At 53.5% G+C, this 55,863-nt stretch carries 62 protein-coding genes, 3 pseudogenes and 1 riboswitch (1 of these 66 only partly in view); of the genes and pseudogenes, 25 read left to right on the top strand and 40 right to left on the bottom strand.

Annotated features, from left to right (window positions below):
• Positions 1-663: the 3' portion of an N-acetylglucosamine-6-phosphate deacetylase gene (gene nagA / locus DXB00_RS10020; protein ID WP_119214844.1), read on the top strand. It extends 450 nt beyond the left edge of the window; the window shows 663 of its 1,113 coding nt (coding positions 451-1,113); its start codon lies off the left edge, out of view; its stop codon occupies positions 661-663.
• A gap of 101 nt (positions 664-764) precedes the next feature.
• Here nagA and DXB00_RS10015 read toward each other — a convergent pair whose 3' ends face one another.
• The 9 genes and pseudogenes from DXB00_RS10015 to gap all read right to left on the bottom strand — a co-directional run bounded on the left by DXB00_RS10015 (position 765) and on the right by gap (position 6,819).
• A complete protein-coding gene (locus tag DXB00_RS10015; protein ID WP_110435537.1) occupies positions 765-1,169 on the bottom strand; it encodes an LptM family lipoprotein in 405 nt (134 codons plus the stop codon).
• A 60-nt stretch (positions 1,170-1,229) separates the two neighbouring features.
• Complete coding sequence (locus DXB00_RS10010) at positions 1,230-1,808, bottom strand: flavin reductase family protein (protein ID WP_117490031.1); 579 nt, start codon at positions 1,806-1,808, stop codon at positions 1,230-1,232.
• Between the two features lie 57 nt (positions 1,809-1,865).
• The gene (locus DXB00_RS10005) at positions 1,866-3,056 is read right to left on the bottom strand and encodes an AfsR/SARP family transcriptional regulator (RefSeq protein WP_119214843.1); all 1,191 of its coding nucleotides are present in this window, start codon (positions 3,054-3,056) and stop codon (positions 1,866-1,868) included.
• Between the two features lie 280 nt (positions 3,057-3,336).
• Entirely contained in the window at positions 3,337-3,585 is a 249-nt protein-coding gene (locus DXB00_RS18225; RefSeq protein ID WP_119214842.1) for a zinc-ribbon domain-containing protein, read from the bottom strand.
• Entirely contained in the window at positions 3,586-3,723 is a 138-nt protein-coding gene (locus tag DXB00_RS18220; protein ID WP_442861371.1) for a zinc-ribbon domain-containing protein, read from the bottom strand.
• Positions 3,724-3,863: 140 nt separating this feature from the next.
• Positions 3,864-4,064, bottom strand: a pseudogene (locus tag DXB00_RS18215) (zinc-ribbon domain-containing protein); the annotation flags it as partial.
• A gap of 363 nt (positions 4,065-4,427) precedes the next feature.
• Positions 4,428-5,204: a sulfite exporter TauE/SafE family protein gene (locus DXB00_RS09990; protein WP_118480637.1), complete on the bottom strand. Its 777-nt coding sequence runs from the start codon at positions 5,202-5,204 to the stop codon at positions 4,428-4,430.
• A 1-nt stretch (position 5,205) separates the two neighbouring features.
• On the bottom strand, positions 5,206-5,640 hold the full coding sequence (locus DXB00_RS09985; protein WP_118480639.1) for a MarR family winged helix-turn-helix transcriptional regulator: 435 nt from the start codon (positions 5,638-5,640) through the stop codon (positions 5,206-5,208).
• A gap of 150 nt (positions 5,641-5,790) precedes the next feature.
• Positions 5,791-6,819 carry a type I glyceraldehyde-3-phosphate dehydrogenase gene (gene gap, locus DXB00_RS09980; RefSeq protein ID WP_110435898.1) on the bottom strand — a complete coding sequence of 343 codons (1,029 nt, stop codon included), beginning with the start codon at positions 6,817-6,819 and terminating at the stop codon, positions 5,791-5,793.
• A gap of 392 nt (positions 6,820-7,211) precedes the next feature.
• On the opposite strand from gap, the gene DXB00_RS09975 reads away from it, so the two are divergent.
• Positions 7,212-8,291, top strand: a complete 1,080-nt coding sequence (locus DXB00_RS09975) for a sensor histidine kinase (protein ID WP_158578360.1) — start codon at positions 7,212-7,214, stop codon at positions 8,289-8,291.
• Positions 8,292-8,341: 50 nt separating this feature from the next.
• Here DXB00_RS09975 and DXB00_RS09970 read toward each other — a convergent pair whose 3' ends face one another.
• The 4 genes from DXB00_RS09970 to DXB00_RS18205 form a co-directional block, all read right to left on the bottom strand.
• Positions 8,342-8,659: a hypothetical protein gene (locus tag DXB00_RS09970; RefSeq protein WP_118730016.1), complete on the bottom strand. Its 318-nt coding sequence runs from the start codon at positions 8,657-8,659 to the stop codon at positions 8,342-8,344.
• Between the two features lie 165 nt (positions 8,660-8,824).
• The gene (locus DXB00_RS09965) at positions 8,825-9,616 is read right to left on the bottom strand and encodes an S-layer homology domain-containing protein (protein WP_158581296.1); all 792 of its coding nucleotides are present in this window, start codon (positions 9,614-9,616) and stop codon (positions 8,825-8,827) included.
• 274 nt (positions 9,617-9,890) lie between these two features.
• Entirely contained in the window at positions 9,891-10,397 is a 507-nt protein-coding gene (locus tag DXB00_RS18210; protein ID WP_442861370.1) for a hypothetical protein, read from the bottom strand.
• Positions 10,394-11,032 (bottom strand): iron-containing alcohol dehydrogenase, encoded by a 639-nt coding sequence (locus tag DXB00_RS18205; RefSeq protein ID WP_442861369.1) that lies wholly within the window; start codon positions 11,030-11,032, stop codon positions 10,394-10,396. The genes DXB00_RS18210 and DXB00_RS18205 overlap by 4 nt, the downstream gene beginning before the upstream one ends.
• 1,481 nt (positions 11,033-12,513) lie before the next feature.
• Between DXB00_RS18205 and DXB00_RS09955 the strand changes: the two genes are divergently transcribed.
• The gene (locus DXB00_RS09955; protein ID WP_181967716.1) at positions 12,514-12,864 is read left to right on the top strand and encodes an LPS biosynthesis protein; all 351 of its coding nucleotides are present in this window, start codon (positions 12,514-12,516) and stop codon (positions 12,862-12,864) included.
• 191 nt (positions 12,865-13,055) lie between these two features.
• Here the strand turns inward: DXB00_RS09955 and DXB00_RS09950 are convergent, their stop codons facing one another.
• A complete protein-coding gene (locus DXB00_RS09950) occupies positions 13,056-13,970 on the bottom strand; it encodes a sugar phosphate isomerase/epimerase family protein (RefSeq protein ID WP_118286227.1) in 915 nt (304 codons plus the stop codon).
• Between the two features lie 183 nt (positions 13,971-14,153).
• Between DXB00_RS09950 and DXB00_RS09945 the strand changes: the two genes are divergently transcribed.
• The 3 genes from DXB00_RS09945 to DXB00_RS09935 all read left to right on the top strand — a co-directional run bounded on the left by DXB00_RS09945 (position 14,154) and on the right by DXB00_RS09935 (position 17,078).
• The gene (locus DXB00_RS09945; RefSeq protein ID WP_110435903.1) at positions 14,154-15,020 is read left to right on the top strand and encodes an AraC family transcriptional regulator; all 867 of its coding nucleotides are present in this window, start codon (positions 14,154-14,156) and stop codon (positions 15,018-15,020) included.
• 157 nt (positions 15,021-15,177) lie between these two features.
• Positions 15,178-16,566, top strand: coding sequence for an MATE family efflux transporter (locus DXB00_RS09940; RefSeq protein WP_119214840.1), 1,389 nt, complete (start codon positions 15,178-15,180; stop codon positions 16,564-16,566).
• Positions 16,567-16,835: 269 nt separating this feature from the next.
• Positions 16,836-17,078: an HPr family phosphocarrier protein gene (locus DXB00_RS09935; RefSeq protein WP_118361231.1), complete on the top strand. Its 243-nt coding sequence runs from the start codon at positions 16,836-16,838 to the stop codon at positions 17,076-17,078.
• Positions 17,079-17,377: 299 nt separating this feature from the next.
• Here the strand turns inward: DXB00_RS09935 and carB are convergent, their stop codons facing one another.
• The 4 genes from carB to pyrR form a co-directional block, all read right to left on the bottom strand.
• Positions 17,378-20,563 carry a carbamoyl-phosphate synthase large subunit gene (gene carB, locus DXB00_RS09930; RefSeq protein ID WP_119214839.1) on the bottom strand — a complete coding sequence of 1,062 codons (3,186 nt, stop codon included), beginning with the start codon at positions 20,561-20,563 and terminating at the stop codon, positions 17,378-17,380.
• Positions 20,563-21,657, bottom strand: a complete 1,095-nt coding sequence (locus DXB00_RS09925) for a carbamoyl phosphate synthase small subunit (protein ID WP_119214838.1) — start codon at positions 21,655-21,657, stop codon at positions 20,563-20,565. The genes carB and DXB00_RS09925 overlap by 1 nt, the downstream gene beginning before the upstream one ends.
• A 214-nt stretch (positions 21,658-21,871) precedes the next feature.
• Positions 21,872-22,789 carry an orotidine-5'-phosphate decarboxylase gene (pyrF, locus tag DXB00_RS09920; protein WP_119214837.1) on the bottom strand — a complete coding sequence of 306 codons (918 nt, stop codon included), beginning with the start codon at positions 22,787-22,789 and terminating at the stop codon, positions 21,872-21,874.
• 32 nt (positions 22,790-22,821) lie between these two features.
• Positions 22,822-23,352: a bifunctional pyr operon transcriptional regulator/uracil phosphoribosyltransferase PyrR gene (gene pyrR / locus DXB00_RS09915; protein ID WP_118361225.1), complete on the bottom strand. Its 531-nt coding sequence runs from the start codon at positions 23,350-23,352 to the stop codon at positions 22,822-22,824.
• A gap of 299 nt (positions 23,353-23,651) precedes the next feature.
• Between pyrR and DXB00_RS09910 the strand changes: the two genes are divergently transcribed.
• The 6 genes from DXB00_RS09910 to DXB00_RS09890 all read left to right on the top strand — a co-directional run bounded on the left by DXB00_RS09910 (position 23,652) and on the right by DXB00_RS09890 (position 26,714).
• A complete protein-coding gene (locus DXB00_RS09910; protein WP_110435910.1) occupies positions 23,652-23,834 on the top strand; it encodes a hypothetical protein in 183 nt (60 codons plus the stop codon).
• Between the two features lie 793 nt (positions 23,835-24,627).
• A complete protein-coding gene (locus DXB00_RS09905) occupies positions 24,628-25,011 on the top strand; it encodes a cysteine hydrolase family protein (protein WP_330427927.1) in 384 nt (127 codons plus the stop codon).
• A complete protein-coding gene (locus DXB00_RS17965) occupies positions 24,927-25,178 on the top strand; it encodes an isochorismatase family protein (protein WP_330427926.1) in 252 nt (83 codons plus the stop codon). The genes DXB00_RS09905 and DXB00_RS17965 overlap by 85 nt, the downstream gene beginning before the upstream one ends.
• Positions 25,175-25,435, top strand: coding sequence for a TIGR04076 family protein (locus DXB00_RS09900; RefSeq protein WP_118730023.1), 261 nt, complete (start codon positions 25,175-25,177; stop codon positions 25,433-25,435). The genes DXB00_RS17965 and DXB00_RS09900 overlap by 4 nt, the downstream gene beginning before the upstream one ends.
• 25 nt (positions 25,436-25,460) lie before the next feature.
• Complete coding sequence (locus tag DXB00_RS09895; protein WP_118730024.1) at positions 25,461-26,282, top strand: 4Fe-4S binding protein; 822 nt, start codon at positions 25,461-25,463, stop codon at positions 26,280-26,282.
• Positions 26,283-26,363: 81 nt separating this feature from the next.
• Positions 26,364-26,714 (top strand): cupin domain-containing protein, encoded by a 351-nt coding sequence (locus DXB00_RS09890; RefSeq protein ID WP_117489259.1) that lies wholly within the window; start codon positions 26,364-26,366, stop codon positions 26,712-26,714.
• Between the two features lie 44 nt (positions 26,715-26,758).
• Here the strand turns inward: DXB00_RS09890 and DXB00_RS09885 are convergent, their stop codons facing one another.
• The gene (locus DXB00_RS09885) at positions 26,759-27,430 is read right to left on the bottom strand and encodes a prepilin-type N-terminal cleavage/methylation domain-containing protein (protein WP_118480661.1); all 672 of its coding nucleotides are present in this window, start codon (positions 27,428-27,430) and stop codon (positions 26,759-26,761) included.
• 416 nt (positions 27,431-27,846) lie between these two features.
• Here DXB00_RS09885 and DXB00_RS09880 point away from each other — a divergent pair, with 416 nt between their 5' ends.
• Entirely contained in the window at positions 27,847-28,035 is a 189-nt protein-coding gene (locus DXB00_RS09880) for a hypothetical protein (protein WP_118361219.1), read from the top strand.
• Between the two features lie 63 nt (positions 28,036-28,098).
• Here DXB00_RS09880 and spoVAE read toward each other — a convergent pair whose 3' ends face one another.
• The 5 genes from spoVAE to DXB00_RS09855 all read right to left on the bottom strand — a co-directional run bounded on the left by spoVAE (position 28,099) and on the right by DXB00_RS09855 (position 31,542).
• Positions 28,099-28,455 carry a stage V sporulation protein AE gene (spoVAE, locus tag DXB00_RS09875; protein ID WP_110435916.1) on the bottom strand — a complete coding sequence of 119 codons (357 nt, stop codon included), beginning with the start codon at positions 28,453-28,455 and terminating at the stop codon, positions 28,099-28,101.
• Positions 28,452-28,889: a hypothetical protein gene (locus tag DXB00_RS09870; protein WP_243022721.1), complete on the bottom strand. Its 438-nt coding sequence runs from the start codon at positions 28,887-28,889 to the stop codon at positions 28,452-28,454. Before DXB00_RS09870 ends, spoVAE begins: the two co-directional genes overlap by 4 nt.
• Positions 28,873-30,531, bottom strand: coding sequence for a recombinase family protein (locus tag DXB00_RS09865; RefSeq protein WP_118730026.1), 1,659 nt, complete (start codon positions 30,529-30,531; stop codon positions 28,873-28,875). The genes DXB00_RS09870 and DXB00_RS09865 overlap by 17 nt, the downstream gene beginning before the upstream one ends.
• 112 nt (positions 30,532-30,643) lie before the next feature.
• On the bottom strand, positions 30,644-30,859 hold the full coding sequence (locus DXB00_RS09860; protein WP_118480667.1) for a DUF6870 family protein: 216 nt from the start codon (positions 30,857-30,859) through the stop codon (positions 30,644-30,646).
• A gap of 158 nt (positions 30,860-31,017) precedes the next feature.
• Entirely contained in the window at positions 31,018-31,542 is a 525-nt protein-coding gene (locus tag DXB00_RS09855) for a hypothetical protein (protein ID WP_118730027.1), read from the bottom strand.
• A gap of 311 nt (positions 31,543-31,853) precedes the next feature.
• Between DXB00_RS09855 and DXB00_RS09845 the strand changes: the two genes are divergently transcribed.
• Both DXB00_RS09845 and DXB00_RS09830 read left to right on the top strand, forming a co-directional pair.
• A complete protein-coding gene (locus tag DXB00_RS09845) occupies positions 31,854-32,066 on the top strand; it encodes a hypothetical protein (protein WP_118730029.1) in 213 nt (70 codons plus the stop codon).
• A 1,294-nt stretch (positions 32,067-33,360) separates the two neighbouring features.
• Positions 33,361-34,446 carry a HipA protein gene (locus DXB00_RS09830; RefSeq protein ID WP_118730031.1) on the top strand — a complete coding sequence of 362 codons (1,086 nt, stop codon included), beginning with the start codon at positions 33,361-33,363 and terminating at the stop codon, positions 34,444-34,446.
• Positions 34,447-34,578: 132 nt separating this feature from the next.
• On the opposite strand, the gene DXB00_RS09825 is transcribed toward DXB00_RS09830, so the two are convergent.
• Positions 34,579-35,148, bottom strand: a complete 570-nt coding sequence (locus DXB00_RS09825; protein ID WP_118730032.1) for a recombinase family protein — start codon at positions 35,146-35,148, stop codon at positions 34,579-34,581.
• A gap of 55 nt (positions 35,149-35,203) precedes the next feature.
• Between DXB00_RS09825 and DXB00_RS09820 the strand changes: the two genes are divergently transcribed.
• A complete protein-coding gene (locus tag DXB00_RS09820) occupies positions 35,204-35,866 on the top strand; it encodes an HI0074 family nucleotidyltransferase substrate-binding subunit (RefSeq protein ID WP_158578362.1) in 663 nt (220 codons plus the stop codon).
• A 233-nt stretch (positions 35,867-36,099) separates the two neighbouring features.
• Here DXB00_RS09820 and DXB00_RS09815 read toward each other — a convergent pair whose 3' ends face one another.
• From DXB00_RS09815 to DXB00_RS17730, 10 genes are all read right to left on the bottom strand, one after another.
• Entirely contained in the window at positions 36,100-37,047 is a 948-nt protein-coding gene (locus tag DXB00_RS09815; protein ID WP_118730034.1) for a class II glutamine amidotransferase, read from the bottom strand.
• A 1-nt stretch (position 37,048) separates the two neighbouring features.
• Positions 37,049-37,813, bottom strand: coding sequence for a hypothetical protein (locus DXB00_RS09810; protein ID WP_243022723.1), 765 nt, complete (start codon positions 37,811-37,813; stop codon positions 37,049-37,051).
• 36 nt (positions 37,814-37,849) lie between these two features.
• Entirely contained in the window at positions 37,850-38,107 is a 258-nt protein-coding gene (locus DXB00_RS17260; protein ID WP_243022725.1) for a hypothetical protein, read from the bottom strand.
• Positions 38,108-38,137: 30 nt separating this feature from the next.
• Complete coding sequence (locus DXB00_RS09805; protein ID WP_118730035.1) at positions 38,138-38,425, bottom strand: DUF960 family protein; 288 nt, start codon at positions 38,423-38,425, stop codon at positions 38,138-38,140.
• Positions 38,426-38,697: 272 nt separating this feature from the next.
• Positions 38,698-39,390: an MgtC/SapB family protein gene (locus DXB00_RS09800; protein WP_118730036.1), complete on the bottom strand. Its 693-nt coding sequence runs from the start codon at positions 39,388-39,390 to the stop codon at positions 38,698-38,700.
• 13 nt (positions 39,391-39,403) lie between these two features.
• Positions 39,404-40,129, bottom strand: a complete 726-nt coding sequence (locus DXB00_RS09795; RefSeq protein ID WP_118361192.1) for an MgtC/SapB family protein — start codon at positions 40,127-40,129, stop codon at positions 39,404-39,406.
• A gap of 89 nt (positions 40,130-40,218) precedes the next feature.
• Positions 40,219-41,262 carry an endonuclease/exonuclease/phosphatase family protein gene (locus DXB00_RS09790; RefSeq protein WP_118730038.1) on the bottom strand — a complete coding sequence of 348 codons (1,044 nt, stop codon included), beginning with the start codon at positions 41,260-41,262 and terminating at the stop codon, positions 40,219-40,221.
• Positions 41,263-41,416: 154 nt separating this feature from the next.
• Positions 41,417-41,629, bottom strand: coding sequence for a hypothetical protein (locus tag DXB00_RS09785; protein ID WP_119214835.1), 213 nt, complete (start codon positions 41,627-41,629; stop codon positions 41,417-41,419).
• Positions 41,629-42,450, bottom strand: a complete 822-nt coding sequence (locus DXB00_RS17255) for an MFS transporter (RefSeq protein ID WP_305143099.1) — start codon at positions 42,448-42,450, stop codon at positions 41,629-41,631. The genes DXB00_RS09785 and DXB00_RS17255 overlap by 1 nt, the downstream gene beginning before the upstream one ends.
• Positions 42,387-42,824 carry an MFS transporter gene (locus tag DXB00_RS17730; protein WP_119214847.1) on the bottom strand — a complete coding sequence of 146 codons (438 nt, stop codon included), beginning with the start codon at positions 42,822-42,824 and terminating at the stop codon, positions 42,387-42,389. Before DXB00_RS17730 ends, DXB00_RS17255 begins: the two co-directional genes overlap by 64 nt.
• Positions 42,825-43,122: 298 nt before the next feature.
• On the opposite strand from DXB00_RS17730, the gene DXB00_RS09770 reads away from it, so the two are divergent.
• Complete coding sequence (locus DXB00_RS09770; RefSeq protein WP_158574696.1) at positions 43,123-43,959, top strand: MurR/RpiR family transcriptional regulator; 837 nt, start codon at positions 43,123-43,125, stop codon at positions 43,957-43,959.
• Positions 43,960-44,344: 385 nt separating this feature from the next.
• On the opposite strand, the gene DXB00_RS09765 is transcribed toward DXB00_RS09770, so the two are convergent.
• From DXB00_RS09765 to DXB00_RS09750, 5 genes and pseudogenes are all read right to left on the bottom strand, one after another.
• Positions 44,345-44,503 carry a helix-turn-helix domain-containing protein gene (locus tag DXB00_RS09765; RefSeq protein ID WP_118730040.1) on the bottom strand — a complete coding sequence of 53 codons (159 nt, stop codon included), beginning with the start codon at positions 44,501-44,503 and terminating at the stop codon, positions 44,345-44,347.
• Positions 44,504-44,651: 148 nt separating this feature from the next.
• Positions 44,652-45,188, bottom strand: a complete 537-nt coding sequence (locus DXB00_RS09760; RefSeq protein ID WP_118730041.1) for a hypothetical protein — start codon at positions 45,186-45,188, stop codon at positions 44,652-44,654.
• On the bottom strand, positions 45,185-45,715 hold the full coding sequence (locus DXB00_RS18200) for an IS256 family transposase (protein ID WP_442861153.1): 531 nt from the start codon (positions 45,713-45,715) through the stop codon (positions 45,185-45,187). Before DXB00_RS18200 ends, DXB00_RS09760 begins: the two co-directional genes overlap by 4 nt.
• Positions 45,710-45,928 (bottom strand): annotated as a pseudogene (locus DXB00_RS18195) (transposase); the annotation flags it as partial. The gene DXB00_RS18200 and the pseudogene DXB00_RS18195, both read right to left, overlap by 6 nt.
• A gap of 489 nt (positions 45,929-46,417) precedes the next feature.
• Positions 46,418-46,507, bottom strand: a riboswitch (cyclic di-GMP riboswitch).
• Positions 46,508-46,714: 207 nt separating this feature from the next.
• Positions 46,715-47,554, bottom strand: coding sequence for a helix-turn-helix domain-containing protein (locus DXB00_RS09750; RefSeq protein WP_118361181.1), 840 nt, complete (start codon positions 47,552-47,554; stop codon positions 46,715-46,717).
• Between the two features lie 303 nt (positions 47,555-47,857).
• On the opposite strand from DXB00_RS09750, the gene DXB00_RS09745 reads away from it, so the two are divergent.
• The 8 genes and pseudogenes from DXB00_RS09745 to DXB00_RS09715 form a co-directional block, all read left to right on the top strand.
• Positions 47,858-49,453 (top strand): solute:sodium symporter family transporter, encoded by a 1,596-nt coding sequence (locus DXB00_RS09745; protein WP_118286019.1) that lies wholly within the window; start codon positions 47,858-47,860, stop codon positions 49,451-49,453.
• 108 nt (positions 49,454-49,561) lie between these two features.
• Positions 49,562-50,551, top strand: coding sequence for a Gfo/Idh/MocA family protein (locus DXB00_RS09740; RefSeq protein WP_199697281.1), 990 nt, complete (start codon positions 49,562-49,564; stop codon positions 50,549-50,551).
• The gene (locus DXB00_RS16680) at positions 50,548-50,691 is read left to right on the top strand and encodes a hypothetical protein (RefSeq protein WP_199697279.1); all 144 of its coding nucleotides are present in this window, start codon (positions 50,548-50,550) and stop codon (positions 50,689-50,691) included. Before DXB00_RS09740 ends, DXB00_RS16680 begins: the two co-directional genes overlap by 4 nt.
• Positions 50,692-50,706: 15 nt before the next feature.
• The gene (iolE, locus tag DXB00_RS09735; RefSeq protein WP_117489169.1) at positions 50,707-51,597 is read left to right on the top strand and encodes a myo-inosose-2 dehydratase; all 891 of its coding nucleotides are present in this window, start codon (positions 50,707-50,709) and stop codon (positions 51,595-51,597) included.
• Between the two features lie 15 nt (positions 51,598-51,612).
• Positions 51,613-52,620 (top strand): Gfo/Idh/MocA family oxidoreductase, encoded by a 1,008-nt coding sequence (locus DXB00_RS09730; RefSeq protein WP_117489167.1) that lies wholly within the window; start codon positions 51,613-51,615, stop codon positions 52,618-52,620.
• Positions 52,621-52,827: 207 nt separating this feature from the next.
• Positions 52,828-53,823: a Gfo/Idh/MocA family oxidoreductase gene (locus DXB00_RS09725; protein ID WP_118286022.1), complete on the top strand. Its 996-nt coding sequence runs from the start codon at positions 52,828-52,830 to the stop codon at positions 53,821-53,823.
• Positions 53,824-53,949: 126 nt separating this feature from the next.
• On the top strand, positions 53,950-54,945 hold the full coding sequence (locus DXB00_RS09720; RefSeq protein WP_118480705.1) for a sugar ABC transporter substrate-binding protein: 996 nt from the start codon (positions 53,950-53,952) through the stop codon (positions 54,943-54,945).
• A 210-nt stretch (positions 54,946-55,155) separates the two neighbouring features.
• Positions 55,156-55,863: pseudogene (locus DXB00_RS09715) on the top strand (sulfide/dihydroorotate dehydrogenase-like FAD/NAD-binding protein); the annotation flags it as partial.

Here is a 55,863-nt window from a genome sequence, read left to right as displayed (position 1 = left end):
GAAAAAGCCGGCGGTCTGTTCAAGCTGTGCGATCTGGCACCCGAGCTGCCCGGTTCGATGGAGACGATCGACGAGCTGGCAGGCGAGGTGCGTATCTCGATTGCGCACACGACAGCGGATTACGACATCGCCTGCGAAGCCTTCAAGCACGGAGCCCGGCAGGTGACCCACCTGTACAACGCCATGCCGCCGTTTTCTCATCGGGCACCGGGCGTCATCGGTGCGGCCTTTGACAACGATAACGTGGCAGTTGAACTCATCGCGGACGGCGTGCATGTGCATCCGTCGGTCGTTCGCGCGACCTTCCGGCTGTTTGAGAACCGTGTTATCCTGATCTCGGACAGCATGATGGCGACCGGACTCGATGACGGCGAGTATTCGCTCGGCGGACAGGCGGTTACCGTGCGCGGCAACCTTGCCACCCTGCACGACGGCACGATTGCGGGTTCCGCAACCAATTTGATGGACTGCGTGCGCTCGGCTGTTAAAATGGGTGTTTCGCTCGGTCAGGCGATTCGTTCCGCGTCCACCAATCCGGCGTGCGCTATCGGCGTTGAGCACGATTACGGCTCGCTCGAGCCGGGCAAGCTGGCGAATGTGCTCCTGCTGGATGAGGAGCTGAACATTCACACGATTCTGCTGCGCGGCAGAATGCTGGGCTGAACAGCGATTTGATAAAGAAATGAAATGAAAAGAAACCGGCATCGGAAGATGCCGGTTTTGCGTTGTTATGGGTTGCATGGTGCGGAAAACTGGAATTTGACTTAATATCCATGGTCAACATGCTGCCACTTTCCGCCATCTGTTCTAACTAAAATCCACTTCCAATCACTGTATGTACTATTTGGATTCAAAGACCCGTCTCCACCAGATGAATCAACATCGAATGAAGATAATAAAACAATGACTTCATCTGCATTGTTTCTGTCTGCCCAATCTTTATGATCTTTCGTGCAGTCATCTCCGGCATAGTAAATTTCTGTGAGAGTGCATCCTTTCCAGTCACTCTTAAACTCCTTTTTTATTGTGTCAATAGCGGCTTTAATATCCTCTTCTGAATAGCTCTCAGATTCAACATTATGAGTTTTTACTTCACTGACATCTCCACCACAAGCACTCAAACCAAATAAAAGCATAATACATAGCATTGTACATACTATTTTCTTCATACAAGACCTCCTTAAATTCCGATTTGATATTTCAGCCAATAGTATGCAGTTGAAAACGCCTTACTTCTTCCTCTTTTTCTTCTTCTGCACGCTGTATCCGAACTTGCCGAGATACTTGCCGAGCGCAAAATACTCGCCGTGGGAGTACATAATCAGGTTCGCATCGTTGATATGAAACCGGTCGTTTTCGTCCAGATATTCGTCATCAACCGTCACGCCGACCACCTCGGCGATGAACATGGTATGGCTGCCGAGTGCGCGGCTCTCGGTGACGCGGCAGGCGATGTTGACCGGGCTTTCCGCGATAGCGGGTGCGCTGACATGCTCGACCGGCATGGGCGTCAGACCGGTTTTCGCAAATTTATCCACATCACGGCCGCTGACAACGCCGCAGTAGTCGCACGCGCGCGCCAGCTTTTCGGTGGTGAGATTGATGACAAATTCACCGGTTTTCTCGATAATATCGTAAGAATACCGTGACGGACGGACCGAAATCGACACCATCGGCGGGTTGGTGCAGATCGTACCGGCCCACGCTACCGTGATGATGTTGGGACGGTGCGCTTCATCGGCAACGCTGACCATCACCGCCGGAACGGGATTGAGCATGTTGCCGGGCTTCCAGCTTTGTTTACCCATGTTTATCTCCTTTATTGTGCGCGGGATAGACGGCACGCAGTTGTTTTGAAAGTCCGATTACGTCAGCGGCTGCACCGTATAGCGGAGCCGTGCGGGCGAGTGCGGATACCGACGGTAAAACGCGCTTACCAGTCGGTCGGCGACCATGCGGCTGTTTTCGTAATTCGCCTGCGGCAGCAGGATGATATACTGCGAAATGCTGCATCGAGCGATCACATCGCCGCGGCGCAGATTGTTCTGGACAAGCACTTGCAGATTGTTCATTGCGGGGTCCAGACTGCGGCGTGCAAGCATTTCGCCGTCCTTGCCGGAGACCGACAGCAGGCAGATATTCGCTGAATGGCCGTTTCGTGCGATCGAACGGGCTTCGGAACGGTACAGAATCTTGAAAAAGTCGTATTCGCATACCATGGCGCCGCCGTGCGGCGCAGGCTCCGCAAGCTGAGAGCAAACCTCGTCCATGGTCAGTGTGCGGTCGTTTACGGTGCGTGTTGCCTGACGATACAGCGTGCGCAGCGTCTCGGACGGCATAACGCCGAAATGCGCAAACAGCAGCTCGCTCATTTCCTCGTAGACCGACATAGTGCCCTTCATATCGCCGGTGCGGAGCAGACCACGCATGAGGTGCTCATACAGGTCCTCCTGATACGGCTCAATATGAATCGCCTGATGGCACAGCGCAACGGCTTCGGCGGTGCGTTCCTGCTTTTCAAGCAGTTCGATCGCCCCGGCTGCCGCACGGGTGTACAGGCTGTGATAGTAGGCCACGATTGGAATAGTCCAGATTTCATCGGTCATGCGAGGAAGCGGATCGCCGGCATACAGCGCCAGTGCAGCCTGATACTCTGCCAGACGGATATCGTCGTCTTCGGCGGCTTCGGCGGCATGAAAATGCGCCTCGAAGTCCTCGGTATCGAGGGAAAGCGGTATAACGTTGTTCCAGAAGTATCGGCCTGCTTTGCGGCGGATGAGCAGGCGGCCAAGTCCCGGCTGCAGTTTGTCCAGCGCGGTGCGAATGCGGTGAAAGATTGATTTGAGCGCATTTCCGGGATCCGCACTTTTATCGCCGTTGCTCCAGTATAGATGGATCAGCTCCTCCTGTGCGAACGAGCGGCCGTGGTTATACAGCATATAGGCCAACAGTGACCATACCCGGCGGGAGCGGTCGTCGCTGTCGGAAATGGTGCGGTCGCCGTATCGAAGGGTAAACTGCCCGAGCATCTGCACTTGTAATGTAGGTCCGTTCATCTTTGCTCCCCACCTTTGTATGATGTGTTCGCAGATTGACGCGTATGACCGCTTACAAAGTCATACGGCATATATTAAAAATATACCACGAAACCGGCAAAAATGCAAACCGGAGAACAGGGAACAGCGGAGTTCCTGCAGGTGCAGCCGCAGATTTGAGGGAGAACTGCCGTTGAGAAGCGAGCGCATAAAATAACATAGTATATGGATTGATTCTGAGGAAAATACGAAAATGCAGCATGATTTACACTAAAAAGAACGTACGTTCTTTATTGAATGTTCAATTCACTCTGTATGGATAGGAGCAAGGGCAGGGTAGCAGCTTGCAGACAATACGCTCTGCTTGGACGCCGACCGGAACAATATGGACAGCCATCCCCGCGAATCCGCTTGCTGATGAAACTCTGTCAGACATGTCCCTTCTCGCATCGCCACTCATGGCCTTTTCACATTTCCACCCAAATTTCCTATTGGATTGCCCTGCTATCTCACTGGGCAAAAGCGGCAAATTCTTTGTGGGGTGCCAGATTCAAATAAGCGCAGGCTCCGGCGGCCTCACCAAGCCGCATCGCGTCCCAGTTCTCGGATGACAGATGGGGCATCTGCTTTTTCGAGAATTGGTGCGGGAACAGATGGCTGCTTTCCAAACATGTCCTTCCGAACAGATCCAGTATACTTTTTTTCAGAGCCGGGCACTACATCATAAGGTGTCAGAGGGGAATTTAACGCAGAATGCCACTCCGCGGCAATTTCCGGCCGGAGCACTGCCAGGCAGTTTTTCTCATACGCCTGAAGATTGGCACAGAACGGACAGTTGGAACGGCGCTTGGTCCTATTAGCGATCGTTGCTCGATACTCCTGCTGACATTTTGGACAGTGCCACCAAACTTTTCGAGGTGAACCGCTGAATACAGTATCAGGCTTGTCGGCGTTGCGGGTGCTCCACTCCAACGCGATTGCAGGATATTCTACCGCCAGAGTGCGTTTCTTTCGCTCATGAAAATACATTTGATTAATTGCATATTGATCCCGCCGGTGATGAAAATCGAGCGGCTGTAAATCAAGATAGCAAAATACAGAGGCGATCATTTGGTCAAGATGCCTGTCCTGCTCATCAAACCGATACAGAATTTTCGTCTTCTGCAATACAACCGGCTCAGCCAGCTCCCGGCTGTCACAGATCCGAAGCACCTGATATCCCGCATCTCGCAGGGCGCGGTCTTTCCGTTCTGCCCTCTCTCTGGCCGCCATACTGCTGTGATAATAGTACCCATCATGTTCCAGCACCAATTTGTGTTCAGGCAAAAAAATATCCATATTCTCAATTTTCAACTGAAAAACCCCTTTCCGACAGAGCGGAAAGGGGTTTGTTTATGCGATTTTGGAGAATAACATAACAGCAAGGCCGAGCACGACAAGAATCACGCCGGTGGCGCGGTTGAGCGTTTTCGGGCTGGCCTTATTGGCGAACACGGCAGCGATGCGTGCCCACACGAGCGTGAAGATCACGCACAGAGCCCAGATCAGCGGGTCAGGCATTCCGCCAATGGCGAAGTGCGAGGCCGCGCCTGTGAGCGCTGTGAACGTCATAATGAACACGCTGGTGCCGACGGCGGTTTTCAGCTCGTAGCCGAGCACCGAGGTCAGGATGAGCAGCATCATCATGCCGCCGCCCGCGCCGATGAAGCCGCAGATAAACCCGATCAGCACGCCGCAGACAATGGACTGCACAGCTCGTTTGCGCGCGGACACGTTCATCATCGCCTCTTTGGTGGTCATGACCGGACGGACGATGAATTTTACGCCGAGCAGGAACGTCATAAACACCGAGAAGCTGCCCATCGTTCGCGAGGGGAGCAGGCTGGCGATATAGCTGCCGACCACGGTGAATACAAGCACGCTGAGCATTATCAGCAGGCCGTTTTTGACATCCAGATTTTTGTTTTTGCCGTAGGTATAGGCCGAAACGGCGCTCGCCAGTACGTCAGACGAGAGCGCGATGCCGACCGCCATATACGGGTCCATGTGCAGAAAGGTGATGAGAATGGGGCTGATAACGGCGGCGGCGCTCATGCCCGCGAAGCCGGTGCCGAGGCCAGCGCCCATGCCGGCGAAAAACGTGACGAGCACGGTGAAAAGCATCGTCATATCAGCGCACCTCCTGCAAGAGCTGGTCGAGATTGCGGTCGATGACACCGACGGCATCGCCAAACGCCTGCCGCTGTTCATCACTCATGCCGGAGAGCAGACGGTCGATGAACTGCGCCTGCAATGCGCGGCCGCGGTCGATGATGGGAAGCGCCTTGTCGGTACATATCAGACGGGTCTTGCGGCGGTCGCCGGGGATGCTCTCGCGGCGCAGATAGCCCTCTTCGACCAGCCGGTTGACGTTGACTGATACGAGGTTCGCCTTGATCCGGCGCAGCTCCACGATGTCGCTGGCGGTGTCATGGCCGGGGTTGTTGGCAAGGAACAGCAGGATGTCAAACGCCGTCTGTGTCAGCTTGAGTTCGCGGCACAGCGGTCGGCACATTGCGCTGTATGCCAGATCGGTCTTGTGCGTAAATTCCATATAGGGATTCATGTATATCACCTGCTTCAAAAATAGATAGTCTAAATTTGAACTAAGTATAGCATGATATGCCTGTGCCGTCAAGCCGGAGAGAAAGAAAAAAGCTCTTGTTCCGAAGAACAAGAGCTTTTTGAAAACATTTTATACGCCAGTGGGCAGCAATTACTTGTTGTCAACCTCTGCCATGTGCTCGATGAGCATCAGCAGCTTGTTGGAGTAGCCCCACTCGTTGTCGTACCAGGAAACAACCTTTACGAAGGTGTCGGTCAGGTAAACGCCAGCGTTAGCGTCGAAAATGGAGGTGCGCTCGTCGCCCAGGAAGTCAGAAGATACAACAGCATCCTCGGTGTAGCCCAGAACGCCCTTCAGGCCGCCCTCAGACAGCGGCTTCTCGGAAGCAGCCTTCATAGCAGCGCAGATGTCTTCCTTGGTAGCCGGCTTAGCCAGGTTAGCAGTCAGGTCAACAACGGAAACGTCCAGGGTCGGTACACGCATGGAGATACCGGTCAGCTTGCCGTTCAGCTTCGGGTAAACCTTGCCTACAGCCTTTGCAGCGCCAGTGGTGGACGGGATGATGTTGCCGCAAGCAGCACGGCCGCCGCGCCAGTCCTTCTTGGACGGGCCGTCAACAACCTTCTGAGTGCCGGTTGCAGAGTGTACGGTGGTCATCAGGCCCTCGGTGATGCCGAATGCCTCGTCCAGTACCTTAGCGATCGGAGCCAGGCAGTTGGTGGTGCAGGATGCGTTGGATACGAAGGTCATATCCTTGGTGTAAGTGTTCTGGTTAACGCCCATTACGAACATCGGGGTGTCGTCCTTGGACGGAGCAGACATGATAACCTTCTTAGCACCGCCATCGATGTGAGCCTGTGCCTTCTCCTTGGTCAGGAATACGCCGGTAGACTCTACAACGTAGTCAGCGCCAACCTTGCCCCACGGAATGTTCTTCGGGTCCATCTCTGCAAAGAACTGAACCTTCTTGCCATCAACGGTGATGGAGTTGTCATCATACTCGATGGTGCCGTCGTAACGACCGTGCATGGTGTCATACTTGAGCATGTATGCCATGTAGTCCGGAGTCATGAACGGATCGTTTACCGCTACGAACTCAATGTTCGGGTTCTTCAGACCAGCGCGGAAAACCATACGGCCGATACGGCCAAAGCCATTGATACCTACTTTGATACCCATTTTACAGTGTTCCTCCTAAATGTTTTGATGAAGTTCTCTGTTGATGTTATTATTATACACTAAATGCGCAGTTTGCCGCAAGGTGTAATATTTGTGATTTTCTTGTCATTCTGCCCGGTATTTTTGTATAATTTTCTTTGCAATGACAGTAGCGGCAGTGGTATAATAAACACATCGTACAAAATATGGGGATTCGGTTTGTATAATCCCCCGATTTTCGGGATGAGAAAAGCACAGCGCGCGCCGTGCTGTTTTTTCACATCCGCGAAGACAGAGATTAGTATGCCAAATACCGCGCAGCATATACCGGACGCAGGAAAACACGATCGAGAATGACAGCAGCTTTCCCACAGTACAAAGGTAAAATTACACGGTGTTTTGGGAGGATAATGATGGAAGACGCATTTTTTTCGCAGCTGGACGGCAACGCAGTCCGTGAGCTGCTGCTGCGCACCGAGCTGCGGCATGCGGCGCTGTTCGCAGTGAGCGATACGCTGCGTATTGAGCGGTGCAGCGACGCGGCACAGCAGCTTTCCGGTCTGCACCCGATGGAGGAGCTGGATCCGTTCCTGAGCGGCAGCACGCGGAATATACTGCTCCGGTGCATAAATACACAGTCTGCCTGCACCGCAGAGGAGGACATCGACGGAACGGTCTACACGGTCGAAATGATCCCGCACCGCGGCGGTGCACTGCTGGCGTATCTGCGGCGCGACCGTGCCGCCTATGACGGCAGCCTGCGGGTCATTCAGGACAAAAGCTCGCGTTATCTGGGTGCTTTGATGGCCGAGGCCGAGCAGGTGGAGGATCCTGCACTGGCAGACGGGCTGCGGCGGCAGTGCATGCGGCTGTATCGGCTGCTGACGCACTCGGATTTACTGCACGACCCTCTGCTGACCGAGCAGCTTTCTCTGCGGCGCTGCGACCTGTCAGCGCTCTGCCGCGATGCTGTACAGCAGGCTGAGACGCATGCGCCTGCGGGCAGTGCAAAATTCATCGTACAGGTGCCGGAGCACGCAGACGCGCTCATTGACGCGAGACTGGTGCGTACGGCAATCTATAACCTGCTGACAAACGCGCTGCGCGTAACACCGGAGGACGGCGAAATCACGGTTTCGCTGACCGATACGCGGGATTTTGTGACGATTGCGGTTGCCGATACCGGTCCGGGACTGGATCCGGCGAAGTTCGATGACCTGCTTTCCGGCTGGCGGCGCACCACCTCGATGGACGATTACCGGGCGCTCGTGCGCGGCGGCACACCGCTTGGTCTTGGCCTGCCGCTCGTCAATCAAATCGCGCAGGCGCACGGCGGACGGCTGCTGCTCACGCAGAGAGAGGGCGGCGGCAGCGTGCTGCACCTGTGTCTGGCGCATTTGCCGCATACGCTCGAGGATGACCTGTTCCGCGCACCGACTATCATCGAGGACGGTTATACCGTCGAAGAAATTGAATTTTCCATCATGGAATGAAATAAAACAGCCTCAGAGGCGTGCAAAAATCACGCTCTGAGGCTGTTCTCTTATGTGTTGTCGGGAGAGGTGTACGAACCGCGGTAGACCTTAATGGACTCCGGCAGCCAATGCCCATCCGCAGGCTTCTGAATTTCGGTGATGGTGTACGTCAAACCGCGGTATTTGGCGTATACGATGGAGGTTTCGCTGTCGTAAACGGCGATTTTGGTGCCGTCAGGCATGGTTTTCTGCCAGACAGTGAGTTCATCGTCCGGCGTGCTGCTGACAAAAAGCAGGCCGCCGGCCGGCATATAGCTGATGTTTAGACTTGCAGCCAGTACGCACAGCAGCGGAACGATCAGCAGGAATGCAATGCGTTTTTTCATAGAGCCGTCACCTCTTTCGCGGAAGCTGTCTCTCGGTATCTGCACTATAGCAGATAAAACGTATTTTTACAATTCGCGTTTTGACTGAAAACTGTGACGTGAAATTGATGTCCCAAAGACATAGAAAAACCACCTGTTATCAGTGATAACAGGTGGTTTTGCACATTATTTGATCTGCTGAGACAGGTTGTACAGCACCTGTGCCAGCTCAACCGACTTAATCTGTCCCTTGGGATTGAATGCGCCGTGATTGTCGCCGTTCATCAGTTTGCTGGTCTGACAGAACGCAACGGCATCCTTCGCCCACGGAGCGATCGAAGAAGCATCGGTAAACGCGGTATTCACACTCGTATCAGTCGAAACCGTAATCTTTCCGGCCTTTTCGAGCAGCGCGATGTAGCGCTGCAGCACTGCCGCGAACTCCTGACGGGAGATGGAGTCATAGGGACGCAGGTAGTGCTGACTGTCGCCGGTCATAATGCCGGATTCAAAGCAGAACGAAGCGCCATCACGGTAAAGCTCGGGGATTTCGGCGTAATCGGGCGCTTCCTTAACAGCCATGCCCGCATAGGATGCAGTTAGTTCCGGGTCAACGAGCTTTGCACTGTTGTAAATCGCTTCGGCAACCGTGCAGCGGTTTTCCGCCGGATTGAACCACGGGAAATATTCTTTACCGTCGATATGACCCGCCGGCAACATGATGTTGTTCTCAATCACATAGCGGACTGCGGGCGTGAACCACGAGTTCTCCGGCAGCTCGTATTTCTGCTCGAACTCGGCATTGGTCAGGTCCTTGTCGTTCCTGGTGTAAAGGTTGTTTTCCTGCTCATCGGCGGTCTGTGTGGCGGATACGGTGGTATCAACGTTATCCGGAAGGTCGGCAGCGAGCGCGGTGGTGCTTATGGAGAGTGCCGTTGCACCGGTGAGGAAAAATGCCATTACCTGTTGAAATTTCATAGAGTGTACCTCCTTGTCTGCGGCAGAGCCGCAAGCTAATAGATGTATGACGTATATCATACTCTGTGACTATTATAGCATGATCTGGCGGCAATACAAGCAGTGTAACACAGATGTAACGCAAACGACACAAAGTCGTCCGAAAGTTCCGCCCGTTGGTTGAAACTTTCTCCCTCCCAAAGTCAAAAAGTCAGCGCTATCGCGCGAAAATGTGTTAGCAACTGCCGTTATCGAAAAAAGAGCGGACCAATCGGTCCGCTCTCAGCGTATTCGCTTAAATGCTTTCGGTGATGATGTCCATAATCTCCTCGCGGGACAGCGTGCGCGGATCGACACGGAACAGAGCGCCCATGGTGCTTGCTGCGTTGTCAGCGAGTTCGCCTGCATCCTCCGGCTTTACACCGTAGTCGGACAGGCGCAGCTTGTCCACGCCGCACGCCTGCTGCAGCTCAGCCAGCGCAGCGAGAAAATCGCCGTCCGCACGTCCGAGTGCGTGTGCAATGGCCTGCAGGCGGTCAGCCGAGGTGTCCTTGAAGCGGCTCCAGTATGCCTTGGACAGCATGATCAGACCCGCGCCGTGCGGCAGATCGGGATGGAATGCGCTCAGCGCATGCTCGATGGCGTGCTCGCCGCTGCAGCTCGACAGCGTTTCGACAAAACCTGCCAGCGTGTTTGCCAGTGCCACATCCGCGCGTGCATCGGCGTTGCCGCCGTTCTTAACAGCCGTTGCCAGCGATTTGCCAATCAGCGTAATTGCCTGCAGCGCGAACATGTCGCTCATCGGGCTTGCAGTCTTAGCCAGATAGCCTTCGGCCGCATGGAAGAATGCGTCAAAGCCTGGTATGCCGTCAGATGCGGCGGAACGGTCATCATAAAGTCCGGATCGACGATCGAAATGGTCGGGAAGCATTTCTCACCGCCGCCGCCGATCTTTTCCTCACCGTTGGTGATAACTGTGAACGGGTCAGCCTCCGTGCCCGTGCCTGCGGTCGTCGGAATGGCAACAATCGGCAGTCCGGCATTGACCATGCGCTTGCCGCCGCCCGTGCCGCCGTGAATGTAGTCCCACCAGTCGCCGTCGTTGGTCGCCATAATGGCAACCGCCTTGGCCGTGTCGATGGACGAGCCGCCGCCGAGACCGACAACAAATGCAATGTTCTGCTCACGGCAGAGCGCAGCGCACTCGCGCACACCCTCGATCGTCGGGTTCGGCTGTACCTTGTTGTATACCATGGTCGGGTGACCGGCTTCCGCCAGCGTATCCGCCACCTTGGCCACATAACCCAGTTTGGTGGTGGAGGTGCCGCCGGTGATGATCAGACCCGTGCCCTGCGGCAGACGTACCTTGGCCAGACGCTTGACCGATCCGGCACCGAAAAATAAGCGTGTCGGCATATAAAAGCTAAAGTTTTCCACTGCAATAGCCTCCTTTTGGGATTAGTAGTTAGTGATTAGAAATTAGAGTGAAGAGCTCCTACCAAGTGGGAGTTAAGACAATACCACATAATTGAACAAGAGTGGTTTGCAAATAAATTTTGCGGTGTTGCCTTAAGTAATGTCCTCACGTTGCATGGACGGCCAATGACCGCCCCTGCGATGCAGATGGTGCAGTTCAGAAAGTAACGGTGTGCCGAGGACGTTGCACCCTACGGTAAAGATTACTGATAATTGTAACTCGGAGGTGTCATCCGTTATATCCAGACCAGCGAGTTGCGCGACATACCCGTGCCGCGCCCGCGCGGCGTCAGCGCAGATTCCGCTCGCTTCGCAAGCCCTAACACTTTTATTATACCAAATTCCACACTTGGAGAAAAGAGCCAAATCACCGAAATGAACGGCTTTTTGTTGTGCAATATGCAGTCTAAAAAGTCGTAAAAAACGCTTGACGTTGTGCAATATTGATGATATTATAATGACACAGAAAAGATAAAGGCAAACACCAAAGGCAAAGTAAAACAGGGGTTTTACTCCAAAAGGCGCAAACCTTCATCTAATCTGAAGGATGTCAATCCGGTTTGATACCCACGAAAGAGGTGAGTCCAATGGTATCAGAAGAGGCATCTTACCAGTTCGCGGGACTCGCCGCGGCGCTGTGACCGAAACGATCAAGGTGATAGCTGAAAAAATGAGCGAGTTCCAATTCCACAATTTGAACCGCCTGAAAAGCGCGATCGGCTTCTAAGCAAAGGTAACAACAACGGTAACTTTGGGGAAGCTATCCTCGTGAATTTAACTATCCGTACATGGCATACTAAGACAGTCAAGCGGATCGAGGCAGCAGGAAAGTAAGGTTCATACATGACAGAACCCTGATATTTGATGCGCCGGCGAACAAAACGAAGTATCTTACGATACCTGCCGGATGCTGCACCCGCCGATGGGCATACTGATGAGTATCTGCAGCATAGACATACCGTATCGGAACGAGATAATATCAAAGTCCGAGTAAAATCCGGTTCGACAAGGCAGGCTGTATCACATCTTCCGCCGAGCAGTGACGCATCACCCACTGGAAATAGAGTTCCCGAATGTAGGAAAGGCAACCAAACGGATTATGTAGTTTGTGCAGTAAACGAACCTTAGCCGGGCGGTTCCGCGAACGTAAGATCGAAAGATGCCGAAAAAACAACCGAATACCAATCCAAATGCGATGGGAAATATCCTGTCGGGAAAAGAGGATCTATGGAGATTTGGAAGTAAAAGCCCTCGTTCATGTGTCTGTGAATGAGGGCTTTATTTTGTCCTTTTTTGTCAATGGCAAAATAGATAAAATGAGTGTTGAAAATCTGTATAACTGCACGAAAACACGGTTTTGGATAAAGTTGCTTTGACGAAACTGTCAAAACTCTGCTATGATGGAAATGCAATACAGTGCAATATATAGAGGAGCGATACTTATGAAAATAGACGGAAACGAGCTGGCCATCCTGCAGAACGACCTTGACCGCGAGGGCAAGAAGGAAGAAGCGCTCAAGATCAAGCTGGAATTTCTGCGTCAGGTGCGCGAATCAGGTGACCACTGCCCGTGTAAGGAGGCGTGCCGCCATCACGGCAACTGCTTCGAGTGCGTGACTATCCACCGCGGACACCGCGACCATTTGCCGATGTGCCTGTGGGATATGGTAAACGAGCGGCTGGCGGCTCTCAGCCACATGACCGAAGGCACGCTGCGCGCCTACGAGGACCGCAAGGCCGCGGAAGGCACCGAGTGCGGTGACTGTTCCGACTGTCCCGGCTGCGGAGAATAAAAATATAACGGACAAACCAAAGCGGTTTGTCCGTTTTTATCTGCCGATAAGTGCATATGGCGCAAAGCCAATCAATTTGCGCGGCAGCGTGCGTTCCATTCCGCTTGTCGGCTGAAATGACGTTTTGTGACAGTATGCAAAAAGGACTTGAGTGAAAACTCAAGTCCTTTTGTGTATTCAGGAAGTATTCTTTACAGCAGCTCGTGCTTAATGCGGTCGAGTGCCTCTGGAGCCTGCTGATCCATCTTCTCCGGGAAGCCGAAGTAGGATACGCAGATGATATTGTCGCCGCCAACCTTCGGTGCGTCCGGCTTCAGCTGCTTGTTTGCGAAGTCCATCTCACGCAGGGTCTCGAAGATGCCGTCGAAATCAACCTCGCCTTCACCCATAGCGGTGTGCTGATGGATGGTGTAGTCAGCACGGCCGCGCTGGTTCAGCCAGGGCGGATTTACGATGTAGCGGCAGTCCTTGGTCTGGTTCCAGGTGTCAGCCAGAAGAACGTGGGTCAGCTCATCGCCGGCGTACTTCAGCATGTGGCGAACGTCGCCCTTGCCCTGATCGTAGAAGAAGCCGTGGGATGCGGAGTAAACGTAGCCCAGGTTCTTGGAACGGAAGGACTTAACGATGTCGCAGGCCTCGTCGTTCAGCTCTACGAAGTCATACGGATGAGACTGGCACTCTACGCGGATGCCCTCACGCTCGATAATCGGGAGAAGCTCCTCCATAGACTTGAAGAACATGCCGTTGCAGATCTCCTGCTGGTTCGGGTCGCCGGAGAACTCGGTATTGATGACCGGTACACCCATGTCAACCGCGATTTCGATCATGCGCTTCCAGTTTGCAACTGCGTGCTGGCGCTGCTCCTCGGTCGGACCGGACCAGCGGTAAACAACGATGAAAGAGGAAATCTCTACACCGGTCTCCTTGAGAGCCTGCTTGTACTCCTGCTGGCACTCCTTGGAGAACAGCGGGTGCTTGTAGAACGGGTTAATGCGCGGATGCGGGGACTGCTCGATGTACTTGTAGCCCCAGTCAGCTACCTTGTGAACATAATCGTTGATGGACATCTGCTTGGCAAGAACGTCAACGTCAAATGCGATTTTCATAAGAATGATCCTCCTTGTCTGTTTGCCATATCAAGGGTGGCTTCCCTGTTTGATGGCTCTATTATAAAGCGTTTCTGCCGTCTTGCCAATGATACAAATCACCCTAAACCTGCGAAATCCTGCTATTCGCTATTGCATCAAACGGATACTTCTGATAGGATAGAGGCAAGGAGAGTGACCGCTATGCTGATTCCCGAATTAGGTGTCCATCAGACCTCGGAACGGTACTTTTTTACGCCGTCTTCGCTTGCAAAGGAGCTTTTTTATTACCCGACGCGGCTCGGACATTACTTCTGCAGCAGCCGGTATTCTTTCAATCATCGGTCGGAAATCGCCCTGCAGGGTGATCACAACCAAAATATCATGCTGTTTTTTGTGCATGATGGCGCAATGGAGCTGACGCTGAACGGTACGCCTGCCATCGCCGGCGCCGGACAGATTGTGCTGTTCGACTGCCGTGAGCCATACAGCTATGCCGCCTCGGACGGACTGGAGTTCACCTGGCTGCTGTTCAACGGCCTGAATGCCCGCGCATTCTATCAGAAAATCCTGCAGGCACGCGGCCGCAGGGCATTTTCGCCGGCCGCACCGGCGGAGATTGCGCAAATGCTGGATTCTCTGCGGAGCGCCTGCGCCGAGGACGCGCGGCTGAGCGAGGCACGGTGCTCACAGCTGATCCACAGGCTGCTGTGCCTGCTCCTGCTGGACGAGACCACCGAGAGCACCGCAGGCGGCGACCGTATTGCACAGGCCATCCGCTATATGAACCGGCATTTGTTCGAGCCGATCGGCGTGCAGGACGCGGCAGCAGCCGTCAGCCTGAGTCCGTCGCATTTCTCACGGCAGTTCAAGGCGCGGACCGGCTATTCACCGTATGAGTATATCGTGCTGCGCCGCATTGATAAGGCGAAGTATATGCTGGCGTCCACCGAATTGTCGGTCAAAGAAATCGCCTACGCGACCGGCTACAACAGCGAGGAGAATTTCATTCACAGCTTCCGCAAGAACGTCGGCGTTGCACCGGGAATCTTTCGGAAGTATCCGGTCTAACCGCTTGACAAGTGTGAAAAACGCTGATAAAATAAAGCGGTCGAGTAGCAGAAGTGCGTAAATCCAGATGGATTTACGCACTTTTTTCTTTTGTGCAAAAGACAGGTTGTGGCAGCTTTCCGTAAAGACTCCGAAAATCCAATCAGGAGGTTTCGATATGGATCGGAACAAGGCAGAAAAACGAATGGCGACCGCGCCGGTAGGACGGCTCATGCTGCAGATGGGCACACCGATGATACTATCCATGATGCTGCAGGCGGTCTACAACATTGTGGACAGCTATTTTGTGGCAAACATGGCGGAAAAAGGTGAAATCGCGGTCAACGCGCTGACACTTGCGTTTCCGGTGCAGATGATGATGGTCGCCGTCGGCATCGGCACCGGTGTCGGCGCAAATGCGCTTATCGCACGCGCGCTTGGTCAGGGTGACCGAGAGAAGGCGGGAGCAGCGGCAGGCAATGCGCTGACGCTCATAGGAATTATTTATGCGGTGTGCCTGCTGTTCGGCGCGTTCGGTGCGGGTGCGTACATCGGCTCGCAGACGAGCGACCCGACCGCTCTGGCGATGGGCAGTCAGTACCTGCGCATCTGCTGTATGGCCTCGTTCGGCATTCTGTTCTTCTCGGTGTTTGAGAAAACCCTGCAGGCGACCGGTCGTTCGCTTTATTCTACAATCGCACAGGTGACAGGCGCACTGACGAACATCGTGCTTGACCCGATCATGATCTACGGTCTGCTCGGCTGTCCGAAACTGGGCGTGGCAGGTGCGGCATGGGCGACCGTGCTCGGTCAGATTGCGTCTCTGGCTCTGGCGGCCGTGTTCCATTTCCGGCTGAACAGGGAACTGCCGTTCAGCCGCAAGGCTCTGTGCCTGCGCCGCAGTATCGTCGGCGAGATTTACTCCATCGGCGTACCGGCCATCATAGCACAGGGTGCGATGAGCGTGATGAATTATTGTGTCAATCTGATTTTCGGCAGTCTGGACAGTTCGTATGTCACCGCTTATGGCATTGTGTACAAAATTCAGCAGTTCGTTTTGTTCGCGGCGTTCGGTCTGCGTGACGCAATTACGCCGATTGTGTCGTTCAGCTACGGCATGCAGAACACGAAACGCATCCGCGAGGGCGTGCGCTGCGGTCTGATGTACACCATTGTTCTCATGCTGGTTTGCACTGCGGCTGTAGAAATTCTGGCGCAGCCGCTGGCAGGTATTTTCTCACTGTCCGCAGGCACGATGGGCTTGTGCGTGACCGGTCTGCGCGTGCTGGCGGTCAGCTTTGTATTCGCAGGTGCAAACATTGCCATACAGGGCGTGTTCCAGGCCACCGAGGGCGGTGTGCAGTCGCTGCTCGTGTCGCTGCTGCGCCAGCTGATCTTTGTACTGCCGGCGGCATGGCTGTTCGCGCACCTGCTGCCGGCCGGCGTGTGGCTGGCGTTCCCCATCGCGGAGGTGCTGACCGCAGTAATCGCCGCCGTGCTGTTGCTGCATACCGCAGGGAAAGGCCGCCTGTCACAGCGGGATCACGCTGTTTCACTGGACAAGTAAAATCCTGCCTGACAAAACATACGATTTTTTGTACAGCTTTTTGTCGCTTCTCACGAATCATCCGATTGAGAGACTCAACACTGTGCACAAACATACAGTCTATAATCTGTGAATAGTGCCTAAATAATTGAGAAATTGTGCTTATGTTAAGCGAAAAACGCTGAAAAATGAGAAAATCTACAAAAACCTCTTTTCTTTCTGCTGTTTTATGCTATAATGAAACTAACATAAAAGGGTTTCACGAAGTACAATCTCAGGAGGTAGTTATTATGACCAGAGGTATCCGTGTAAAGAATACGGACGACATTCAGAAGATCAACAAGATCGTAACTCGTTACGGTTTTGATATTTGGATTCACGGCAAGAGCGGTATGGTAGACGCAAAGAGCCTGCTCGGTATGTTCCTACTGTCCCTGAACGAGCCGCTTCAGATCGTTCTCGAGGACGATGTTGATCCGACCGCCCTGTTCAAGGATCTTGAGGATTACCTGGAGATCGACGACGAGGACTAATTTTTCTCGTACAACAGCATAATAAAAAGCAGTCGATTTTGGGCACCCTCTACAAAGAAGATACCCCAAGACAGCTTTTGCATCTCAATTTAACATTTTTCGGAACGGTGTAGTCTTATTGACTGCACCGTTTCTGTTTTCTTACGCTATACAAGAGACTAAAATGATTTTTCCATTTCCTTTGCGCGTTTCCGGATGCTGTTCATACGGCGCATCTACTCCGGCGGATTATAAAACCCGAAGGGAGAAACTTCTTTACGAAGTTCCTCCCTTCGGGTTTCTGTTTTATTTCACTGCAATCAGATGGTGTTGATATCAACCATTTCGCAGTTTTCAATCTTAATATCGCCCTCCAGGCAGCGCAGCAGCGCGGAAACCGTATCCATCGAGGTCAGGCACGGGATTGCACGCTCTACCGCGGTACGGCGGATGTGTACCGAGCCAAGCTCCGGATGACGGCCCTTGACCGAGGTAGCAACAACGTAGTCAATCTTGCCGGACTCGATCAGGTCGATGATGTTCGGGGACGGCTCATCCACATTGCGGATGGCGTTAGTGGCGACCATGTGACGGTTGAGCACGTTTGCGGTGCCGCTGGTAGCGTAAATATCAAAACCAAGAGCCTCGAAGCGCTCACCGATGCGGATTGCCTCCTGCTTGTCCGAATCACGGACCGAGATCAGGACAGCGCCCTTCTTCTTCATCTGGAAGCCTGCGCCGGTCAGACCCTTGAGCAGTGCCTCGCGGAAGGTCTTGGCAACACCCAGAACCTCGCCGGTGGACTTCATTTCAGGGCCAAGCTGGGTATCCAGATCACGCAGCTTCTGGAACGAGAATACCGGAACCTTGACCGCATAGTGGTCGCTTTCCGGATGCAGACCGGTGCCGCAGCCCATGTCCTTCAGTTTTTCACCGAACATGCAGCGGGTAGCCAGATCGACCATCGGCACGCCGGTAACCTTGGAGATGTACGGCACGGTACGGGACGAACGCGGGTTTACCTCGATAACGTAAATCTGATCATTGTACAGCACGAACTGGATGTTGACCAGACCGAGAACAGCGAGGTTCTTTGCCAGAGATTCGGTATACTTAACGAGGGTGTCCTTGTGCTTCTGCTCGATGTTGATGGACGGATAGATGGAAATGGAGTCGCCGGAGTGAACGCCTGCGCGCTCGAAGTGCTCCATGATACCCGGGATGAGGATGTCGTCGCCGTCGCAGATGGCATCGACCTCGATCTCGCGGCCCATCATGTACTTATCGACCAGAACCGGGTTCTCGACCTTGTTGCGGGTGATAACCTGCATGAACTCGCGGACATCGGCCTCCTTGTAGGCAATTTCCATGCCCTGACCGCCCAGAACGTAGGACGGACGAACGAGAACCGGATAGCCAAGCTCGTCGGCTGCCTTGACAGCCTCTTCCTCGGTCATAACCGTATGGCCTGCCGGACGCGGGATACCGCACTTTTCCAGGATAACGTCGAACTTTTCACGGTCCTCAGCGGCGTCGATCGACCATGCCGGCGTGCCGAGGATCGGAACGCCCAGCTTCTCAAGGTGCGCCGCAAGGTTGATGGCGGTCTGACCGCCGAACTGTACGATTGCATAATCCGGCTTCTCTGCCTCAACAACACCGGTAACGTCCTCGGGCGTCAGCGGCTCGAAGTACAGACGGTCAGCGGTATCAAAGTCAGTGGAAACAGTCTCCGGGTTGTTGTTGATGATAACGGTCTCGCAGCCGAGTTTCTGCAGTGCCCAGACAGCGTGAACCGAGCAGTAGTCGAACTCGATGCCCTGACCGATACGGATCGGGCCGGAACCAAGTACCAGAACCTTCTTCTTGCCGGACGGAGGTGCAACCTCGGTCTCCTCATCATAGGTGGAGTAGTAATACGGGGTCTCTGCCTCGAACTCGGCGGCGCAGGTATCAACCATCTTGTATACCGGCAGACGCTTAACATCCGAAATGTCCTTGCCGGACAGCTGCTCGATGGTCTTGTCGAGGAAGCCCATCTTCTTGGCGCGGATGTACAGATCGGAGTCGATCTTGTCAGCTGCAGCCAGTTCCTTCTCCATGTCGATGATGTTCTGGAACTTGTGCAGGAAGAACACGTCCATTGTGGTGATGTCGTGAATCTCCTCAATGGTCATGATGCCGCGGCGCAGAGCCTCGCAGATGTGGAACAGACGCTGGTCGTCCGTGCGGGACACGCCCTTCTTAATCTCGGCGTCAGACTGCTTCTGGATGTGCGGGGCGATCATGCTGTCCAGCTTGATCTCACAGCCGCGGACAGCCTTCATCAGTGCGCCCTCAAAGCTGTTGTCGATGGCCATAACCTCGCCGGTGGCCTTCATCTGGGTGCCGAGGGTGTTGTCCGCGTAAACGAACTTGTCAAACGGCCAGCGCGGGAACTTGACAACGCAGTAGTCGAGCGTCGGCTCGAAGCATGCCTTGGTCTTGCCGGTAACGGCGTTGGAGATCTCATCCAGACCATAGCCGACTGCAATCTTTGCGGTTACCTTTGCAATCGGGTAGCCGGTTGCCTTGGAAGCCAGTGCGGAGGAACGGGAAACACGCGGGTTTACCTCGATTACGGCGTACTCGAAGGATTCCGGGTTGAGCGCGTACTGCACGTTGCAGCCGCCCTCGATGCCCAGCTCGGTGATGATGTTGAGTGCGGAGGTGCGGAGCATCTGATACTCCTTGTCGCACAGGGTCTGCGACGGCGCAACTACGACAGAGTCGCCGGTGTGTACGCCGACCGGGTCGATGTTCTCCATGTTACAGATGGTGATGGCGTTGCCCTTGTGGTCGCGCATTACCTCGTACTCGATTTCCTTCCAGCCTGCGATGCACTTCTCGACCAGAATCTCGTCCACGCGGGAGTACATGATGCCGGAGGCTGCAATTTCGCGCAGCTGCTCCCAGGTGTAGGCAATGCCGCCGCCGGTGCCGCCGAGCGTGTACGCAGGACGGATGATGACCGGCAGACCGATCTCACGGGTGAAATCAACCGCATCCTCGACCGAGTGAACAACCTTGGAGGCAATGATCGGCTCACCGATCTTCTCCATGGTGTCCTTGAACATCTGGCGGTCCTCTGCCTTTGCGATGGTGGTCGGATTAGCGCCGAGCAGCTTTACGCCCATTTTATCGAGGAAACCGTTCTCGCACAGCTCCATGGCGAGGTTCAGACCGGTCTGACCGCCGAGGTTGGGCAGCAGAGAGTCCGGACGCTCCTTTTTGATGATCTCCTGAACGGCTTCGACGGTCATCGGCTCGATGTAAACCTTGTCCGCCATAGCCTTGTCGGTCATGATGGTTGCCGGGTTGGAGTTTACCAGAACAACCTCCAGACCCTCCTCGCGCAGTGCGCGGCACGCCTGCGTGCCTGCATAGTCGAACTCGGCAGCCTGACCGATAACGATCGGGCCGGAGCCCAGTACCATTACCTTATGAATATCCTTGCGCAGCGGCATTACTGAGCGCCTCCTTTCGACTTTTCGATATTTTCGATGAACTTATCAAACAGATACGAGGTATCCATCGGGCCGGGGCATACCTCCGGGTGATACTGAACGGTGAATACCGGACGGTCGATGTGCTCGAGACCCTCAACGGTGCCGTCGTTCAGGTTGACATAGCGCACGCGGGCAATCTGCGGGTCAACCGACTCGCCTACAACGGCATAGCCGTGGTTCTGAGAGGTGATGTAGGTGCGGTCCGCGTCGATGTCCTTTACCGGATGGTTGACACCGCGGTGGCCGTACTTCAGCTTGGTGGTCTTTGCGTCGATAGCCAGTGCCAGCAGCTGGTGGCCGAGGCAGATGCCGAAGATCGGCATGTCGGACTTCAGCAGCTCCTTGAGGTTTGCCACGATCTCAACGTTCTCCGCCGGATCGCCGGGGCCGTTGGACAGCATCACGCCGTCGTACTTGCCGACTACGTCCTCCGGCTTGGTGTACGCCGGAACAACGGTGACTTCGCAGCCGCGCTTGCACAGTTCGCGCTCAATGTTGTACTTTACGCCGTAATCGAACAGGGCAATGCGGTACTTGGTCTCACCGTCAGCGGGATAAACGATATTCTCGTCGCAGGTTACGGTCTTAACCGCATCCTTTACAACGTAAGCCTTCATTTCTGCGATGGTCTGCTCATCCGGCTCGAAGCCCTCGGTGTAAATAACACCGTTCATAACGCCTTCGCCGCGCAGCTTGCGAGTCAGTCGGCGGGTATCGATGCCGGCAAGGCCAACGACCTTCTGTGCCTTGAGGTACTCGTCGAGCGTTACCTTGCAGCGCCAGTTGGACGGGTATTCGCACATCTCGCGCATGATAAAGCCGGAAACCCAGCTTTTGCGGGACTCATAATCCTCAAAGTTGATGCCGTAGTTGCCGACGAGCGGGTAGGTCATGGTAACGACCTGACCGTAGTAGGACGGGTCGGTCAGAACCTCCTGATAGCCTGCCATGCCGGTGTTGAATACGACCTCACCGATGCTCTGTCCTTCGTAGCCGACTGCGGTACCCTCGAACAGAGTGCCGTCCGCCAGCAGTAAGTATGCTTTTTTCACTATATCCACACGCTCCTTAATTCTTCGATTGAAACCACGGTTTCAATCGAGGGGACATACCGCGCTGAAAGCGCGGATATGTCCAGAACTGCACAAAGTTCCGACGAGCGAAACTTTGCTCCGTACTTGTATAAAAACCTTGATACGTGCTCCAGGTTTTTATGAATTTGCAAGGCAAATTCTATTTTAATGCGCGCCGATGGCGCGGTTTATATTATTTAATCGCCGCTACGATGTCGTCGCGCATACGGATGGCTTCTGCGCGGGCAGCTTCCTTGTAATCCTCGCCGTTACCCCCGGTCTTCTTCCATGCGCACATGATGCCGCGGGAGGAGTTTACGATAGCACCGAGACCGTCGTCGTTGAATGCATTTGCAATGTCCTTTGCGGTTGCGCCCTGCGCGCCGTAGCCCGGTACGAGGAAGTAGGACTTCGGCAGCAGCTCACGGATGATCTTCTGTTCCTCCGGGTAGGTTGCGCCGACTACGGCACCGATCTGGTTGTAGCCGCACGGCGTATCCAGACCCTCGCCCCACTTTGCTACCATCTCGGCCATGCGGGCGTAGAGCGGCTTGCCCTCCATGTCGCGGTTCTGCAGTTCGCCGGAGGACGGGTTGGAGGTCTTGACCAGCATAAACAGGCTCTTCTCGCGGCTGCGGCACTCCTTGAGGAACGGCTCTACGCCGTCGGTGCCGAGATAGCCGTTTACGGTAACCGAATCGCAGCCGTACGGTGCGATCTCGGTATCGCCGACGCGGGTCTTGCCGAGGTAAGCCTCTGCGTAAGCGGTTGCGGTAGCGCCGATGTCGTTGCGCTTGATATCGCCGATAACGTACATGCCCTTGGCGTGTGCGTAGTCGATGGTCTCCTTGAGTGCCATCGCACCGTAGGAGCCGAGCAGCTCGTAATACGCAGCCTGCGGCTTTACGGCCGGAACAATGTCGCACAGTGCGTCGATCAGGCCGCAGTTGAAGGCTACGACGCTCTCAGCGGCAGCACGCAGCGTTTCGCCGTGCAGCATCATGTTGCGTCCCGAAATATGCTGCGGGATGTACTCCAGTCGAGCGTCCAGGCCGGCTACGGTCGGGTTGCCCTTTTCCTTGATCTTTTCTACTAAGGTTTGGATAGACATTCGGTTCTTCCTTTCTCAGGTGCGATGTTGTTTTACGGATTGCGAGCTTGTATGTTTACACTGTCTTCGCCGTCCACTTCGGTCAGGCGGACAAAAACGCGTTCATCACGCGCGGTAGGCAGGTTTTTGCCGATATAATCCGGCCGCAGCGGCAGTTCGCGGTGACCGCGATCGACCAGCACAGCCAGCTGTATGCGCTCGGCGCGTCCTCGGTGAGAGATGGCTTCGATGGCGGCACGCACGGTGCGTCCGGTGTACAGCACATCGTCCACGATGATGACGGTCGCGCCTGCAATGCGCGGATCGAGATCGGGCAGAGGAGCGTCCATGCGCGGCACGTCATCGCGCCACGGCGTAACGTCCAGCTCGAGCACAGGAGGTGCCGTGCCTTCAACCTCGCCCAGCTTGGCAGCAATGCGCTGTGCCAGATAGATACCGCGTGTTTTCACACCGGCGAGCAGCAGGTGCTCCGCGCCCTTGTTTTTTTCCACGATTTCAAACGCGATGCGGGTCAGTGCACGGCGAATACCATCCTGATCGAGTATGATCTTCGGTTCGGTCAATCTGCCGCCTCCCTTCAAAAATGCAAAAAAATGACTCTCCGCCACAACAATTAGCAGAAAGCCGCACGAAATACTACACCTGTCCCCCTTGTCCTACGGCTGACGGCGTATGCACTGTTTTCTGCCTTGCGCGGCTCACGGGCCGCACCTTAAAGGCGGATTGTTAGATATATTATATAATATGAACATGCGATTGTAAATAGTCGATTGTGCCAAACAAGCATTTTTTGCTGTGCAAAATTTGAGGGACGAGCGGGCATACTGATTCTATAAACTTTATGAAAGGCGGTAGATCTTTTATGCGAATTTCACCTTTTGTTTCCGGCATTGCGACCGGAGCGATGGCAGGCGCGGTGGTTTCGATGGTAGCGGCCGGCGCGATGCTCAATCCGTCGATGCGGCGGAATGCCAAGCACGCGGCGCATAAGGCGGAACATGCGATGCACAGGGCGGCAGACCGGGTGGAGGATTTCATCGGGTGAAGAGATTCGCCATTTCTGGGCGAGAGATTTCGCACGCTGCAGCGTGCGGGGAACGTGCGCCGTCCGGCGCGGGAACAAAAAGGGTAGACACCTACGGTTTCTACCCTCTTTGAACACCCGTTTCCCTTGCGGCGTAGCTGGGTGCAGATGGTAGACTGCGTAAGCGTAGAAAAGGGGAACGGCAGAGGATTTTTACTACAGTGTCTTTCGCAACCTGTTCGGAGTGTTAGATACATTACTGCTACACAGACCGGAAAGTCTTCGCAGGCGCAACATGACCGTGTTGCGCAATTCGTGAGCACGTTATTATAGACAGCACCTGCGAAAATAAATGGCACCGAACACCTAAATTAGCAGGTGCCGTGCGTTATAACGTACCAAAGAGTTGTGCGGCACTGCTATCCCCCAGGGGACCTTCTCTTGCCCTTCGGGCAATTCACCTTGTGCCGCGCTCTGCGTAGATGAACCCGCATGCGTAGCAGTAATTTATCTGTGAACTGCGAAAAGGCGGGGAAAGACACGCAACGGCAACCCGACTGCCGTTTTCCATTTTCGCAGCGGTCACCGTTCTACGGTCTGCGCCAGACTATCCAAGGGAAAAGGGGAGATTCATAAGAGGGTGGAAAACCGCAGGTTGTCTACCCTCTTGTGCGCCCGCGCGGCGTCAGCGCAGTTCACCTCGCTTCGCAAGCGGCAATCCATCGGTTAGTACTCGCTAAAAAACGAAAATGCATGGAAAACCCCATCAAACAATGCTATACTATAACCACTACACAAAGGAGAACCATAATTTATGAAAATTCTTATCGTAGTGGATATGCAGAAGGATTTTATCAGCGGCCCTCTCGGTACGGCTGAAGCGCGCGCCATCGTGCCCTATGTTGCAGAGAAGGCAAAAAATGCACCGCGTGAGAATCTGTTCGTCACGCTGGATACCCACCAGCCGAACTACATGGAGACAAACGAAGGGCGTCATCTGCCGGTGCCGCACTGCATCGAAGGAACGGAAGGTCATGCGCTGGACGATGCCATTGCTGCCGCTGTGATGGCATTCCGGCGTCCCGCATTATCCGCAAGCCGACCTTCGGCGCGGTGGCACTTGTGGACGCGCTACGCGCTCTGCACGAGCCGCCGGAGGAGATCGAATTTGTCGGCGTATGCACTGGCATTTGCGTGATTTCCAACGCCATGCTGTGCAAGGCAGCATTCCCGGAGGCAAACATCGTAATCGACGCGGCACTGTGCGCGTGCGTCACGCCGGAGTCGCACGATACCGCGCTGAACGCGATGCGTCTGTGCCAGATGGAAATTCTGCATCAGGGTGAGGAGCCGTGGCGCAAATGAGCAGACCCAAGATCAAAATTACGCTGATCGATCGAAAAGGCAAGCACGGCTGTCACCGCGGGCACAAAATCGGCGACAGCTTCGACTTCGACACCGAGCGCGGGCAGCTTTGCCCGATGGCGATGCACGTTGCGTTCCCATACATCGACATTCTGCGTTACGGCGGCCATCTTCCCGGGCAGGAGGACGGCGTGGCGGTGTTTTGCTGCCCCGATGTGGACACGATCAACGTATTCCGTATTGAAATTGTAGAATAAGCGTAAAGCGGAGGACGAAAAGGATATGGATATCAAAAAAGTTACGGGTGTGTATTTCAGTCCGGCAGGAAGCACAAAGACCGTTGTTGAAACAACGGCGGATGAACTGGCGCGTCTGTTTAAGGCAGAGTGCCGGTACATATCACTCAACACGCCGTCTGACCGTGCGCAGGAGTATCAGTTTGCCCCGGATGAGCTGGTCGTATTCGGCTGTCCGGTGTATGCCGGTCGGCTGCCGAACAAGATTTCGCCGGACTTTGCTCGCTGCCTGCACGGTGAGGGTACACCGGCGGTGGCGCTCGTCACCTACGGCGGCAGAGCGTATGACAACGCGCTTGCCGAAATGTGCGATCTGCTGATCAAAAACAACTTCAAACCGGCGGCAGGCGGCGCTTTTCTGTGCCGGCATGTATTCTCGGACAAGCTGGCGGCAGGCCGTCCGGACGCGGCTGACCTCAGTGAGCTGCGTATGCTGGCTCAGGGTGCGGCGCTCAAGCTGAGAAGCGAGGGAGAGATCAAGCCGCCGAAGGTGCCGGGTGACGCGCAGGCAGCCTACTACACGCCGCTTAAGACCGACAAAACGCCCGCAAAGTTCCTGAAGGCCAAGCCGAGCACGATGATGATGTTGTGTGAGCACTGCGGTCTGTGCGCGGAAATCTGCCCGATGGGTGCGATTGACCCGAACGACCCGTCTAATATTCCGGGCACCTGTATTAAATGCTGTGCCTGCACGACTTACTGCCCGAGCGGTGCAAAGAAATTTGATGATCCGGATTTTCTGTCGCACACCGCTATGCTCGAGCAATTCCAGACTGAAGCGCGCAAGGAAAATTCGATTTTTCTGTAAATGTTGTGCGGACAACAGAAATCGGCGGCTTGGCGTGGTATACTGTCCGCATAAAGCAAACGACAGGAAAGAGGAGAAGCTATGGACAAGTTCATCCGCAATATCGACCATGAGAGCGTTGTAAGGCTCGCTGAGCTGGTTTCCGTTCAGTCGGGACAGGTGGTCAGCAAGACACTGGCGCAGAACAAGGCGGTCAGCATTACGCTGTTCGCGTTTGACAAGGGCGAGGAGATCGGCACGCACGACTCCACCGGCGACGCAATGGTGACCGTGCTCGAGGGCACCGGACGCTTTACGGTCGGCGGTGTGCCGCATATTGTCAAGGCAGGTGAAACGCTGGTCATGCCCGCCAAGGTGCCGCACGCCGTTTACGGCGAAGAGGCGTTCAAGTGGGTGCTGACCGTTGTGTTCCCGGATGGGTTTGAGGCATAATATCATATGGTAAAAGAAATCCCCGCCGAGTGGCGGGGATTTTGTTATGATGGGAAAACAAGTTCGCTGATGTTCAGCATACCGCGGATGCCGGTGCAAGACCACCAATAATAGTTCTTGTCGTTGTAATTGCCGTTGGAGTCGGGCACGGCATCAACGGCGGCATTATAATAAACCGAACTATAATAAGAACGGAACATGTTATCACTTATTTTACCGCCTTCAGCAGTTTCGCCAATTTTATAGGCACTATATTGGTTGGTATCACTAAAGTAAAGACCGAGATAGCCACGGTCGGAGTGATAAATAATCGCGTGGATTTGTGCCTTACTATTGATAAGAACGAGAAATTGTCCAGAACCGCCTTTCTGCAGACAAGGTACTTCGGAAAGTTTTGCAATTTTATCGTAGTTGGCTTTCAAATCATAACTATTAGGATTACCATTAGAATTGTTACCAATTACTGTACCTGTACTGTTTGCAAGTGTGGTGTAGGAATTAAGTTTCCAATTTGAAGAACCATATAGTTCGGACATCTCCGTCTGCACGGCCTCATGTAGCATGCGCGTCTCCGCGATGACCTGATCTTTTTTCGCCTTATCAATATATCCTGTCAGTGCCGGAATGAGCAGCGCCGCGAGGATCGCCAGAATGACCAGCACAACGATCAGCTCCACGAGCGTGAAGCCGCGTTTTTTGTTTTTGGAGTACAGCATTTAAAAAAGTTCCTCCTTCCCAATTGCGGGATAAAGTTCGTCTTTCTTAGTATACTCGAAAATATGCAATAAAGCAAGGAGATAGATACAGATAAAGTGCACAAAAATAAAGGGTTCTTGCCAAAAACATAAAAAAGAAATTGGTTAAATTGGAGAAAGTGTTTTGTAAAGCCGCAGAAACATTGAGATTTACAGCGGGATGTGATAAAATAATATCAACCTGATAAAAAAGAATCACCTGCAGAGACAGGCGATGAGCAGGTTTGCACCGCGTATACAGACGCAGGTGCGCGAGCGGCAGATACCGACGGATTGCAGCCGGTCGGTTAGTGCCGCAGCTTTCGGCAGACGGAAGCAGGAGAGAGAAATGAAGAGAGAGTATTGGGTTACGGAAATGAAGAAATGGGGCATTGAAAATGCAAATCTATGACTGGGTCAGCATAGGCGTATTGTTCGTTCTCGGTATCTTGTTCTATTTCCGACCGGCATGGCTGTTGGGTGAAGACCGGCAGCAGGCCGATGGCGCGGTAAGCAAGGTACGCACTGTCAGCGCGGCTGCGGTGGTATGCGCCATGATAATGACCGTGATCTGCGTAATCGGATAAAGAAAGAATTGGCTGCAAAGACACTCCCGCTTGGAAGGTGGATTCCGAGCGGGAGTGTTATTTTTACGACTTTGATTGCGGTCTGGACAGCAGCGCGAACAGACAGCCGAACACGATCGCGGCGGCAATGCCGCCTGCCGCACCGGTCACGCCGCCGGTGAACACGCCGAGCAGGCCGCTTTCCGCAACTGCTTTGGCAACGCCTTTTGCCAGCGAGTATCCGAAGCCGAGCAGCGGCACAGTCGCGCCTGCACCTGCGTAGTCCACAACTGCCTGATACCAGCCGAGCCCCTGCAGGATAACACCGAGCACCACCAGCGAAACGAGAATACGCGCCGGTGTCAGCTTGGTTTTGTCAATCAGCACCTGACACAGCGCACAGATCAGTCCGCCGACCCAGAAAGCGTTCAGGTAGTTCATGCTTCGCTCCTTTCCAGTACAACGGCGTGGCAGATACCTGCAATCGGCTGTCCCTGCTGCACCGAGGTCGGACTCATCATCGCACCCGTGCCCGCAAACACCAGCCGGTGGATTTTGCCGCGATGCATATCGCGCAGCAGCGGTCCGCAGAGAACTGCCGCTGAGCAGCCGCAGCCCGAGCCGCCTGCATGCGCGTCCTGCTCGTCACCAAAAATCAGGCTGCCGCAGTCCGAGTAGACAGGGGACAGGTCGATGCTGTCGCCGCGCAGCAGCGTCAGCAGCAGGTCCGCACCGATGTGACCGAGGTCGCCGGTAACGATGCAGTCAAAGTCCCGCGGCTCGGCACCCAAATCCTCCAGCAGTGCGGAAAGGGTGTCGGCAGCAGCGGGGGAAGATGTTATTTTAGGACTATGTGCCTTATGCGGTCTGACCATGCTTGCGGATATACTCCTGCGCGACTGCATAGGCGTCCGAAAACTTAAACTTTATCGTGATTTTTCCGCCCTCATGCACATAAATCATGTCAATCAGTTCGACTACGACTTCACGCGTCAGACTGGGCAGATTGCGATATTTTACGAATTGTGATACAAACGAATTGGTTTCGTCCACGCCGCTCTGCACCTCGTCAATGCGCGCTTGCAGGGACGCAAGACGTGTGTCCAGTTTGGCCTGCTGCTGCTCAAACTGCTCTTTCAGCCGATGGTATTCCTCACGCGAAATATCTCCGGCTTTCCAGTCCGGATACAGGGACAGCTTCATCTGCTCGATGCGTTCGCGCTCGGTTTCAAACTGTGCCCGCTCGTCAAGCAGAGGCTTAACGGAACGGTTTCGCGTGCCGCTGCGGTTGATCTCGGCAATCAGCTCATCCATCTCGACCGCCAGAGCAATCTGGTGACGGAGCGTTTCCAATACAGCCTGCTCCAGCCGGTCGCTGCGGATGGTATGCTTCGTGCAGGCGCCGCTGTGCTGCTTTTTGAACGTCGAGCAGATATAGTAGCAATAGTCGCGATGCGGTTGGGAAATCAGCTTTCGATTCATTGCCTTGCCGCAGTCTGCGCAGCGAAGAAAACCGGAGAACAGGTAGACTTTGGGCTGTGCTGGTGAGGTGCGCGTATCACGGGCGAACAGGGATTGCGCTTTGGCGAACAGCTCGCTTGAGATGATAGCCTCGTGTGTCTGCTCGACAGTGATCCAGTCCTCCTCGGGCACGGCCTCGCTGACATGCAGCTTGTAGCTTTTCATGCGGTTTTTGCCCTGCACCATAGTGCCGGTATAGAGAGGATTGCGCAGGATACGGCGAACCGAACTGTCCGGCCACAGATCGTCCAGCTTGTCCGAGGCCGGATGGCGGTAGTTCATGCCCTGCTGCCGTTTGTAGGCAGATGGATTCGGAATGCCCTTAGCATTCAGCTTTTTGGCAATACCGAGTACGTTTGTTCCGGCAAGAAACCAGTTGAAAATATCGCGGACAACGGCGGCAGCCGGCTCGTCAATCAGCAGCCGGCTGTGGTCGTTCGGGTCTTTGCGGTAGCCGTAGGACGCAAATGAGCCGATAAATTTGCCCTGCCGGCGCTTGAGATCGAGCGAAGCGCGGACTTTATTGGAGATATCGTGCGCGTACTCGTCATTGAGGATGTTGCGGAACGGCACGATCAGGCTGTCCGCCGAGCGCGGGTCGGCAACGCTGTCGATGCGCTCGCTCAGCGCGATGAACCGCACGTTCAGCAGCGGAAACGTGTGCTCAAGGTACTCGCCGACCTTGACGTAGTTGCGTCCCAGTCGGGACAGATCCTTGACGATCACGCAGTTGACGATGCCGGCGCGCAGGTCGTGCATCATGCGTCGGAAATCCGGCCGGTCGAAGTCGGTGCCGGTATAGCCGTCATCAACGTACAGCCGGGACGCGGTCATGTCGGTTTGCGTATCTGCAAACTCGGTCAGCAGCTCGCGCTGACTGATAATGCTGTTGCTCTCCTCGCTGTCGCCGTCCTCGCGGGAAAGACGGATATAGAGCGCGGGTTTCCACAGGACTGTGGATAACTTTTGGGGTTCGTATTTACTTTTTCGTGCCATTGAGTGCCTCCTAAAAAACGGACGGCACGCCGCAGGCTGTGTTTTGCACGTATAGTGTATCACAGCACACGGCGTGCCGCAAGGCTTCGCTTCGGTTATCCGGCTTTTACCATCACTGGAGCCGCTTGCACAGGTTGGTCAGGCAGGATTGCAGACTGGGTGCGCCGTCATCAAACAGCACCTCAACCGCAGTGTCGCCTACGCGGAAGCGGTGTGGGTCGCTGACAGACGAGGCGAACAGGCGCAGGCGCTCGTTCACCGGCAGGGTCGGGTCGATGCGTGCCTCGCGGATGTCGGGCAGGGGACAGGTGGGTGTGGGCTTGAACATAAGGGTTGACCTCCTTTGGTTTGTGTAGATGGTGGGTGCATTGTATATTCTTTCCATTGTTATACTATATATACGACAGTTCGGGATAACCGGATTTCGCCGTATCAGACACCTGCGGAACCGCGCCTGTATTGCGGCTCGATGCCGCAGGTGCTATGCTAAAAATAGGCGAATTCCTCCACCTGCTTGCGGACAGAGCAGTGAATGGCCTCCCAAAACTTTTCGTAGAGCGCATGCTCGTTGCTGGAAGGTAACTCCATGCGCTCTTTGATCATCTCGACCATGCATAAGAAAGACCACCGAAGCAGAGCGAGATTGGCCTGGATACGGCGTTCGCGCGTGAGTAGATCAGCGAACGCATCCGAGCCCTCGACCCGCAGATGGGACAGGATGTCCGGCTTGTCGGCAATCTGATGCAGCAGCGCAATTGCATGTTCGTAGTTGTCCGCGAACCAGTTAGCGAACTCCTCGAGGGCTGCTCCAATCAGAGCCGGGCAGACGTCCTCGGTCAGATTGAGCGGCTTACCGAGGTACACGAAAATGCTTCGCGTGAGTTCGGAAACGCCGTCCAACACGAACTCGGCTGTCAAGGCAATTCCGGCGGTGCAGTCGCGATGATCGGTCTTGCCGGTTTTACCCTTCTTGGTAGAGACCGCGCTGGCACTCGCCGGGATGTCCAGCATCGGAAAGTTGGTCAACTTCGGACGCAGGGGAGAGACGAGGAACAGGTTGACGCTGCCAATAGTGCGGCGGCGTGCGGCCTTCTTGTCGTCGTGCGGTGGAGTGGCCCAGTGGTTATAGTGTTTGAGAAGTTCTGTAATAGCGCATTTGATTTTGAAAATGCTAATTTGTCAAAGAAAAAACTTCGGCATAAGATTGAACAGCAGATGACTGAATTTGCGAAATTCGTTGAAAACAGCAATACTCCTGGGTACAAAGATAGGAATTTTCGTATTCTTACAGATTTTCTGACTGAGCCCGGAAAAGAGAAGACTTGAGCTCGGATGAGCTTCAGTTTCTCTATACCAGACTTGTTTTTGGGACTGAAGAAGATATTACAAAAATTAACATGCGTAGCTATGATGATGAAGCTGACATGAAGTCTTACAAACTGCTGTTTAAAATTCGTGATGAAAATGATTACTTGTTTCAGGCGATCAGTAATATGGTGCATCTGCTGAGCCGTTCAGAGACGAGCGATAAATAGCATGACTATGAGGATAATGGAAAAAACCTAATAAAGAAAATTACGGAGGATATCAATAATTGCTATCGGCGATTTGATAACGAACTACTGTATAAAGGTGTGCCTGTAAAGAAGATAACAGTTTGCAGTAAGACAAGGTATAACGCAGTTTTTTCGATACCATATATTTACCCTGTACTGCCATTGCTGTTCGTATTAAATGCCATATATAAAGTTAAGGGAGACGGGAATAAGCACGATAAAGCGGAACTGCTGAAGTACAATACCTCCTGCTCTTTAATAGATAATGTGTATGAAACTTTTGTCATAAGTGAAGCGTCAGAGCACTTGCTGGAGAGAGTAGAGGATGTACTGGTAAAACATCTGGTTCTGTATAAAGAACTGTATTTCCCACTCGAAAAGATTGTTACTCTTTCATTCAGCACCGTATTACCCGCTGTATGGGAAGGAACGGGTGCTGCCTGAACATTACAAAAAGCTGGTTCATAAGTTTACAAATAATTGCCGAAAAGATGAAGACGAAGATAGAGAAGAAATGTTCGATGATATCCAATGGGAAACTGTTAAGGAAATGCGTCCATGCCTAAAAAACGATATACTGCGTTCTTTTACGCCTCGGAGTGCTATAGATTATCTGCCTGCTGATCTTGATCGAAAACCCAACGATGAATCAGATTTACTGCAGCAGAGGAATGAGAAAGAAGGGGGACATATGTTGAACTGCACCCCCATTTGTTAGACAGTATGATATACTATCTAACAGATGGAGTGATTTATTATGCCAAGAGGAAAAATGAACAAACGGGACACGCCAGAATTTAAGGCAACACCGCACAATTAAAGCAGCGGCGCTTTGCGGAAATTTTGTATTCTGATTTTGTTGCGATTTCTTGCAATACGGCAAGTATTGCAAGAAACCGCGCCTCATCAGTACGCAAAATTTATTCGCAAATCGCTCTTGTTCAATTATGCGGTATTGCCTTAAGAAACTGGTCGTGCAAAACATGATGAAAGAAAAGTTGAGTTATTGCGAAACAGCGAGACGATTTGAAGTAAAGGGCCGGAGGCATTTGCCATAGAGCGCAGAGGACGCAGAAGTTCAGCGGCTACGCACGGAGAATGAATCCATGACACCAAGATCGCCATCCTCGTTCTTGATGAGGAAAACAGGTTTTTTGCGGAATGGCACAATTTATCAATTACATTGTAGTTCTGGCGGATGCTATGCTACTTTTGCCATTCTGTGTTCAATATGCTATAATTACCTCACCAAAGTGCGAAAGGAGGGCGCCTTATGCGATACATCTTAATGAATAAAGACGAGCCGTGGGCATTGTTCTCCTGTATACAGGACGAATTTGGAGAGGAAAGCGCGGTTCTGCAGGAGTGGTACACCGAATTGCGCCCGCTCGGTCTGCAATCGCTGACGGCGTGGCTTGAGAAGCGTAAAGCACCCAAGCACCGCAAGCATATCGAGCAGCTTCTGGAGCAGTACGGCTGCATCGGTCTGGAAGGCTTTCTTCGTGTGACGCATGCGCTGTCGCTCAACGATACGTTTTGGGTGAAAGAAGAGTCGGAAACGCTCGGCTGGGACAAGGTTTCCCTATATCGAAACGAGTTTGATGCCCTCATCGCGCAGGCGGCTTTCAGCGGCGTGATCAGCGTAGAGTCCCTGTCCTCCACCTCGCCGGAGTTCGGTACGGACGGCTATTACGCAAAATGCTGGGTGCGCGAACCGGACGGAATTTATCTCTACAAGGGCGGCAGCGACACCTATGAAATCGAGCCGCTGTCCGAATTCCTTGCGTGCCAGATTGCGGCACAGATTTGTCCACAGGCTGTGGATTACGACCTGGATTTCTACCATCATCGACTGATATCCAAGTGCCGTCTGTTTACCGATGAGCAGGCCGGGCTCATCAAAATCAGCGACTTTCCCGACCGGCCGACAACGGTTTCCGAGCTGCTGCGGCTGTATGCCGGGTTTGGCGCGGAGGACGCACTCCGCCGTATGTTCGTACTTGACGCGCTCATTCTCAACACAGACCGCCATCTCGGCAATTTCGGCTTCCTGTTCGACAATCAGACGATGGAAATTCAAAAGCCTGCGCCGGTCTTTGACCATAACCGCAGTCTACTGTTCGATCTGGACGAAGATCAGCTGGCCAATCCGGACTGGTACATCGGCAAGTGCCGTCCGCGTATCGGCGTGGATTTTATCAAGACGGCACGCGGCATGCTGACCGGTGAAATCCGGCAGGAGCTGAAAAATCTGGACGGCTTTCGATTCAGGCCGCATTCGACTATCGAACTGCCGGAGGAACGGCTGAACCGGCTGTCTGAAATTGTGGAGCAACAGAGAAGAGCGATTCTGGCATGAGAAGACTTGGTCGCATACTTTCGCTTAAAACATCGAAACGGATAAAACAAAAAATCGCCGGACTTCCCATAAACGAGAGGTTCGGCGGTTAATATTTAAGGTATAGCGGTAACTAAAGTATACAATGGAATCTTAGTTGTTTGCGGTTTGTTTCGATTTCGCACACCGCCGGTAAAACGTATTCGTCTTCAATCCGGTTTGCCGCATGGCTTCTGCGGCGGTGATTTCCCCGGCACGCCAGCGAGCAACCACTCGCTCAAAGTTGTCCGGCAGGGGCATTGGCTTGCGGCCGGTGTACTTGCCCTGTTCTTTCGCGATAGCAATTCCCTCACGCTGACGCTGCAAGATATACTCACGTTCGAGTTCTGCGACCGCGGCGAACACAGTCAGCATGAATTTGCCGGTAGGTGTGGTGGTGTCGATAGCCTCTTTGCGGCTGACAAACTCTACATGCTTTTCGGTCAGCCGTTCCACGAGATCGAGCAGGTCTCGTGTGTTACGGGCAAAACGACTGATCGACTCGACAATCACGGTATCGCCGCGGCGGACGTACTCCATCATATGGGTGAGTTCTGGCCGATCGGCATTCTTGCCGCTGGCCTTGTCGATGAAAACCTCGTCAACACCAAGCTCACGCAGCAGGACTTCCTGCCGAGCGGTATTTTGCTCCTCGGTGCTGACGCGGATATAGCCGATTTTCATGGTGTATCTCTCCTTTAAGTATGGTATAATGAGAAATATAAGGACGGTGACGCTGATGGATAAGACAATCGAACAGGTAAAACAATTAGCGCACCGTTATGGAGTGCCGAAACTAGTATTATTTGGTTCGCGTGCCCGCGGCGATCATCACGCCCGCAGTGATTATGATTTCGCGGTATGGGGCTGCACGCCGCAACAGCGTACACTATTCAGCGATGCAGTGGAAAATGATCTGGACTCGCTGTATTCGGTTGATCTGGTGTTTGTCAGCGAACACACCGATGCCGCATTGCTTCAAAATATAGAGAAGGACGGGATTTGCTTGCTGGACCGTTACAATACGAAATTCGAAAATCTCACCAATGCTGTAGAACGCTTGCGCGAAGGCGTGCAGGCGTATCAAGAGAATCCTGCCAAAATCATTCGCGACGGTGTAATCCAGCGCTTTGAGTTCACCTGCGAGCTGGCGTGGGAAACCACTCGTGAGTTCTTACTTGACCAAGGATTTACTGAACTGAACAGTCCGAAAGCAACGATGCGTAAGGCGTTCTCGTATGGCCTGATTGATGATGAACAGGCGTGGATTGCACTGCTGAATGCTCGCAACCAGACCTCGCACATTTATGACGATGCAACCGCGCAGGAAATTTACTCGCAGATTGAGAGCGAGTTTGTATCTCTGTTTGATAATCTTATTGAGCAGTTGAAACGTGGTTAAGTGCAATAGGGTCGCCGCATATTTTGACATATTTCAAGAGTCCAAAACCGACCCTATTGACATAGCTTTTCGTTGTTTTAGATGGGTATACCCAAATGAAAGACTCAAAAAAGTACCGGTTCGCGTGAGCCGGTACTTTTGCGTTCAGTCATCGTCTGACAGCAGATCAGCCAGCAGGCCGATGACCGTCATCACGCCGAGAACGACTTTTACTGCGTCCATAAAATCACCTCCTAATCAGTACGCATATAAAAGTTTTCACCGGTCATTTCGTTCAGGAGTGCCGGATCGTAGAGCATTTCCTCGATTTCATCTGCGGAGCAGCCGTAGTCGAGCAATGCCTGCACTTCATCTGCGCTCACGCCAAACGCTTTGGCAACCGAGAACAGGTCATCATAGTTTTCCGGCGTGTCCTCATAGTAGTCGCGGTAATATGGAGAATAACGCCGCCACCAATGCTCATAACTGGTTTTCGGCGTAAATGCGCTTGTAGTCATACGTCCGGTGCGGTCGATTTTCAGAATTTCACCCTCCTTTGGCTCCAGAATGTCCGTTGGCGCTTTTAACCGCAGCTTTTTGATGGCCTTGCACAGGATTTGCTGTGTCGAGGCGTAAATAAGGTAGCCATCATAGAACATGACGCACAGCGGATTATCGCCAACTACGAACCAGATGGAGTTGTCCTTGTCCAGAACCGTGAAGACAAATGAATCCTCGACTGCTTCAGCCATGGATTGCAGGCTGTCAAAGTCGAGGGTTTTCTGCTGTTCAAGGAGCTGAACGGCAACATAGCTGTCCGTTTCCACGCTTGTCAGCGGAAGGTTTTCTTCTGCGCGCAGTTCCTTGTCATTCCAGAGCACGCCGTTATGCGCGAGAGCAAAGCTGTTGCCGTCAACGTGACCAAGGAACGGGTGATTATTCTGGTTAAACTGCGCATTGCCTTGTGTTGTCATGTGGGTATGCCCCATAACCGCATTCACGCCGTTCGGAATGTGAATCTTCATCTTTCGAGCGGGAATCGGGCGCTTGTAAATCCGCAGACGGTCTTTGAAGTTATAGGCGATGCCGGTTGCATCCGTGCCGCGCACCTGACATTCACGCGCCAGCGTATTCAGGATTTTGTTTTTCGTGTGAGTGCTCGGGCACTCTTTAAAGTCGATTAAGCCGAATAAACTGCACATATTATTCCTCCTCGCTTGCATTTACGGGTTCGTTGACGTACAAACGGCGCTCTTTGAGGTACTGAATCAGCTCTGGTTCATGCACGGTGTCCAGAAAATCAAACCAACTAAGCTCCTGTACAGTGGTGTCGGACATAGCAACAGCCACCTCAACCAGATGGTTAACCATCTGTAAGGTGGCTTTGAGGGTATTGAGTTTGAGCGTACCGCGAAACATTCTGATTTCAACGGTATCCGAATTGGTCAGGTTTACCGCCGTGTAGCGTCCGGCACAGGAGTTCTTGGCGTGGCTCATCTGGTCTGTCGGCGTAAGCTTCATGCCGTATCGCGCCGCCCAGCGGTTCATCTGGGATTGTGTACGGCGGCTGAATCGCAAGAGTTCCGCCCAGAACTTTTCGACGAAGTACAAAAGCCGTGCAATCGCAGCTTCCTGCTGCACGTAGGTGCAGCCGAACGCCAGACGCGAGATATGCACATGCAGACCGCAGGTTCCAGCGGCGTGGCTGAGGTAGTCCATTTCCTGTGCTTTGTGGAGCACCGCCGCCCACGGCATTTCGTTCAAACGGTATGTAAGCGTCATTGGGTGCGTGACGAGTTCCAAACCATCGTCCAAGCTGCCGTCCGTCTTGATGTATAAATTCTCCGCGTCTGCATTGGCGATGTTCAACAATTTTTCGGCATTGTAACGGTCTGTGCCGCCGTTGTCGATTTCCAGTGTTACGCCGAAGTGCCGCAGACCCTTGCCGTGGAAAACGAGGTCGGGCATATAGTTATACTCGTGAATCGCGCCCTCGTGATCGTCCTAACAGCTTTCGCAGTAGGTGCGACCGTCGTCATCGTAGTAGGCGCTATAGGTGCGGATGATGCAGTCGCAGTCGTGGCACAGCGAATAATGCTCGTCTTCGATGGCGTTTTCCGCATAAATCTGTTCGTCGCAGTGGTCACAGATGACGGTTAAACGGTCGGCGCAGTCCTCGCAGAGCCAGTCGCCTTCTACCTCAAACATATCTTCAATCGGATGTTCTGCACCGCAGTTTGCACAAATTCTTGTCTCTTGCATTGGTTGTTCCTCCGTTTCGTTTGTAGGGTTTTAATATTCATCCGCCAGCAGCATAGTGGAATATGTCCGGTCATCAATCACGAACACCTTCGCGTCCACCGCGTCCGGACATTCCACTTCAAGCTCGTAACGATACGGCGGCTGTTCCTGCTCGTAGACGATGTGCTGACCGGTTGGCGTTGTGGTAAGGATAAACACTTGCAGGTAATCCTTTCTCGGCACTTCCATCGTCAAGACTATGTGCCACATGAGGTTGACGAGCCATGCGGGAATTTCGCGCTCCACGCCACGTGTCAGAAATTTTTGATTGTTGAACATCTTTGCTTCCTCCTTTTTGACAAAAAGTAAGCTCCTGAGAATATCTCAGGAGCTTCTATATCTATAATATATAGTTAAAAATGAAGGAAAAACAGAAAAAGTTCTCGCACTGCAACGCGTATTCAATAGAGAAATTCATTTTTGTGTAATTTTCGTAAAAGTGGGGATGTACACTTCGTTTTTACAAAAGAGACGAAAAATTGTGACATAAGACGCGAATTCCATTCGATTGAAAGCGCAGATTCGTCAGCCTCTTTCTGCGTTCTTCCGTTTTACAGTTCCTCGACCGACATGATGCCTTTACGCTCGCCGACCAGTGTCATCAGACGGTTTACCGTGCAGCTGCGCGGCAGGCGCAGTGTGAAGATGGCACAGGCATTGTGCTCACCGTTTTCCGCCGCACGGGTGATCTGGATATTCAGCACTTTGACATCACATCTGCGGTACAGCTGCAGCACATCGTCCAGACACGTTTTATCCTCATATTCCATATACACATTGATCTCGGGAACGTGCTCCAACACACGGTACTCCAGCCGCGAGAACACAAGCTCGGCGAGCATGATGAACACGGTCGCGAGAATGCCGCCCTCGTAGAAGCCGCCGCCAAAGGTGAGGCCGATGATGCCCGAGGTCCAGAGACCAGCCGCCGTGGTCAGACCCTTGACGCGCTGCCGCTTGGTAACGATGATGGTGCCCGCACCGATGAAGCCAATACCCGCAACAACTTGTGCACCGAGGCGCGCCATATCTGTAAAATAGTGCATATTCAGATACAGATACTGACTCGTCAGCGTGGTGATGGCCGCGCCGATGCAGATGAGGATGTGCGTGCGGAAGCCGGCCGGGCGGCGCTTGTACGAGCGCTCGATACCGATAATGCCGCCGCAGATGAGCGCGCAGGCCAGACGCACGAACACGGAAAGCGTCGTCACGTCGCGCAGGCCGTCAAAAACAGATAACATAGCAGTCCACTCCTTACAGCTCTTCGATCACGCAAAGGCAGTCCAGCTCCGCCAGATCGGAGAGAAGCTGCGTGTGCGGTATTTTTTCATTGAGGCGGATCGAGAAGATCGCACTTGGGTGCAGCGCCTCGCCACTTTTGTTCCGCTCGATATCGATGTCGTAGATCTGCACGTTCTGCGCTTTCAGCTGATTGATGATGGTACTGATGTCCCCGAGCGAATGGAACTCCATGTACAGATTGATGTCACGCGCGTTCTCCTGTATGTACGCATCCACAATTGGGAACAGGCGGATGCTGAGAAATATCATCGCGAATGCGATGAGCACGCACTCGTAAAATCCTGCGCCGACCGCAAGGCCGGTGCAGGCCGACGCCCACAGACCAGCGGCAGTGGTCAGGCCCTTGACCTGCTGGCGGCCGGTAACGAGAATGGTTCCTGCGCCCAGAAAGCCGATGCCGTTGATGACCTGTGCGCCGAAACGCGAAACGTCGGTTTTTATGCCGATCTCTGCGCAAATATCCGACCACGGCCCTGTCACCATGGTAAATTCGTACAGGCTGAGCAGCACGGTCAGCGCCGCGCCAAGACAGACGAGCATATAGGTGCGGAAACCGGCCGGACGGCGCTTGCGTCCGCGCTCCAGACCGATGCAGCCGCCGAGCAGCATCGCAAGGGCGAGCCGCACTACGACCGAGGCGAAATGAAGTTCGCGCAGGTATTGTATCATTCCACTCATTTGATGTAGGTTCTCCTCACTCGATAAAAAGTGCACACGCTGCCAATATGTATGCAGCGTGTGCAGCTTTCTACAATAGATTTCAGTATTTACTTTGCGAATCGACAGTCTGCCCAGCAGGCGTTATGGTCGGACAGCTCGGGACCTGTGAACTTCGCCAGCGCGCTGCCCGGCTCGGCCCAGGTGCAGTCCTTCGTTTCGGTCGAAATCGTGCCGTGATCGACGCATTCCATGCCGCGCGCCATCAGCCAGTCCAGCTTGAGCAGCATGCTCTTGCCGCCCGGCATCGGCTTGCGGCGCGTGCCCTCGATGCTGCTGAACTCGCGGTAGGAGAAGCCGTTTTCCTCCGCCTGCGGCAGAACGCGCTCGTACTGCTCAACGTGCTCCATATGCTTGGAGAGACGCTCCGGGTCGTTGAACAGCGCGGTGAAGCCCGGAATGTCGTTGCCGTCGAACGTATTGGTGTTCAGATCGCCGCCGATCATGACCGGTGTGTCCGGCGCGAACGAACGCTTGATCTCATCATATACGACTGCCATCTGCGCTTCGCGGCCCTCGCTGTCCGCGCGGTTCTCCAGATGAACGCTGACCGCGCCGACCTCGCGTCCGCCGATGTCGAGCGAGCAGACGATGGCAACGCGCGCACCGATACGCTTCTGACGGTCATAGTACCAGTTGTACTGCTCGGGCATATGGACGACCTTCGCCCAGCGGATGGGCCAGCGGGAGAACAGGGCGTTGCCGTGGAAGCCCTTGTTGTCCTCGGGATTTACCAGCTCGATAAACTCCAGACCGTAGGCGTAATTCATGCCGATGGATTTCGCGATTTCGTAGGCAACGTTGCAGTTGCCCGAGCGGACCGCGCCGTCATCCAGCTCGTTGGCGTAGATGATGTCCATGTTTTTGAGGTCGGGGCACATATTGAGAAAGTCGATGGTTTCGTGAAGCGTCTGGCCGCGCTCGATGTTGAATACAACGTGGCGCAGCGTTTCGGGCACCTCGGCGGGCGCATCCACGAGGTTGTGCACCTCGCACTGCTGATACTGCGGGATTTTTTCCATGACCTTGAACTGGCCGAGCGCCGGGACGAGATTACCGAGTTCGATGCGTTTTTCGTAGGACAGGGTTTCCATTTGTTACACGCCTTTCATATAAATGGTGGATATTTACAGAATTTTATTTGCGGTAGAATATGGGGGCAGCCGGCAGGAATGCTTGACTCCGCCGGCTGTTCCATATAAGGGAAGAAAAAGATGATGCGTAAAAATGAGGGAGTGCGGGGGAAAATCAGGCGTTTGCGGTCGTCTTTGCTGCTTCGGCAGCTTCGCGCTGCTTCATCTCGGTGATAATGCGCGGATAGATCTTATCGAGCTTGTAGAAGATCAGCAGAACGCCGATGCCGCCCCAAGCGATGATGTTGCCAATGATGTAGATGGCGATGAGCATCTGAGACTGTGCGGCATTGATGGTTGCGGTGCCGGCGAAGCCTACAAGGCTCATCAGGCGCCGAAGATCGCGCTCGTCATGCCGGAGCCGAACTTCTGGCCGGCGGTGGTAGCAGATACCATCAGGCCCTGTACACGGATGCCGCTCTTCCATGCGCCGTACTCGATAACGTCAGCCAGCATGGAGTATTTTACGCCGCGGAAGCAGCCCTTGCCGATGCCGCGCATGACGCAGGCAAACAGTGCAAGATTGAGGGCGCTCGGGTTGATGAACAGGGAGACCGTGCCGATAACGGCGACGATCGCACCGATCAGCGCTACGTTGCGCTTGCCGAACTTTGCGATGAACGGAGACAGAACAAGAACGGTGACGATCTGCGGAATGGATTCGAAGGATGCGAGTGCGCCGAGCAGGTCGCGGTTGCCGAGAATGTACTGTGCGTAGTATGCGTTGCAGGTGCCGGTAACTGCCTCATAGAAGGACAGGAACACAGCGAGCATGAAGAACATGATGAAGTACTTGTTGGTGACGCAGAGCTTGATGCCCATCCAGAGCGGAACGTTCTTGCCGTCCTTGGTCTTGGTCTCTTCCTTGACGCGCTCGTGGCAGTTCTTGAAGCAGATGAACAGCATGATGATGGAAACGATGGCGTAGAGGATGGAAACCTCGATCCATGCCTGCTGGGTGTCACCCAGACGGGTAACCAGCGGGAAGGTAATGGCGGTGATGACCATGTTGCCGAGGGCGGACATACCGGTACGGAACAGGTTGACAACGGCGCGCTGGTCGGTATCGCGGGTCATCAGGGTAGCTAGCGTTGCATACGGAAGGTTGAGTGCGGTGTAGACAACGGTGGTGCAGAAGTTATAGGTGATGAAAACGTAGATGCCTTGACGATCGGGGTTGCGGGCGGAACGGTGAACAGCAGGATGGCTGCGATGCCGTACGGAATCATCATCCAGAGAATCCATGCACGGGATTTGCCGTGCTTGGAATGCGTGCGGTCAACCAGATGACCGATAAGTACGTCGGAAATACCATCGAAGAAACGGGAGAACAGCATGATGGTACCGATCATAGCCGCCGAGATACCGACTACGTTGGTGTAGAAGTAAATCAGCAGCGAGGTGGTCAGGGCGTAGACAACGTTGCAGGCAACATCGCCGAGGCCGTAGGAGAACTTTTCCTTGAGATGGATCTTCTCAAATTCCTTATCACCCGCGAAAGTCGGGTTGCTGGATTTGCCCATGGTTTTGCTCAGTCCTTTTTTATTTTTCTTTTACCAGTTGCAGCGATACAGACCGTCCGTGCGCCGGGCGCATCGGGAGTGGGTCTGCCTTTGAGACGTTGTCCGGACTCGTCTCTCGCTATACCCTTTCAGTGGAAGTCCGTTCCACCGAACATCTACAAGTATAGCACTGAGCGGAATAAAATTCAATAAATCATATTGTAAAAAGAACAATATTCAATTTTGTGCATTCTTCACAAGGTCGATGTTTTGTGATACAATGAAATTACTATATGATGCGGAAGTGCAGGGTGATTGCATGGACAAGAACGTTTATGCCGCAATTCAGTCGCAGTATTCGACTTTATCCAAGGTTGGAAAGCGGATTGCGGACTATATCTTAGCCGATCCGGTACATATTACCTCGATCAGCATTCAGCAGATGGCGGCCGAGCTTGATATCGCGGAGTCGAGTATTATTCGATTCTGCAAGATCGTCGGCTGCGCGGGCTTCAGCGAGGTAAAGCTGCTGCTGGCGAAATATTCTCCTAAGTCGGTGCGCACGATTTTTGAAGATCTGTCCGAAACCGATAGTATTTCGACCATTTCGGAGAATGTGTTCAGCCGGAATATCGACACGCTCGAGCGGGCGCTCCAGCTGCTTGATTTCGAGAAAATCGAGCAGGCGGTGGGGGTGCTCAACCGGGCGGAGAATATCCTCATCCTCGGCGTCGGCGCGTCCGGCACCATCGCGGAGGACTTCTACATCCGCCTCATGCGCATCGGCATCCGCGCGGTTTCGCTGACCGATTCGCACCTGATGCAGATTCAGGCGAGCCAATGCGGCCCGGATACGGCGGTCATCGCCATCTCGCATACCGGCAAGACGCGCGAAATCGTGTCGGCCGTGCGTACCGCGAAGGAGTGCGGCGCGCCGACCATCGGCATCACCGGCTATCCGGATACGCCGCTCAAAGAGGTCAGCGACATCTGCCTTGAGCTGTATTCGCCCGAGCAGCTTTTCGTGTCGCCGCGCGTGGCGCAGTTCTCCCTCATCGACACGCTTTATGTCAGCCTCGCTATCCGCCGCAAGGACAGCGTCGTACAGAATATTGAACGCATGAATGAAGTGCTCCTGCCATTTCGCATTGATTGATCATTTTTGATCCTGTGTGTGGAATTTGATGCTTGAAAGATATATTGCATCATTGCATCTGTATCGTATATGTGCTGTGCTCGGATCAAAGAGATTATGCTAACGATCTAGCATTGTTTCAGTCAATGCTGTCCTTGTATCATGTTCCCGTTTGATTATTGCGATTAACTGCGCCGATAAAGCAGCGCCAATCTCGCGATATAGCACATCTCTGACGGCAGCTCAGATTGCCAATCGGGAACATCAGCGAAAATATATCAGCCAAACTCTTCATCTTCCACAGGATCAAATTATATTCTACAGCGCGAAAGAAAACCTTATCTGGATGTGTTGATGCGGAAAATATACGGCTACATGACCCAATAGGTATGTTTACAAATTCACCTCAAAAAAACTCCATAATCCCCGCCCTCAGCACCCTCCACTCCCGGCCAACCTTTACGGCCGGGAGTTCTTCATTTGCGATCATCTTGCGCACCTGCTGGCGCGTGGTCTTGAGCAGGGTTGCGGTTTCTTTTACGGTCAGGATTTCATCGTTCGGCATAGAAAACCTCCATCAACATAGGTGAAAACGCATTTCACTTTAATTCATGTATGCTTATTCTAATGTTGGCGATCAAACGTCAAATCATGCTGTCTAAGCAGACTCAAGCACCCTGAAACAAGCCTTTATCCGAACCATTTCCAGTACGTTAACTCGATGAATGCTTATTGGCGCCTTTGAATCTTTCATTGGAATTTGAATATTGGCCGAACTTAACCGCACTGTAGTGGAGGATAGGAAAGGATTTCTTGAAAATATCCAAACGATCTTGAACATCCGCCTTGCGGTCATAATACAGATTGCAGGTCAAATCACACCTCGACAGCTTAAACCCTTTGAGCCGCCGGTCAATGCCGATTTTATCAAGGATATTTCGCAGACGGTGCTTTATCTGCTGTACAGACTTTTCGTCAGCTTGAAATAATGCAGTCGGTTCATAGGTACTGGCGAGCAGAGAAGACGGGTTGACAATCAGTATCAGCCAGCACGGATGCGAGATGGATTGCCCTAAGTGAATTTCAACGTCGATGGACTTGAACTGCGGCATCTGGTAATACGACGAAAGTCCTAATTTCCCTTTGCCGGTACAAATGCACTCGTTTTGTTCGATAATATTCTGGATTTCGGAATATTTGCATTGTAATTTTAGTGAAAAGGTGTGGATGCCGTACTCATTCGTAATCATTTGCTGTTCCTCCGTTTCTGAGCGCATACTGTGCAGCGTTTACAGGTTTTCGGCTCATGCTGCAGCATTTTGAAAAGACTGTCATCGGTCGGAAACACGGATTTCGACTTGGTTACCTTCCTGAGCTGATGGTTAAAGCCTTCAATCGTGTTGGTCGTATAGATCAGCCGCCGAAGTTCTTGAGGAAACTTGAAATAGGTACTGAGATTTGCCCAGTTATCCCTCCACGACTGAGAAATTTTGGGGTATTTCTTGTCCCAGTGTTCTGCGAACGTGTCTAACGCGTCCAAAGCAGCCGGTTCATCTACCGCTGCGTAGACTGCTTTCAAGTCAGCCATAAGTGCCTTCAAATCCTTGTAGGAGACATATTTGCTGGAATTTCGAAGCTGATGGATGATGCAGTTCTGGATTTCCGTCTTGGGATAGACCGCCTCGATCGCCGCAGAAAAACCGGTCAAATTATCCGTACAGGCAATGAAAATATCCTCGATGTCCTGGCTGATGCTGGTCTGATTTTTCCTCAGCACCTTGGGGTCAAATTCGCTCTTGCGATCCCGCGGCACAGATACCTCTACATCGCCAAAACTGGTGCGCAGGGTTTTGCTGCTGTGCCCATTCCGGCCGTTATCCGTGTCCTTGTTCTTGTAGTCATACCGGTTGTAGCCCAGCTGATCGTCCAGCTCGGCCTCCAGACCGTTTTCCATGAACTCGGTGTTAGGTTTAAGTCTAGTCTGCCACATAGCCTCGATTGCGGTAATCTCTCCGGCACGCCATCGGGAAACAACCCGCTCGTAGTTGTCCGACAGCGGTATCGGCTTGCGTCCGGTGTACTGGCTCTTTGTCTTGGCAATGGCGATACCCTCGCGCTGGCGCTGGAGGATGTACTCGCGTTCGAGTTCTGCGACCGCCGCAAACGCCACAGTCGGCGCCATTGTCAGAAACAAACACAATGATACTATTGTCGATAACAATCATTTTTTCATAACTTTCCCTCCTCATTTTATCTGTCTTAACGGCTTCAAATTTAAATAAAAAACGCTTTCAAGACATGGCTACTCATGACTTGAAAGCGTTTTTATATCTTTGTTGGAACAGCACAAAAGGGCAGAGTTTTACTTGCTCTGCGAGCAGTGTATTGCACCGCGAATCAGCTTGCCATATTCTTTTGACGGCGTACACCTCCTTCTGCCTAATAAAGCGCAGAAGAGGTTAACAGCGTCTTCGCTGATGCTTACAACCGGCTGTCATTGCGGCGTTCGCCGCCTTAGACTCTTCCGGCTTTGCGTCCCCATCTTTCGCTGGGTTTGCCTATCTCTCAGGCACCGTGTATGTACCTGATTTTTGATGGTTATACCATAATTTGTATAAGTACGCGATTGGTCTGCTATACAATTCGCGTCATAAAAACGATATTTCGTGCAGCAATCTGATGAATATCACCGTTCGGATAGCACAGCTGCGCTGCGCTTGCCTGTCTGTACACGCGATCGTTTCATCCGGTGGACGCAGTACGGAGAGTGTGCTTTTTATTTCCACTGGGTGCGGTACTGATGTGGGGTAATGCCGGTGCTCTTGCGGAAGGCCATAATAAAGTGCGAAGCACTGGAGAAACCGCAGTTATCTGCGATGGTCTCAATACTCTGCGAGGTGGTGAGCAGCTGCTGCTTTGCGGCGCTCAGACGCACAGTCTGCAAAAACTGATGCGGTGTTGCTGACTGGTATTCCTTAAACTTACGCATATAGTAGCAGGTGCTGAGCGCAGCACGCTGGGACAGGTGTTCGATGGAGAGCGATTTGTCCGCAAAATTGTACGTCATATAGTCGGCTGAGTCCTGAATGGCGATCTCGAGATCGCTTTTTTTCTTTTCCCCGAGCACGAGCACGAGCAGAACGAGCAGCTTGTTGATCGTCAGGGAAATAATATGAGGATTGGGCTGGTTCTGGTGCACCGAGACCATGATGCGGCGGACACATTCCTCAATCTCGGCATTGCTTCCGGTGGGCAGGATGAACCCGTGCGTATTGAGGATAAGATGTGTATAGGCCGTGCTGCCGTTGCCTGCAAAGTGGAACCAGCGCATGCGAATCGGTGTGAGGGCGTGATAGCTGTGCGGTTCTCTGCAGTCAAGCAGGATCAGGCTGCCGGGACCGGCGGTGCGTGTTTCACCGCGGTAGGTGACCGACAGTTCGCCTTCATCTACAATAAGCATCTGGCAGATATCCAGATAATTACGCTGCATACCGTATGTTTCGTCGCAATGGTAGCTGCCTGCGTGCGGAACATGGTACAGGTTAGTCGCGGTGAAGGCATCTGCATCGTGGTAATAGCGGACAGAATCTGCCAGAATACCCATATCATTAAGCATAATTGGTGTCAACTCCTTTTTTGTACCATATCATGGCATGGAAATGCAGTCATTCGCTTTTCTTATACAATTATATCAAAAAATGATACTGATAAAAAGTATAAAATTTTGATATTTTATTATTATCCTGTGTAGTGATGAATGTGAGAATTTGATATATGATAGGTACAACGAAAGGGAAACGAACAAAAACGCAAAAAATAGTTTCTTTTGAGTTAAAAAGACAAAGGGAAAAGAAAAAACAAGAATAGGAAATTCTACAATATAATAGGATTTTCTTGTTCAGAAGAGGGGTTGAAACATTTGATTATCATTTTAACATTCATCGCCTTCACCGGTCTGGTGGCCTTGATCTCATGGTACAAGACCAAGGAGGAGAACCTGTCCACCAAGGAAGGCTACTTCCTTGCAGGACGCGGACTGACCGGCCTGGTCATCGCCGGTTCACTGGAAATGACCAACCTGTCCACCGAACAGTTGGTCGGACAGGCCGGACAAAGCTACTCAACCAACATGGGCGCCATGAGCTGGTCGGTAAACGCAAGTATCGCGCTGCTGGCGCTGGCACTGATCTTCCTGCCGAAGTATCTGAAAGCCGGCATCACCACCATTCCGGAATTTCTGGAGGTTCGATTTGACCGCACCACCAAGCAGATCATCTCGTTCCTGTTCCTGCTCGGCTACATGCTTACTTACCTGCCGACCGTACTGTACTCCGGTGCGCTGGCCTTCAACCAGATTTTCCATCTGGATCAGCTGTTCGGCATCACCACTTATCAGAGTATTGCGATCCTGTGTGTTGCAATCGGCGTTATCGGTTCCATCTACGCAATCTTCGGCGGCCTGAAGGCAGTTGCGGTATCCGACACCGTAAACGGCGTGGGTCTGCTGATCGGCGGTCTGCTGATCCCGATCCTGTCCATCTGCATCCTCGGCAACGGCAGCTTCCTTGCCGGCATTCAGGACTTCATCACCAATGTTCCGGCGGAAAAGTTCAACGCGGTCAATCCGGCGAACGCTCTGCCTCCGATGATTCCGTGGCCGGTTCTGTTCCTCGGCATGCTGTTCAACAACCTGTTCTACTGGTGCACCAACCAGTCCATCATCCAGCGCACGCTGGCTGCCAAGAATCTGGCACAGGCACAGAGAGGTGCTGTATTCACCGCATTCCTCAAGCTGCTGGACCCGTTCTTCATCACCATCTGCGGTCTGCTGGCTTACCGCTTCTTCGGAGACGGCCTGGCAAACAGCGACCTGGCATACCCGTCTCTGATCACCACGGTTGTTCCGAACTGGCTGCTCGGCATCATCGCAGCGGTTCTGTTCGGTGCGATCCTGTCGTCCTTTAACTCGGCACTGAACAGCTGTGTAACGCTTTACACGCTGGACTTCCACCGTCCGCTGTTCAACCAGACCGCAAGCGACTCTCATCTGGTAAGAGTAGGCAAGCGTGTTGGTACCGGTCTTGCGATCGTATCCATCTGCGTAGCGCCGTTCGTCAGCAATGCACCGTCCGGTCTGTATGACTTCCTGCAGGAGTGCTTCGGCTTCTACTCCATGCCGATCCTCGCGATCGTGCTGGTAGGCTTCTACACCAAACGCGTTCCGGCCTGCGCACCGAAAATTACGCTGGTCGTACACGTCATCCTGTACTCGATCTCCAAGTTCCTGCCGCTGAATGTGCATTACCTGTATGTTCTTTCGGTACTGTTCCCGGTAGACCTGGCACTGATGCTGCTCATCGGCAAGTTCAAGCCCCGTGCTACCGACTTCATCCTCGAGGATTCCAAGGCTGTTGACCTGACCCCGTGGAAGTATGTAAAACCCGCCGCGCTGACCTGCTTCATCCTGATGCTTTGCGTCTACGCGCTGTTCTCTCCGATCGGTCTGGCTCGATAATGAGCCGGCCCCCGGAAACCATTCATCTATTCACATTGTAAGAAACGCACAAGGCGTTTTCGATAAAATCCAACAAGAGTATTGAGATTTTTTGAGGAGGAAAAACTTATGAGCAAGGAAATTAAAATCGGTCTGATCGGCGCTGGCTGGATGGGCAAGGCCCACACCACCGCATTCCACAACGCACGCATGATCTTCGGCGATGATATGCCGGTATTTGAGCTGGTAAGCGACGTCAGCGAGGATGCAGTAGCAAAGTTCGCCAAGAACATGGGCTACAACCGCTACACCACCAACTGGATGGACGTTGTCACCGATCCCGAAATCGACCTGGTTGACGTTGCAACCCCGAACTGCATGCACTACGAGATGGCAAAGGCTGCTCTGGAGCACGGCAAGCATGTCTTCTGCGAGAAGCCGCTGTCTCTGTCTGCTGAGCAGTCCCGCGAGCTGGCTGATCTGGCTAAGGAAAAGGGCGTAGTCAACTACTGCGGTTTCTCCAACATCATGAACCCGGCAAACCAGTACGTTGCAGAGCTGGTTAAGTCCGGCAAGCTGGGCAAGATCATGCGCGTACACGCTACCTACGATCAGGATATGCTGCTCGATCCGTCCATTCCGATCGCATGGCGTCACATCAACAAGCTGGCAGGCTCGGGCGCACTCGGCGACCTGTGCAGCCACCTGCTGAGCGTTTCCCAGATGATCATGGGCGACATGAGCGAGGTTCTGGGCGTACAGTCCATCGTTATTCCGGAGCGTCCGATCAAGGCAGGCAGCACCGAGATGGGCAAGGTTGAGAACGACGACCTCATCACCTTCCTCGTTAAGTATGAAAACGGTGCAATTGGTGACTTCTCGTCCTCTCGTGTTGCAACCGGCCGCAAGAACTACTTCTATTACGAGATTCAGGGCACCGAGGGCTCGGTAGTATACGATCTGGAGCGCATGTGCGAGGTTCAGGTTTACTTCAAGGCTGACGCTGACAAGGACAACGGCCGTGACTGCGGCTTCCGCACCGTACTGCTCAACCCGCAGCACGAGGGCTTCAAGTACTTCCAGCCGGCAGGCGGCATCGCGATCGCCTCGACGACATGAAGACCCTGCAGGCTCACGCACTGATGCAGGCTATGCACGGCGGCGAGTACATCTGCGACTTCGAGATGGGCGCCAAGGTTGACGGTATTATCAACGCAGTTCTCAAGTCTGTTAAGTCGGGCACTTGGGAAAAATGCTGAGGGAGGTAGCAAATCATGTTTAACAACGTAAAACTCGGCATCGCGCCGATTGGCTGGACGAATGACGATATGCCGCAGCTCGGCGGTGAGCTCACCTTCGAGCAGATGGTTTCCGAAGCGGCTCTGGCAGGCTTTCAGGGCACCGAGGTTGGCGGCAAGTTCCCGACCGACCCGGCCGTACTGAACAAGGCACTCGACCTGCGCGGCATCAAGATTGCATCCCAGTGGTTCTCGAGCTTCCTGTGCTCGACCCCCTACGAGGAGAACGAAAAGGCATTTATCGAGCAGCTGGACTTCCTCGAGGCTGTCGGTGCAAGCCGCATCAACGTATGCGAGCTGACCCGCTGCCTGTTCGCAGAGGAGTGCTCGATGTTCGGTGACAACAAGCCGATCGCCACCGACGAAGAGTGGGATAAGCTGTGCGACGGTCTGAACAAGCTGGGCAAGATTGCTGCTGACCGCGGCTTCAAGCTGTGCTTCCATCACCATATGGCAACGGTTGTACAGACCTTCGAGGAAACCAAGCGCTTGATGGACAACACCGATCCGCGCTATGTTTACCTCTGCTTCGACACCGGCCACTTCACCTTCTCCAAGGAGGACGCCGTCAAGGCAGCCAAGGAGTTCGGCCCGCGTATCGGCCACGTTCACCTCAAGGACATCCGTCCCGACATGATGGAAAAGGCTTACGCCGAGGGCTTCAAGTTCCGCAAGGCGGTACTCGAAGGCTGCTTCACCATTCCGGGTGACGGCTGCGTCGACTATCCGGGCGTATTCAAGGCTCTGCACGATGCACACTACGAGGGCTGGTTCATCGTAGAGGCCGAGCAGGACCCGGCAAAGGCAAATCCGCTCGAGTATGCTAAGATGGCACGCGAGTATATCAAGAAAACCGCAGGTATCTGATAAGGAGGATTACAAATGGAGAAGATTCGTTTCGGTATCGTTGGCATCGGTATGATGGGCAGAATGCACGCCACCAGCCTGCAGCGTAATCCTCACGCAGAGGTTGTAGCGGTTTGCGCCCGCACCGAGAGCAAGGTCAAGGCGTTTCAGGAGGAATTCGGCGTACCGTATGGCTACACCAATGTAGACGAGCTGGTAAACAATCCCGAGGTTGACGCAATCGTTGTTGCAACCGGCGCAGATGCTCACAAGGCACCGTGTCTGGCAGCCTGCAAGGCCAAGAAGCATATTTTCTGCGAAAAGCCGCTGGCTAAGACCCTTGAGGACTGTGAGGAGATCGAGAAGGCCGTAGCCGAGAACGGCAGCAAGTGCTTTACGGTTGGCTTCATGCGCCGCTTTGATCCGTCCTACGCAGAGGCGAAGGAGAAGATCCGCGCCGGCGCGATCGGCAAGCCGATTCTGTTCAAAGGCGTATCGCTTGACCCGTCCAGCGTGCTTGAGGCACATCTGGAGGGCGTTAAGAAGGGCATTTACGTTCCGTGGTTCATCGAGATGGGCAGCCACGACACCGACCTTGCACGTTGGTTCCTCGAGGGCGATCCGGTCGATTCCTTTGCAACCGGCGATGCTTATGTCTGCACCGGTCTGGCAGATTACAACGACTACGACAACGGTTTCTCGCTGACCAAGTTCGATAACAACACCACCGCTTACATTCAGGTAGGCCGCACCGCAACCTGCAGCCATGTTGAGAGCGAAATCGTCGGCACCAAGGGCACGCTGCGTGTCAACTCGGTACCGCGCAAGAACTACCTCTCGCAGTTCACCGAGAACGGCTTCGTGGAAGAGTGCCAGGAGAGCTTCCTTGCCCGCTGGGGCGAGGCGTTCCAGGCGGAGATCGACGACTTCGTTGACTGTGTACGCACCGGCCGCAAGCCGGAGACCACCGCACACGACGGCACGATGAGCCTGAAGTTCTGTCTGCAGCTGCATCAGGCATATCTGGACGGCAAGAAGAAGTAAATTACAACCGCTTTTTATGGCAATACCGCATAATTGGACAAGAGCGATTTGCGAGTAAATTTTGCGCACTGATAAGGCGCGGTTTTGCAGCAATACTGACGTATTGCAAGAAATCGCAACGCAATCAGGGGACAAAATTTCCGCAAAGCGCCGCAGCTTTAAGTGTGCGGTGTTGCCTTAGATAAAGGAAAAAAGGAGATTCACATCATGAGCAAGAAGGAACTCGCTATTGGCGTACTGGGCGCAGGCGGCAACATTGGTCACACCCATTCTCAGAACATTGCAACCTATGTAGACGGCGCTCGTTTGGCTGCTGTTTACGATCTGAACACCGAGCGTGCCGAGGAGGTCGCTAAGACCTACGGCGCAAAGGTAATGGCAAGCGCAGAGGAGCTGATCGCTTCTCCCGAAATCGACGCTGTTGTTATCGCATCCTGGGATGGCACCCACGCTGATCTGGCGGTAAAGTGCATCCAGGCCGGCAAGCCGGTATTCTGCGAGAAGCCGCTGGCTACCACCCTTGAGGACGCGAAGAAGGTTGTAGAGGCGGAGAAGGCTTCCGGCAAGCGCCTGCTGCAGATCGGCTTCATGCGTCGCTTTGACCCGGACTACATCAAGATGAAGAAGATCCTCGACTCCGGCGAGCTGGGTGCTCCGCTGATGGCGCACTGCATCAGCCGTACCCGCAGCCATCCGAAGAACCACACCACCGAGCAGCACATTACCAACATTGCCATCCACGAGATCGACATCTGCCGCTGGCTGCTGGGTGAGAACCTGAACGAAGTTGCTGTTCGCTTCCCCCGCGCTACCTGCTTCGCAGAAGGCACCTGCCAGGACCCGCAGCTGGTACTTATGCAGTCTGACTCCGGCGTACTGATCGACGTTGAGGTTTCCGGCAACAGCTACTATGGCTACGAGATCCTGTGCGAACTGGTCTGCGAGAAGGGCACCATCCGCCTGCCGGTAGCGGCAGAGCCGATCGTCCGCTCCTACCTGCAGTGCGGCCAGGCCATCCCGGAGGACTGGACCAACCGTTTCGTAGTTGCTTATCAGGAAGAGCTGCAGCACTGGGTAGATTACCTGCAGGGCAAGACCGACGTTCCGGGCCCGGGTGCTGAGGACGGCTACGAGGCATGCAAGATCTCCGACGCACTGATCAAGGCACAGACCACCGGTCAGTGGGAAAAGGTAGAGGCATAATTCCCTGCGAATGGTATACAGCAGGGGCGGGAATAGGTGTGAAACCGCCCCTGTTGATATAAAGAAGGTCATATTACCCGGTAATATGATTCCAATAGACAACTTGTCTAACAGGAGGAAAGAAAGATGAAGAGAAGCAACCTTTTTAAGCGTTCCGCAGCGATGCTGCTGGCAGGACTGATGGCAGTTTCCATGAGTGCATGCGGCGGCAGCAGCGCATCCGGCAATGACTCCGGCGATTCCCAGGCAAGCAGCAGCGGCGACACCCATAAGCTGAGCGTAGTGCTCAAGACCACCTCTTCCGAATACTGGAGCTACGTTATCGCAGGCATCGAGCAGGCGGAAAAGGATCTCGGCAACGTAGAGGTTGACGTACGCGGTGCAAACAGCGATACCGACTTCGACGGTCAGCTGAACATGGTAGAGACCATTGTAAACGCAGATATGTGCGAGGCGATCGCTATCGCACCGCTGCAGGCAGACCAGATCGCAAATGCACTGACCGGCGTCAAGATCCCGGTGCTGGCGATCGACACCAATTTTGATCAGGCGGAAACCTTTATCGGCACGGCGCATGAGGACGCTGCTTACGAGGGCGGCAAGTATGTAGCCGAGAAGATCGGTAAGGGCGGAAAGGTTGTTATTCTGGCGAATATCCAGGGCGAGTCCACCTCTGAGGCTCGTGTAGCTGGTTACAAGAAGGCACTTGAAGAAGGCGGCTGCGAGATTATCTCCACGCAGTACACCGACGGCGTAGGCGACAAGGCTGTTACCGTAACCGATGGCGTTCTCCAGTCCTTCGCGGACATCGATGCGATCGTATGCTGCGCAGACGATGTTGCGCTCGGCGCATCCCGTGCCATCAAGCAGGCAGGCCGTGACGGCGACGGCATCATTGTATGCGGCTTCGACGGCATCTCCTCCGGCGTACAGGCAGTTGTTGACGGCGAAATCTCCTGCACCGTTGCACAGGACCCGTACAACATGGGCTACCAGTGCGTTAAGAGCCTGCTCGACGTTGTAGAAGGCGAAAAGCTGGATGACTTCATCGATACCGGCTGTAAGGTCATTACTCCGGACAATGCACAGGAGTATCTGGACAAGCTGAAGAGCCTGGTATAAGCATCATTTTCTGATCCCTTATCTCACTCTCGCGCTTGGGAAAACGCTCCAATGTTCTTCCCATTCTTCATGTCATTAAGATATACTCTCTAATATTTTTATTCTCTCTCTTTTAACTAACCCATAAGTTTTCTTCTCATATTGCTGGAAAAGCCGCTTATGCGGCTTTTCCTATACCCCGATTCGGTTTGGCGAAAGGATATTTGACCAATGTATCAGATTTTGAAAAAGCAAACGCTGAACGCAAACACCAAGCTGATGGTGATCGAGGCACCGCACGTTGCCCGCAAGGCAGAGCCGGGTCAGTTCATCATCCTGCGTGTCAGCGCAGAAGGCGAGCGTATTCCGCTCACGATCGCAGATTTTGACCGCGAAAAGGGTTCCGTCACGATCATTTTCCAGGAGGTCGGCGCAACGACGATGGCGCTCGGCGCGCTGAACGAGGGCGACTGCCTGCATGATTTTGTCGGTCCGCTCGGCAAGGCGAGCGAGCTTGAGGGACTCAAGAAGGTCGCTGTTGTCGGCGGCGGTCTGGGCTGTGCGATCGCATATCCGCAGGCAAAGAGCTGCACGAAATGGGCGCTGAGGTTGACCTGGTCGCCGGTTTCCGCAACAAGGATATCATCATCCTCGAGGACGAGATGAAGAACGCCTGCACCAACCTGCACATCGTGACCGATGACGGCTCGAACGGCCGCAAGGCACTGGTTACGCAGGTGCTCAAGGAGCTGATCGATGCGGGCAACCAGTACGATGCTGTTATCGCGATTGGCCCGATGATCATGATGAAGTTTGTCTGCGAGACCACTCGTCCGTACGGCATCAAGACCATCGTTTCCATGAACACCATCATGGTTGACGGTACCGGCATGTGCGGCGGCTGCCGTCTTACCGTTGGCGGCGAGACCAAGTTCGCAT

The organism is Butyricicoccus sp. OF10-2 (assembly GCF_003481925.1).
Classification (GTDB): domain Bacteria; phylum Bacillota; class Clostridia; order Oscillospirales; family Butyricicoccaceae; genus Agathobaculum; species Agathobaculum butyriciproducens.
Note: the sequence above shows the minus strand (reverse complement) of the source record. Positions and strands in the feature narration are given on the sequence as shown.

Coding starts and splice junctions, on each gene's coding strand:
- spoVAE (WP_110435916.1), bottom strand. CDS start 28,455: ATGAACTACCTGAACGCTTTCTGGGTCGGCGGACTGATCTGTGCGCTG.
- DXB00_RS09940 (WP_119214840.1), top strand. CDS start 15,178: ATGGATCGGAACAAGGCAGAAAAACGAATGGCGACCGCGCCGGTAGGA.
- DXB00_RS09725 (WP_118286022.1), top strand. CDS start 52,828: ATGAGCAAGAAGGAACTCGCTATTGGCGTACTGGGCGCAGGCGGCAAC.
- DXB00_RS09985 (WP_118480639.1), bottom strand. CDS start 5,640: ATGAATCCCTATATGGAATTTACGCACAAGACCGATCTGGCATACAGC.
- DXB00_RS09750 (WP_118361181.1), bottom strand. CDS start 47,554: ATGCTTAATGATATGGGTATTCTGGCAGATTCTGTCCGCTATTACCAC.
- DXB00_RS09900 (WP_118730023.1), top strand. CDS start 25,175: ATGAGCAGACCCAAGATCAAAATTACGCTGATCGATCGAAAAGGCAAG.
- DXB00_RS09765 (WP_118730040.1), bottom strand. CDS start 44,503: ATGCCGAACGATGAAATCCTGACCGTAAAAGAAACCGCAACCCTGCTC.
- DXB00_RS09955 (WP_181967716.1), top strand. CDS start 12,514: ATGAAAATAGACGGAAACGAGCTGGCCATCCTGCAGAACGACCTTGAC.
- DXB00_RS09865 (WP_118730026.1), bottom strand. CDS start 30,531: ATGGCACGAAAAAGTAAATACGAACCCCAAAAGTTATCCACAGTCCTG.
- DXB00_RS09740 (WP_199697281.1), top strand. CDS start 49,562: ATGAGCAAGGAAATTAAAATCGGTCTGATCGGCGCTGGCTGGATGGGC.
- DXB00_RS09800 (WP_118730036.1), bottom strand. CDS start 39,390: ATGTTATCTGTTTTTGACGGCCTGCGCGACGTGACGACGCTTTCCGTG.
- DXB00_RS09770 (WP_158574696.1), top strand. CDS start 43,123: ATGGACAAGAACGTTTATGCCGCAATTCAGTCGCAGTATTCGACTTTA.
- DXB00_RS09910 (WP_110435910.1), top strand. CDS start 23,652: ATGCGAATTTCACCTTTTGTTTCCGGCATTGCGACCGGAGCGATGGCA.
- carB (WP_119214839.1), bottom strand. CDS start 20,563: ATGCCGCTGCGCAAGGATATTCATAAGGTAATGGTACTGGGCTCCGGC.
- DXB00_RS09760 (WP_118730041.1), bottom strand. CDS start 45,188: ATGATTACGAATGAGTACGGCATCCACACCTTTTCACTAAAATTACAA.
- DXB00_RS09825 (WP_118730032.1), bottom strand. CDS start 35,148: ATGAAAATCGGCTATATCCGCGTCAGCACCGAGGAGCAAAATACCGCT.
- DXB00_RS10015 (WP_110435537.1), bottom strand. CDS start 1,169: ATGAAGAAAATAGTATGTACAATGCTATGTATTATGCTTTTATTTGGT.
- DXB00_RS09990 (WP_118480637.1), bottom strand. CDS start 5,204: ATGACGATGCTTTTCACCGTGCTCGTCACGTTTTTCGCCGGCATGGGC.
- DXB00_RS09820 (WP_158578362.1), top strand. CDS start 35,204: ATGGATAAGACAATCGAACAGGTAAAACAATTAGCGCACCGTTATGGA.
- DXB00_RS09790 (WP_118730038.1), bottom strand. CDS start 41,262: ATGGAAACCCTGTCCTACGAAAAACGCATCGAACTCGGTAATCTCGTC.
- DXB00_RS16680 (WP_199697279.1), top strand. CDS start 50,548: ATGAAGACCCTGCAGGCTCACGCACTGATGCAGGCTATGCACGGCGGC.
- DXB00_RS09975 (WP_158578360.1), top strand. CDS start 7,212: ATGGAAGACGCATTTTTTTCGCAGCTGGACGGCAACGCAGTCCGTGAG.
- pyrF (WP_119214837.1), bottom strand. CDS start 22,789: ATGTCTATCCAAACCTTAGTAGAAAAGATCAAGGAAAAGGGCAACCCG.
- DXB00_RS10005 (WP_119214843.1), bottom strand. CDS start 3,056: ATGAACGGACCTACATTACAAGTGCAGATGCTCGGGCAGTTTACCCTT.
- DXB00_RS18210 (WP_442861370.1), bottom strand. CDS start 10,397: ATGAGCGACATGTTCGCGCTGCAGGCAATTACGCTGATTGGCAAATCG.
- DXB00_RS09815 (WP_118730034.1), bottom strand. CDS start 37,047: ATGTGCAGTTTATTCGGCTTAATCGACTTTAAAGAGTGCCCGAGCACT.
- DXB00_RS09905 (WP_330427927.1), top strand. CDS start 24,628: ATGAAAATTCTTATCGTAGTGGATATGCAGAAGGATTTTATCAGCGGC.
- DXB00_RS09965 (WP_158581296.1), bottom strand. CDS start 9,616: ATGAAATTTCAACAGGTAATGGCATTTTTCCTCACCGGTGCAACGGCA.
- DXB00_RS17260 (WP_243022725.1), bottom strand. CDS start 38,107: ATGCAAGAGACAAGAATTTGTGCAAACTGCGGTGCAGAACATCCGATT.
- DXB00_RS09860 (WP_118480667.1), bottom strand. CDS start 30,859: ATGTTCAAGCCCACACCCACCTGTCCCCTGCCCGACATCCGCGAGGCA.
- DXB00_RS09885 (WP_118480661.1), bottom strand. CDS start 27,430: ATGCTGTACTCCAAAAACAAAAAACGCGGCTTCACGCTCGTGGAGCTG.
- DXB00_RS09945 (WP_110435903.1), top strand. CDS start 14,154: ATGCTGATTCCCGAATTAGGTGTCCATCAGACCTCGGAACGGTACTTT.
- DXB00_RS09720 (WP_118480705.1), top strand. CDS start 53,950: ATGAAGAGAAGCAACCTTTTTAAGCGTTCCGCAGCGATGCTGCTGGCA.
- DXB00_RS09950 (WP_118286227.1), bottom strand. CDS start 13,970: ATGAAAATCGCATTTGACGTTGACGTTCTTGCCAAGCAGATGTCCATC.
- iolE (WP_117489169.1), top strand. CDS start 50,707: ATGTTTAACAACGTAAAACTCGGCATCGCGCCGATTGGCTGGACGAAT.
- DXB00_RS09810 (WP_243022723.1), bottom strand. CDS start 37,813: ATGCCCGACCTCGTTTTCCACGGCAAGGGTCTGCGGCACTTCGGCGTA.
- DXB00_RS09890 (WP_117489259.1), top strand. CDS start 26,364: ATGGACAAGTTCATCCGCAATATCGACCATGAGAGCGTTGTAAGGCTC.
- DXB00_RS09880 (WP_118361219.1), top strand. CDS start 27,847: ATGCAAATCTATGACTGGGTCAGCATAGGCGTATTGTTCGTTCTCGGT.
- DXB00_RS09895 (WP_118730024.1), top strand. CDS start 25,461: ATGGATATCAAAAAAGTTACGGGTGTGTATTTCAGTCCGGCAGGAAGC.
- DXB00_RS09855 (WP_118730027.1), bottom strand. CDS start 31,542: ATGCTGGACATCCCGGCGAGTGCCAGCGCGGTCTCTACCAAGAAGGGT.
- DXB00_RS09870 (WP_243022721.1), bottom strand. CDS start 28,889: ATGGTCAGACCGCATAAGGCACATAGTCCTAAAATAACATCTTCCCCC.
- DXB00_RS09970 (WP_118730016.1), bottom strand. CDS start 8,659: ATGAAAAAACGCATTGCATTCCTGCTGATCGTTCCGCTGCTGTGCGTA.
- DXB00_RS17730 (WP_119214847.1), bottom strand. CDS start 42,824: ATGGGCAAATCCAGCAACCCGACTTTCGCGGGTGATAAGGAATTTGAG.
- DXB00_RS09805 (WP_118730035.1), bottom strand. CDS start 38,425: ATGTTCAACAATCAAAAATTTCTGACACGTGGCGTGGAGCGCGAAATT.
- DXB00_RS09730 (WP_117489167.1), top strand. CDS start 51,613: ATGGAGAAGATTCGTTTCGGTATCGTTGGCATCGGTATGATGGGCAGA.
- DXB00_RS09830 (WP_118730031.1), top strand. CDS start 33,361: ATGCGATACATCTTAATGAATAAAGACGAGCCGTGGGCATTGTTCTCC.
- DXB00_RS09795 (WP_118361192.1), bottom strand. CDS start 40,129: ATGAGTGGAATGATACAATACCTGCGCGAACTTCATTTCGCCTCGGTC.
- DXB00_RS10010 (WP_117490031.1), bottom strand. CDS start 1,808: ATGGGTAAACAAAGCTGGAAGCCCGGCAACATGCTCAATCCCGTTCCG.
- DXB00_RS09935 (WP_118361231.1), top strand. CDS start 16,836: ATGACCAGAGGTATCCGTGTAAAGAATACGGACGACATTCAGAAGATC.
- DXB00_RS09785 (WP_119214835.1), bottom strand. CDS start 41,629: ATGAGCCTTGTAGGCTTCGCCGGCACCGCAACCATCAATGCCGCACAG.
- gap (WP_110435898.1), bottom strand. CDS start 6,819: ATGGGTATCAAAGTAGGTATCAATGGCTTTGGCCGTATCGGCCGTATG.